Origin of the sequence: Streptococcus sp. 2579 (assembly GCF_013277195.1) — a bacterium.
In the GTDB taxonomy this organism is placed as follows: Bacteria; Bacillota; Bacilli; order Lactobacillales; family Streptococcaceae; genus Streptococcus.
The window spans coordinates 150082-203688 of sequence record NZ_VMMM01000003.1 but is presented as its reverse complement, the minus strand read 5'-3'; the positions used below and the strand labels follow the sequence as shown (position 1 = coordinate 203688).

The 53607-nt window shown below is 39.8% G+C and carries 80 protein-coding genes and 5 pseudogenes (1 of these 85 only partly in view); 62 read left to right on the top strand and 23 right to left on the bottom strand.

Going from position 1 to position 53607, the window contains the following annotated elements; translation table 11 throughout:
* The 12 genes from HT725_RS01860 to HT725_RS01805 all read right to left on the bottom strand — a co-directional run.
* On the bottom strand, positions 1-424 hold the 5' portion of the coding sequence (locus HT725_RS01860) for a gamma-glutamyl-gamma-aminobutyrate hydrolase family protein (protein ID WP_023935878.1). Its footprint begins 266 nt before the window's first position; only the first 424 of its 690 coding nucleotides appear in the window; the start codon lies at positions 422-424; its stop codon lies beyond the left edge, outside the window.
* Between the two features lie 17 nt (positions 425-441).
* Entirely contained in the window at positions 442-1083 is a 642-nt protein-coding gene (locus HT725_RS01855; protein ID WP_000653414.1) for a redox-sensing transcriptional repressor Rex, read from the bottom strand.
* Between the two features lie 82 nt (positions 1084-1165).
* Positions 1166-1381, bottom strand: coding sequence for a DUF4649 family protein (locus tag HT725_RS01850; RefSeq protein WP_173218401.1), 216 nt, complete (start codon positions 1379-1381; stop codon positions 1166-1168).
* 7 nt (positions 1382-1388) lie between these two features.
* A complete protein-coding gene (locus HT725_RS01845) occupies positions 1389-1736 on the bottom strand; it encodes a DUF1831 domain-containing protein (RefSeq protein ID WP_173252941.1) in 348 nt (115 codons plus the stop codon).
* A 4-nt stretch (positions 1737-1740) separates the two neighbouring features.
* Positions 1741-2856: a cysteine desulfurase family protein gene (locus tag HT725_RS01840; RefSeq protein WP_023935874.1), complete on the bottom strand. Its 1116-nt coding sequence runs from the start codon at positions 2854-2856 to the stop codon at positions 1741-1743.
* A 9-nt stretch (positions 2857-2865) separates the two neighbouring features.
* Entirely contained in the window at positions 2866-3825 is a 960-nt protein-coding gene (locus HT725_RS01835; RefSeq protein ID WP_004254210.1) for a ribose-phosphate diphosphokinase, read from the bottom strand.
* Positions 3826-3937: 112 nt separating this feature from the next.
* Complete coding sequence (locus HT725_RS01830; protein WP_173218403.1) at positions 3938-4507, bottom strand: CYTH domain-containing protein; 570 nt, start codon at positions 4505-4507, stop codon at positions 3938-3940.
* A 132-nt stretch (positions 4508-4639) separates the two neighbouring features.
* Positions 4640-5785 (bottom strand): site-specific integrase, encoded by a 1146-nt coding sequence (locus HT725_RS01825; RefSeq protein WP_173218405.1) that lies wholly within the window; start codon positions 5783-5785, stop codon positions 4640-4642.
* Between the two features lie 173 nt (positions 5786-5958).
* Positions 5959-6555, bottom strand: coding sequence for a CD20-like domain-containing protein (locus tag HT725_RS01820; RefSeq protein ID WP_173218407.1), 597 nt, complete (start codon positions 6553-6555; stop codon positions 5959-5961).
* 435 nt (positions 6556-6990) lie between these two features.
* Positions 6991-7779 (bottom strand): DUF1828 domain-containing protein, encoded by a 789-nt coding sequence (locus HT725_RS01815; RefSeq protein ID WP_173218409.1) that lies wholly within the window; start codon positions 7777-7779, stop codon positions 6991-6993.
* A complete protein-coding gene (locus HT725_RS01810) occupies positions 7772-8236 on the bottom strand; it encodes a hypothetical protein (RefSeq protein WP_031233729.1) in 465 nt (154 codons plus the stop codon). The genes HT725_RS01815 and HT725_RS01810 overlap by 8 nt, the downstream gene beginning before the upstream one ends.
* 7 nt (positions 8237-8243) lie before the next feature.
* Positions 8244-9038 (bottom strand): S24 family peptidase, encoded by a 795-nt coding sequence (locus tag HT725_RS01805; protein WP_173218411.1) that lies wholly within the window; start codon positions 9036-9038, stop codon positions 8244-8246.
* Positions 9039-9492: 454 nt separating this feature from the next.
* Between HT725_RS01805 and HT725_RS01800 the strand changes: the two genes are divergently transcribed.
* The 4 genes from HT725_RS01800 to HT725_RS01785 all read left to right on the top strand — a co-directional run bounded on the left by HT725_RS01800 (position 9493) and on the right by HT725_RS01785 (position 10407).
* Positions 9493-9723: a hypothetical protein gene (locus tag HT725_RS01800; protein WP_023938094.1), complete on the top strand. Its 231-nt coding sequence runs from the start codon at positions 9493-9495 to the stop codon at positions 9721-9723.
* A gap of 137 nt (positions 9724-9860) precedes the next feature.
* Complete coding sequence (locus HT725_RS01795) at positions 9861-10046, top strand: helix-turn-helix transcriptional regulator (protein ID WP_000274132.1); 186 nt, start codon at positions 9861-9863, stop codon at positions 10044-10046.
* 11 nt (positions 10047-10057) lie between these two features.
* Positions 10058-10255, top strand: coding sequence for a hypothetical protein (locus HT725_RS01790; RefSeq protein ID WP_001057655.1), 198 nt, complete (start codon positions 10058-10060; stop codon positions 10253-10255).
* 11 nt (positions 10256-10266) lie between these two features.
* Complete coding sequence (locus HT725_RS01785) at positions 10267-10407, top strand: hypothetical protein (RefSeq protein ID WP_000993373.1); 141 nt, start codon at positions 10267-10269, stop codon at positions 10405-10407.
* Positions 10408-10432: 25 nt separating this feature from the next.
* Here the strand turns inward: HT725_RS01785 and HT725_RS01780 are convergent, their stop codons facing one another.
* Positions 10433-10963, bottom strand: coding sequence for a hypothetical protein (locus HT725_RS01780; RefSeq protein WP_001135683.1), 531 nt, complete (start codon positions 10961-10963; stop codon positions 10433-10435).
* Positions 10964-11268: 305 nt separating this feature from the next.
* On the opposite strand from HT725_RS01780, the gene HT725_RS01775 reads away from it, so the two are divergent.
* The 14 genes from HT725_RS01775 (at position 11269) to HT725_RS01710 (ending at position 16419) form a co-directional block, all read left to right on the top strand.
* On the top strand, positions 11269-11559 hold the full coding sequence (locus HT725_RS01775) for a hypothetical protein (RefSeq protein ID WP_023937079.1): 291 nt from the start codon (positions 11269-11271) through the stop codon (positions 11557-11559).
* 12 nt (positions 11560-11571) lie between these two features.
* The gene (locus HT725_RS01770; RefSeq protein ID WP_173252939.1) at positions 11572-11895 is read left to right on the top strand and encodes a hypothetical protein; all 324 of its coding nucleotides are present in this window, start codon (positions 11572-11574) and stop codon (positions 11893-11895) included.
* Positions 11896-11958: 63 nt separating this feature from the next.
* The gene (locus HT725_RS01765; RefSeq protein WP_240147142.1) at positions 11959-12207 is read left to right on the top strand and encodes a hypothetical protein; all 249 of its coding nucleotides are present in this window, start codon (positions 11959-11961) and stop codon (positions 12205-12207) included.
* Positions 12198-13094, top strand: coding sequence for a phage replisome organizer N-terminal domain-containing protein (locus tag HT725_RS01760; RefSeq protein WP_173218415.1), 897 nt, complete (start codon positions 12198-12200; stop codon positions 13092-13094). The genes HT725_RS01765 and HT725_RS01760 overlap by 10 nt, the downstream gene beginning before the upstream one ends.
* On the top strand, positions 13094-13288 hold the full coding sequence (locus tag HT725_RS01755; protein ID WP_173218417.1) for a hypothetical protein: 195 nt from the start codon (positions 13094-13096) through the stop codon (positions 13286-13288). The genes HT725_RS01760 and HT725_RS01755 overlap by 1 nt, the downstream gene beginning before the upstream one ends.
* Complete coding sequence (locus HT725_RS01750) at positions 13288-13749, top strand: class I SAM-dependent methyltransferase (protein WP_173218419.1); 462 nt, start codon at positions 13288-13290, stop codon at positions 13747-13749. The genes HT725_RS01755 and HT725_RS01750 overlap by 1 nt, the downstream gene beginning before the upstream one ends.
* A gap of 9 nt (positions 13750-13758) precedes the next feature.
* On the top strand, positions 13759-13986 hold the full coding sequence (locus HT725_RS01745; RefSeq protein WP_173218421.1) for a hypothetical protein: 228 nt from the start codon (positions 13759-13761) through the stop codon (positions 13984-13986).
* Positions 13987-14072: 86 nt separating this feature from the next.
* A complete protein-coding gene (gene ssb, locus HT725_RS01740; RefSeq protein ID WP_000609557.1) occupies positions 14073-14468 on the top strand; it encodes a single-stranded DNA-binding protein in 396 nt (131 codons plus the stop codon).
* 14 nt (positions 14469-14482) lie between these two features.
* Positions 14483-14692 carry a hypothetical protein gene (locus tag HT725_RS01735; RefSeq protein ID WP_173218423.1) on the top strand — a complete coding sequence of 70 codons (210 nt, stop codon included), beginning with the start codon at positions 14483-14485 and terminating at the stop codon, positions 14690-14692.
* Positions 14664-14981 carry a hypothetical protein gene (locus HT725_RS01730; protein ID WP_173218425.1) on the top strand — a complete coding sequence of 106 codons (318 nt, stop codon included), beginning with the start codon at positions 14664-14666 and terminating at the stop codon, positions 14979-14981. The genes HT725_RS01735 and HT725_RS01730 overlap by 29 nt, the downstream gene beginning before the upstream one ends.
* A gap of 1 nt (position 14982) precedes the next feature.
* On the top strand, positions 14983-15492 hold the full coding sequence (locus HT725_RS01725) for a DUF1642 domain-containing protein (RefSeq protein ID WP_173218427.1): 510 nt from the start codon (positions 14983-14985) through the stop codon (positions 15490-15492).
* Positions 15492-15773, top strand: coding sequence for a hypothetical protein (locus HT725_RS01720; RefSeq protein ID WP_173218428.1), 282 nt, complete (start codon positions 15492-15494; stop codon positions 15771-15773). Before HT725_RS01725 ends, HT725_RS01720 begins: the two co-directional genes overlap by 1 nt.
* Entirely contained in the window at positions 15770-16030 is a 261-nt protein-coding gene (locus HT725_RS01715; RefSeq protein WP_173218430.1) for a DUF1372 family protein, read from the top strand. The genes HT725_RS01720 and HT725_RS01715 overlap by 4 nt, the downstream gene beginning before the upstream one ends.
* Positions 16027-16419, top strand: a complete 393-nt coding sequence (locus HT725_RS01710; RefSeq protein ID WP_172922637.1) for a YopX family protein — start codon at positions 16027-16029, stop codon at positions 16417-16419. Before HT725_RS01715 ends, HT725_RS01710 begins: the two co-directional genes overlap by 4 nt.
* A gap of 20 nt (positions 16420-16439) precedes the next feature.
* Here HT725_RS01710 and HT725_RS01705 read toward each other — a convergent pair whose 3' ends face one another.
* Both HT725_RS01705 and HT725_RS01700 read right to left on the bottom strand, forming a co-directional pair.
* Positions 16440-16793, bottom strand: coding sequence for a type II toxin-antitoxin system PemK/MazF family toxin (locus HT725_RS01705; RefSeq protein ID WP_138706349.1), 354 nt, complete (start codon positions 16791-16793; stop codon positions 16440-16442).
* Positions 16777-16992 (bottom strand): AbrB family transcriptional regulator, encoded by a 216-nt coding sequence (locus HT725_RS01700; RefSeq protein WP_001098945.1) that lies wholly within the window; start codon positions 16990-16992, stop codon positions 16777-16779. The genes HT725_RS01705 and HT725_RS01700 overlap by 17 nt, the downstream gene beginning before the upstream one ends.
* 129 nt (positions 16993-17121) lie before the next feature.
* Between HT725_RS01700 and HT725_RS01695 the strand changes: the two genes are divergently transcribed.
* From HT725_RS01695 to HT725_RS01535, 34 genes and pseudogenes are all read left to right on the top strand, one after another.
* A complete protein-coding gene (locus tag HT725_RS01695; protein WP_023940104.1) occupies positions 17122-17550 on the top strand; it encodes an ArpU family phage packaging/lysis transcriptional regulator in 429 nt (142 codons plus the stop codon).
* 287 nt (positions 17551-17837) lie between these two features.
* Positions 17838-18404 carry a site-specific integrase gene (locus tag HT725_RS01690; protein ID WP_138700361.1) on the top strand — a complete coding sequence of 189 codons (567 nt, stop codon included), beginning with the start codon at positions 17838-17840 and terminating at the stop codon, positions 18402-18404.
* Between the two features lie 233 nt (positions 18405-18637).
* Entirely contained in the window at positions 18638-18982 is a 345-nt protein-coding gene (locus tag HT725_RS01685) for an HNH endonuclease signature motif containing protein (protein WP_050228905.1), read from the top strand.
* A 192-nt stretch (positions 18983-19174) separates the two neighbouring features.
* Positions 19175-20479: a hypothetical protein gene (locus HT725_RS01680; RefSeq protein WP_173252937.1), complete on the top strand. Its 1305-nt coding sequence runs from the start codon at positions 19175-19177 to the stop codon at positions 20477-20479.
* Positions 20433-21668, top strand: a complete 1236-nt coding sequence (locus HT725_RS10190) for a hypothetical protein (protein ID WP_240149601.1) — start codon at positions 20433-20435, stop codon at positions 21666-21668. Before HT725_RS01680 ends, HT725_RS10190 begins: the two co-directional genes overlap by 47 nt.
* Complete coding sequence (locus tag HT725_RS01670; RefSeq protein WP_173252935.1) at positions 21655-21882, top strand: hypothetical protein; 228 nt, start codon at positions 21655-21657, stop codon at positions 21880-21882. The genes HT725_RS10190 and HT725_RS01670 overlap by 14 nt, the downstream gene beginning before the upstream one ends.
* 49 nt (positions 21883-21931) lie before the next feature.
* Complete coding sequence (locus tag HT725_RS01665; RefSeq protein WP_050216382.1) at positions 21932-22162, top strand: hypothetical protein; 231 nt, start codon at positions 21932-21934, stop codon at positions 22160-22162.
* 50 nt (positions 22163-22212) lie between these two features.
* Complete coding sequence (locus HT725_RS01660; protein ID WP_050216383.1) at positions 22213-23625, top strand: terminase large subunit; 1413 nt, start codon at positions 22213-22215, stop codon at positions 23623-23625.
* Positions 23626-23707: 82 nt separating this feature from the next.
* Positions 23708-24172 carry a DUF4355 domain-containing protein gene (locus tag HT725_RS01655; RefSeq protein WP_173252934.1) on the top strand — a complete coding sequence of 155 codons (465 nt, stop codon included), beginning with the start codon at positions 23708-23710 and terminating at the stop codon, positions 24170-24172.
* Positions 24173-24177: 5 nt separating this feature from the next.
* Positions 24178-25074 (top strand): phage major capsid protein, encoded by an 897-nt coding sequence (locus HT725_RS01650; protein ID WP_173252932.1) that lies wholly within the window; start codon positions 24178-24180, stop codon positions 25072-25074.
* A gap of 5 nt (positions 25075-25079) precedes the next feature.
* Entirely contained in the window at positions 25080-25292 is a 213-nt protein-coding gene (locus HT725_RS01645) for a HeH/LEM domain-containing protein (RefSeq protein WP_173252930.1), read from the top strand.
* 3 nt (positions 25293-25295) lie between these two features.
* The gene (locus HT725_RS01640) at positions 25296-25736 is read left to right on the top strand and encodes a phage Gp19/Gp15/Gp42 family protein (protein ID WP_173252928.1); all 441 of its coding nucleotides are present in this window, start codon (positions 25296-25298) and stop codon (positions 25734-25736) included.
* Positions 25681-26019 (top strand): hypothetical protein, encoded by a 339-nt coding sequence (locus tag HT725_RS01635; protein WP_000221695.1) that lies wholly within the window; start codon positions 25681-25683, stop codon positions 26017-26019. The genes HT725_RS01640 and HT725_RS01635 overlap by 56 nt, the downstream gene beginning before the upstream one ends.
* The gene (locus HT725_RS01630; protein WP_173252926.1) at positions 26012-26248 is read left to right on the top strand and encodes a hypothetical protein; all 237 of its coding nucleotides are present in this window, start codon (positions 26012-26014) and stop codon (positions 26246-26248) included. Before HT725_RS01635 ends, HT725_RS01630 begins: the two co-directional genes overlap by 8 nt.
* Positions 26245-26580 carry a hypothetical protein gene (locus HT725_RS01625; protein ID WP_173252924.1) on the top strand — a complete coding sequence of 112 codons (336 nt, stop codon included), beginning with the start codon at positions 26245-26247 and terminating at the stop codon, positions 26578-26580. Before HT725_RS01630 ends, HT725_RS01625 begins: the two co-directional genes overlap by 4 nt.
* 81 nt (positions 26581-26661) lie before the next feature.
* A complete protein-coding gene (locus HT725_RS01620; protein ID WP_173252970.1) occupies positions 26662-27219 on the top strand; it encodes a phage tail protein in 558 nt (185 codons plus the stop codon).
* Positions 27220-27224: 5 nt separating this feature from the next.
* A complete protein-coding gene (locus HT725_RS01615) occupies positions 27225-27500 on the top strand; it encodes a hypothetical protein (protein WP_050365284.1) in 276 nt (91 codons plus the stop codon).
* A gap of 11 nt (positions 27501-27511) precedes the next feature.
* Positions 27512-27898: a DUF5361 domain-containing protein gene (locus HT725_RS01610; protein WP_173252922.1), complete on the top strand. Its 387-nt coding sequence runs from the start codon at positions 27512-27514 to the stop codon at positions 27896-27898.
* Complete coding sequence (locus tag HT725_RS01605; RefSeq protein WP_173252920.1) at positions 27898-30681, top strand: PblA; 2784 nt, start codon at positions 27898-27900, stop codon at positions 30679-30681. The genes HT725_RS01610 and HT725_RS01605 overlap by 1 nt, the downstream gene beginning before the upstream one ends.
* On the top strand, positions 30681-31379 hold the full coding sequence (locus HT725_RS01600) for a phage tail protein (RefSeq protein ID WP_173218442.1): 699 nt from the start codon (positions 30681-30683) through the stop codon (positions 31377-31379). The genes HT725_RS01605 and HT725_RS01600 overlap by 1 nt, the downstream gene beginning before the upstream one ends.
* A complete protein-coding gene (locus tag HT725_RS01595) occupies positions 31376-33181 on the top strand; it encodes a phage tail spike protein (RefSeq protein WP_240147140.1) in 1806 nt (601 codons plus the stop codon). Before HT725_RS01600 ends, HT725_RS01595 begins: the two co-directional genes overlap by 4 nt.
* A complete protein-coding gene (locus HT725_RS10385) occupies positions 33178-33699 on the top strand; it encodes a hypothetical protein (RefSeq protein ID WP_173218444.1) in 522 nt (173 codons plus the stop codon). Before HT725_RS01595 ends, HT725_RS10385 begins: the two co-directional genes overlap by 4 nt.
* Before the next feature lie 8 nt (positions 33700-33707).
* Positions 33708-34073, top strand: coding sequence for a hypothetical protein (locus HT725_RS01585; RefSeq protein WP_173218446.1), 366 nt, complete (start codon positions 33708-33710; stop codon positions 34071-34073).
* 6 nt (positions 34074-34079) lie between these two features.
* Positions 34080-34457: pseudogene (locus tag HT725_RS10180) on the top strand (gp58-like family protein); the annotation flags it as partial.
* Positions 34458-34646: 189 nt separating this feature from the next.
* Positions 34647-35555: pseudogene (locus HT725_RS10175) on the top strand (tail fiber domain-containing protein); the annotation flags it as partial.
* The gene (locus tag HT725_RS01575) at positions 35548-35754 is read left to right on the top strand and encodes a hypothetical protein (RefSeq protein WP_173218450.1); all 207 of its coding nucleotides are present in this window, start codon (positions 35548-35550) and stop codon (positions 35752-35754) included. The pseudogene HT725_RS10175 and the gene HT725_RS01575, both read left to right, overlap by 8 nt.
* Positions 35751-36341 (top strand): hypothetical protein, encoded by a 591-nt coding sequence (locus tag HT725_RS01570; protein ID WP_173218451.1) that lies wholly within the window; start codon positions 35751-35753, stop codon positions 36339-36341. The genes HT725_RS01575 and HT725_RS01570 overlap by 4 nt, the downstream gene beginning before the upstream one ends.
* Positions 36334-36486, top strand: coding sequence for a hypothetical protein (locus tag HT725_RS01565; RefSeq protein ID WP_173214043.1), 153 nt, complete (start codon positions 36334-36336; stop codon positions 36484-36486). The genes HT725_RS01570 and HT725_RS01565 overlap by 8 nt, the downstream gene beginning before the upstream one ends.
* 10 nt (positions 36487-36496) lie before the next feature.
* Entirely contained in the window at positions 36497-36934 is a 438-nt protein-coding gene (locus HT725_RS01560; protein ID WP_173218453.1) for a hypothetical protein, read from the top strand.
* Positions 36935-36951: 17 nt separating this feature from the next.
* Positions 36952-37428, top strand: a complete 477-nt coding sequence (locus tag HT725_RS01555) for a hypothetical protein (RefSeq protein ID WP_173218455.1) — start codon at positions 36952-36954, stop codon at positions 37426-37428.
* A 6-nt stretch (positions 37429-37434) separates the two neighbouring features.
* Positions 37435-37755 carry a hypothetical protein gene (locus HT725_RS01550; RefSeq protein WP_112445809.1) on the top strand — a complete coding sequence of 107 codons (321 nt, stop codon included), beginning with the start codon at positions 37435-37437 and terminating at the stop codon, positions 37753-37755.
* Positions 37756-37760: 5 nt separating this feature from the next.
* Entirely contained in the window at positions 37761-38585 is an 825-nt protein-coding gene (locus tag HT725_RS01545) for a collagen-like protein (protein WP_173218457.1), read from the top strand.
* 14 nt (positions 38586-38599) lie between these two features.
* The gene (locus HT725_RS01540; RefSeq protein ID WP_173218459.1) at positions 38600-38935 is read left to right on the top strand and encodes a phage holin; all 336 of its coding nucleotides are present in this window, start codon (positions 38600-38602) and stop codon (positions 38933-38935) included.
* Positions 38935-39891 carry an N-acetylmuramoyl-L-alanine amidase family protein gene (locus tag HT725_RS01535; protein ID WP_173218461.1) on the top strand — a complete coding sequence of 319 codons (957 nt, stop codon included), beginning with the start codon at positions 38935-38937 and terminating at the stop codon, positions 39889-39891. Before HT725_RS01540 ends, HT725_RS01535 begins: the two co-directional genes overlap by 1 nt.
* A gap of 311 nt (positions 39892-40202) precedes the next feature.
* On the opposite strand, the gene HT725_RS01530 is transcribed toward HT725_RS01535, so the two are convergent.
* Positions 40203-40382, bottom strand: a complete 180-nt coding sequence (locus tag HT725_RS01530) for a hypothetical protein (RefSeq protein ID WP_023937752.1) — start codon at positions 40380-40382, stop codon at positions 40203-40205.
* A gap of 141 nt (positions 40383-40523) precedes the next feature.
* Complete coding sequence (locus HT725_RS01525; RefSeq protein ID WP_162489709.1) at positions 40524-40673, bottom strand: hypothetical protein; 150 nt, start codon at positions 40671-40673, stop codon at positions 40524-40526.
* A gap of 341 nt (positions 40674-41014) precedes the next feature.
* On the opposite strand from HT725_RS01525, the gene HT725_RS01520 reads away from it, so the two are divergent.
* Positions 41015-41782, top strand: coding sequence for a class I SAM-dependent methyltransferase (locus HT725_RS01520; RefSeq protein WP_050971369.1), 768 nt, complete (start codon positions 41015-41017; stop codon positions 41780-41782).
* A gap of 117 nt (positions 41783-41899) precedes the next feature.
* Positions 41900-42052: pseudogene (locus tag HT725_RS01515) on the top strand (NUDIX hydrolase); the annotation flags it as partial.
* Here the strand turns inward: HT725_RS01515 and HT725_RS01510 are convergent.
* Positions 42049-42117, bottom strand: a pseudogene (locus HT725_RS01510) (DNA-binding transcriptional regulator); the annotation flags it as partial. The pseudogenes HT725_RS01515 and HT725_RS01510 sit on opposite strands and share 4 nt — an antisense overlap.
* 144 nt (positions 42118-42261) lie before the next feature.
* Between HT725_RS01510 and HT725_RS01505 the strand changes: the two are divergent.
* The 7 genes and pseudogenes from HT725_RS01505 to HT725_RS01475 all read left to right on the top strand — a co-directional run.
* Positions 42262-43236 carry a LacI family DNA-binding transcriptional regulator gene (locus HT725_RS01505; RefSeq protein WP_000207600.1) on the top strand — a complete coding sequence of 325 codons (975 nt, stop codon included), beginning with the start codon at positions 42262-42264 and terminating at the stop codon, positions 43234-43236.
* Positions 43236-44147 carry a ribokinase gene (gene rbsK, locus HT725_RS01500; RefSeq protein ID WP_050971368.1) on the top strand — a complete coding sequence of 304 codons (912 nt, stop codon included), beginning with the start codon at positions 43236-43238 and terminating at the stop codon, positions 44145-44147. Before HT725_RS01505 ends, rbsK begins: the two co-directional genes overlap by 1 nt.
* Positions 44122-44520, top strand: coding sequence for a D-ribose pyranase (rbsD, locus tag HT725_RS01495; protein ID WP_050971367.1), 399 nt, complete (start codon positions 44122-44124; stop codon positions 44518-44520). Before rbsK ends, rbsD begins: the two co-directional genes overlap by 26 nt.
* Before the next feature lie 13 nt (positions 44521-44533).
* Complete coding sequence (locus HT725_RS01490; RefSeq protein WP_173218463.1) at positions 44534-46012, top strand: sugar ABC transporter ATP-binding protein; 1479 nt, start codon at positions 44534-44536, stop codon at positions 46010-46012.
* Position 46013: 1 nt separating this feature from the next.
* Positions 46014-46958, top strand: a complete 945-nt coding sequence (rbsC, locus tag HT725_RS01485) for a ribose ABC transporter permease (RefSeq protein ID WP_004248623.1) — start codon at positions 46014-46016, stop codon at positions 46956-46958.
* 99 nt (positions 46959-47057) lie between these two features.
* Entirely contained in the window at positions 47058-48023 is a 966-nt protein-coding gene (locus tag HT725_RS01480) for a substrate-binding domain-containing protein (protein WP_000691495.1), read from the top strand.
* Positions 48024-48100: 77 nt separating this feature from the next.
* Positions 48101-48226: pseudogene (locus HT725_RS01475) on the top strand (NUDIX hydrolase); the annotation flags it as partial.
* A gap of 11 nt (positions 48227-48237) precedes the next feature.
* On the opposite strand, the gene HT725_RS01470 reads toward HT725_RS01475, so the two are convergent.
* From HT725_RS01470 to coaB, 5 genes are all read right to left on the bottom strand, one after another.
* On the bottom strand, positions 48238-48753 hold the full coding sequence (locus tag HT725_RS01470; protein ID WP_000159184.1) for a transcription repressor NadR: 516 nt from the start codon (positions 48751-48753) through the stop codon (positions 48238-48240).
* Positions 48754-48764: 11 nt separating this feature from the next.
* Entirely contained in the window at positions 48765-49292 is a 528-nt protein-coding gene (locus HT725_RS01465; protein ID WP_173218467.1) for an ECF transporter S component, read from the bottom strand.
* A 442-nt stretch (positions 49293-49734) separates the two neighbouring features.
* Positions 49735-50298, bottom strand: coding sequence for an ECF transporter S component (locus HT725_RS01460; protein ID WP_000747412.1), 564 nt, complete (start codon positions 50296-50298; stop codon positions 49735-49737).
* On the bottom strand, positions 50282-50833 hold the full coding sequence (coaC, locus tag HT725_RS01455) for a phosphopantothenoylcysteine decarboxylase (protein ID WP_173218469.1): 552 nt from the start codon (positions 50831-50833) through the stop codon (positions 50282-50284). The genes HT725_RS01460 and coaC overlap by 17 nt, the downstream gene beginning before the upstream one ends.
* A gap of 11 nt (positions 50834-50844) precedes the next feature.
* Complete coding sequence (gene coaB / locus HT725_RS01450) at positions 50845-51534, bottom strand: phosphopantothenate--cysteine ligase (protein WP_173218471.1); 690 nt, start codon at positions 51532-51534, stop codon at positions 50845-50847.
* Between the two features lie 232 nt (positions 51535-51766).
* Here coaB and HT725_RS01445 point away from each other — a divergent pair, with 232 nt between their 5' ends.
* The gene (locus HT725_RS01445) at positions 51767-53437 is read left to right on the top strand and encodes a formate--tetrahydrofolate ligase (protein WP_173218473.1); all 1671 of its coding nucleotides are present in this window, start codon (positions 51767-51769) and stop codon (positions 53435-53437) included.
* Positions 53438-53607 lie beyond the last annotated feature (170 nt).

Below are 53607 nucleotides of genomic sequence, written 5' to 3'. Positions count from 1 at the left end.
TTGTGTATTCGGCAGAACAATCCTGCCAGTGGTCTTCTATATCTTGGTACAAAGTTCCACCCATGGCAACGTTAAAAAGCTGAGTCCCACGACAGACAGAGAAAATCGGCTTTTGCTGTTTGATAGCTTCCTTGATGAGGGCTAGTTCGAATATATCTCTTTGAAGGTGGTAGTCATCGCTATCAATAGTTTTTGGTTCACCATAGAATTTTGGATCAACATTTTGCCCACCTGTCAAGATGAGCTTGTCAATCATACTGATATAGTGGCAGGCCATTTCTTGATCACCAATCGGTAGGATGATGGGAATCCCTCCAGCGTCTTTAACGCCTTCAACAAAGCCTTTTGCTGCGTAGCTCATCATGATGTCATCATCTGGATGAGTTTTTTCGTTTCCTGTAATCCCTATAACTGGTTTTTTCATAAAATGATTTTCGCTTTCTAATCCTCTTTTCTCATGAAATAGAGGAGGGTTTGGAGTTCACTTGTCAAATCGACATACTGAACGACCACGTCCTTTGGTAAATGCAGATGGACTGGTGAAAAACTGAGAATTCCTTTCACGCCAGCATCCACCAAGAGATTGGCAACCTCTTGTGACTTGACGCTGGGAACGGTCAGGATAGCAGTTTTGACATCAGCATCCTTGATTTTATCCTTGATTTGAGAAATTCCGTAAATGGGAATCCCATCAGGAGTTTGGCTACCGACTTCAGGATGGTCATCCAGGTCAAAGGCCATGATAATCTTCATCTTGTTACGCTCGTGGAAGCGGTAGTGGAGAAGGGCATGGCCCATATTTCCAATACCAACCAGCATGACATTGGTAATAGAGTTATCATTGAGTAAATCGGCAAAAAACGTCATCAGTTTTTTAACATCATAGCCAAAACCACGACGACCTAGTTCACCAAAATAGGAAAAATCCCGACGTACGGTCGCTGAATCAATACCGATAGCCTCTGCAATTTGCTTAGAGTTGGCACGTTCAATCTTTTCTGCATGAAATCTCTTAAAAATTCGATAGTAGAGAGAGAGTCTTTTCGCTGTAGCTTTTGGAATAGCAGACTGTTTATCTTTCACAAAATCACAACCTTTCTATTCTTCTATTTTATAGAAACATTGTGAAAAAATCAACAAAAACAAGAAAAAACTAAGAAAAATCTTAGTTTTGATGTAAAAAATCTGCATGTGATAGAAAACGGTAGAGGTCTCCGACCAGTCCTTGGTAAACTTCCTGCTCTTGAAAGGTCAAAGAAGTTACATAAAGTGTATCTGGCAGAGTCACACATCCTGATAGAGCCAGCATGAGAGCCTCGTAATCCTCATACTTGAGAGTGCGCTCTACATGATAGCTGTCCTTATAGGTCAGTTCAAACATATGGGACCTATCTTTCCGATTTTGTGAAGACACCACGTTCTACCAAGCTATCCATGAGGAAATAGAATTTTTCCTGATGAATGTGGTGGTCTTCTGATTTGAAAATATCAACCAGACGAAGGCCAAACTTGTCAGTGATATTGATTTTAGCCCTTGTAAGTTCCTTGTTAATGATGATTTTGAGTTGGAATCCTTCACCGCTGTTTGGCACTTTTTCCAAAAGGCGAGTCAGTTCATAGTTACCAACTTTTGTCTCAAAAAAGGTGTTATCTTTGAGGGTGAATTTTTTAACAGAAGGGCTAAGAGTGTAGTCGTAACGACAATTTTTTAACTGAATGGTTTTTTCAAATGCCATATGGCTAACCTCCGATAATTTCTTTTAAGTTTTTTGCGAGGGTTTGTAGGTCTTCAACGGTATTTTGTGGCGACAAACTGATACGAACGGATTCCTTCAAGCGTTCTGAATTTGCTCCGTACATAGCTTCAAGAACATGGCTGGATTGGACAATGCCTGCCGTACAGGCTGAGCCAGTAGAGATTGAAATTCCAGCTAAATCTAGACGAAGGAGTAAGAGGTCGTTTTTCTGGCCAGGAAATCCAATATTGAGGACATAAGGGAGATGATGGTCTCCTCTGTTCAAGTAATATTGAATACCCTCTAGCTCTGCCAGAAAGGCAGTTTCTAGATTTTGTACATGTTGAAAATGTTCTTCTTGCTGTTCTAGGTCCTCTTTTAGGGCTGCAATCATGCCTACGATAGCAGCTAAATTTTCAGTTCCTGCACGTTTTTTCTGTTCTTGGTCTCCGCCATGTAGATAGGAATCAAAATCCATGCTAGATGCGTAGAGAAAGCCGATTCCCTTAGGACCATGGAACTTGTGGGCAGAAGCAGTGAGAAAATCAATGCCCAATTCTTCTGGGTGTATAGGGATTTTACCAATAGCCTGAACTGCATCGACATGATAGGCGGCTGGGTGTTGCTTGAGTATTTGGCCAATTTCAGCAATGGGCAGTAGGTTTCCAGTCTCATTATTGGCAAACATGGTAGAAACCAAAATCGTATCGTCACGTAAGGCCTCTTGAATTTGCTGGGCTGTGATTTCTTGATTTTCTGGTTGAATAATGGTTGCTTCAAACCCAAAGTGTTGAACCAAGTAATCAATGGTTTCAAGGACAGCATGGTGTTCAATGGCAGTTGTGATGATATGTTTTCCTTGTTCTTGGTGACGAAGGCAGTAGCCAATGATAGCAGTATTGTTGCCTTCAGTCCCACCAGAAGTGAAAAAGATATGTTGAGGTTTTGTCCCCAGTAACTGGGCTAGTTCCTGACGGGCTTCTCGTAAGAGTTTACCAGCTTGACGACCATGACCATGAATACTAGAAGGGTTGCCGTAGGTTTCTTGCATCACCTTGGTCATAGCTGAAATAGCAACTGCTGACATAGGAGTTGTCGCAGCATTGTCCAAATAAATCAAAGAATCACCTTATTTCTTTTTGTTGTAGGCAAAGAGTGGGCTGACTGGTTTTCTTTCGTGGATACGGACGATGGCATCACCAATTAACTCACTAGCAGTGATGTAGCATACGTTTTTAGGAGTTTTTTCTTTTGTTGCTACTGAATCAGTCACAAGAATTTCTTTAATCTTAGTATTGTCAAGAAGTTCAGCAGCTCCTTCGACGAAGAGACCGTGGCTAGAAACAGCATAAATTTCTGTAGCCCCTTCACGTTCAACGATTTTAGCAGCTTCAGAGAAGGTACGTCCTGTGTTAAGAATATCATCAATCAAGATGGCTTTCTTACCTTCAACATCACCAATAATGTAACCTTCGTTACGAGTTGCATCGTCTTGAGGGTAATCGATAATGGCGATAGGAGCATCAAGATACTCAGCCAAGCTACGAGCACGTTTGACACCTGAATTTTTAGGGCTGACGACAACAACATCTGAGCCAAGGAGGCCCTTATCGCAATAGTGTTTTGCAAATAGGGGAACAGTGAAAAGATTATCCACTGGAATATCAAAGAAACCTTGAACCTGAACGGCATGCAAATCAAGAGTCAGGATACGATCAACCCCAGCCTTAACTAGCATATTAGCAACTAGTTTAGCTGTAAGTGGCTCACGTGGTGAAGCAATGCGGTCTTGACGTGCATAGCCAAAATATGGAAGGACAACGTTGATACTGTGGGCACTTGCGCGCACACAAGCGTCGACCATGATAAGCAATTCCATTAGGTGGTTGTTAACAGGGAAACTTGTTGATTGGATGATGTACACATCATAACCACGGACACTTTCTTCGATATTTACTTGGATTTCTCCGTCTGAAAATTGACGTGATGATAGTTTTCCAAGTGGGACACCAACAGCTTGGGCAATTTTCTGTGCAATCTCTTGGTTAGAGTTGAGTGCGAAAAGTTTCATGTTTTTTCTATCTGACATTATAGACCGTCCTCTGTAAACTTTATAAATCCTAGTGATATTTGCCTTACATATATGAACTGGGATTTTTGTATTTTTATCTTTTCTATTTTACCAAAAAATGGAGATTATTTCAGCTATTTTTCATACTTTTGACAAATCGAACCAATTTTGAAGGAGCTTTTTGATAGGAAATCTGATTTTTCTCTAAAAATTGTTGGAAATCCTGTTTGCCTTGCTCGTGATTTTCCACTTCAAGCTCCAATTCGTAATCCGTCATATCAAAGTATTGACTTTCATCCAGAGCCATGAGACCGATAGCTGTTTGCATTTCATAGCGAAGCGTTGTTAGACAACCAAGAACCTGCCATTCACTAGTTTGGATACCATGTTTAGCCAATTCATCAAGAACCAGCCCTTGAGGAAGTTCTTCCTTACTCAGATAGTTCTCAGCATCTTTTAGTTGCAATTTTTGGTTGTATTCCATGTTCCCAACACTTTGTGGGACTTTGAGTGTCAATTCTGCCCAGTCTTCAAAGGTTCGAATGCGCATAGCAACTTTCTTTTCTCGCAGCTCAAAATCAGGTGTGTCGATGTAGTAATTTTTTTGAAGAACAGAAGTGACACCTGTGAACTGGTCTTTTAGACGATCATACTCATCTTTTTTCAAGAGTGTTTTCAATTCAATTTCTAAATGTTTCATTTTTCTTACCTTTTCTTTATCTATGAAAGCGGATTATGGTATAAACTGCTCACAGCTTCCTAGTCCCTTGAAATCAGTGGGTTTCTAGCATGTCAACCAAAAGTGAATACGAGATTGAATACGGCATGACTTTTAGCTGGAGCGGATGAAATCCATGAGTTGATCGACGACTTCAAAACGTTGATTATCATTGATGTGGGTATACATATCAAGGGTGGTTTGAACATTGTTATGACCTAATCTGTCCGAAATGATTTTAGCTGTAACACCTGCTTCAAAGAGGAGAGAAGCGTGTGTGTGCCTGAAACCGTGAGGAGTGATTTTTTTGACATCCTTATGTTCACAAAAGAATCTTCTAAGTCTCTCTTTCACAGCTGAAGGAGAAATCCATCCTCCGAAACTATTCGTAAAGATATAATTCGAATCATGTTTGTAAGGTACGCCAGCCCGAAAATATTCTTTTATCTGCTGACGCTTCCAGATTTTTAATATATTTAGAGTTTCATCATCTAAAGTGATAACCCTCTTACTCATTTTGGTTTTAGGGCCCTGAACAGTTTGTTTTTTATTAACAACGACAGCTGTTCGAGAAATGCTTAATCGTTTATTTTCAAAGTCAACATCTGACCACATGAGCCCAAGAGCCTCACCACATCTCAAACCAGTAAAAGCTAGTAAGTGATAAAAGGTATACTCTACAGGCTTACAATCTACTCTGCAAACTTTAAGAAACTCCGTTAGCTCCTGTTTTGTATAGTGGTTCTCTTTGGCCTTTAAGGGTCTATTTTTAGGCTTGATAATCTTGTCTAAGGGATTTAACTTAATGATGTCAAGAGAAACGGCATACTTGAAAATACGGCTGATTACAGAGTAGTAATTAGCATAGAGGATATAGCGATTACTTAACTGGATAGCAACCTTTTGACAATAAGCTACACTGATCTGCTGGATTTTCATATCTGTAAAATACAAGTCAATCATAACATCAAGTTTTTTCTTAACGTTCTGATAGGTTGTTGGTTTCACAGTGCTCTTATAGCTATCAAGCCATAACTCAGCAACTTCAGCGAAAGTAGGGTTCTGAAAATCTTCATTGTTTGAAAAACCGTTCTCTTCAACATCTAAGAGAAGGTCACGTTCGGCAGCCTTTGCCTCTTTAATGGTTTTAAAACCACGTCTTGTTGTGCGTTTTTCTTTTCCAGTAGCAGGGTCTATGCCCAAATATGTTTGAAAGAGATATCTAGTCTCTCCTTTTTTTGTGATGTATTTTTTTATCATAAAAAAGTCCTTTCTTTTCGATTGCTTGCCCGCATAGTTGAAAAGGTGTAGAACTTATGATAAACTATAGTTGTATTTTTTTATCATCCTTTCCATTGCTTGCTTGATGGAAAGTTGAATCCTCACACTCAAAGTTTGGCGATGGAGAGTGTGGGGATTTTTTGTTGTCTTTTTTACTCTAGACCTGAGCTGATTTTAGAAGTCAACAAGAAAGAACCGTCGTCTTGTTTTGAAAACGAAAGAATAACGCTCTTATATTTGCTACCAGTAGAAGTATATGATACTGTCTTGCTGTCGTGGTCATTTACTGAACTAGTTGTCACATTGTTAGGTTCTCCGTGAACGCTAGCAACGTCATCGTAGTTAGTTCCACCAGCTCCATAGTTGATAATATCACCAACTTGAAGCGTATCAAACTGTTCTTTTGTCCAGTTAAATTTAGCATCTTCCTCTTTTTGAGATGATTCGATAGAAGAACTTACAGAGCTAACAGTCTCTTCAATGTTTTTACCTAGTTCTTTCAATGATTTAGCGTACATTGCTTGAGTTACTAATACAATAGCAATAGACACGACTGCTAGAACCGTCCCAATAATAGCTAGTGTTTTTGGTCTTTTTCGATTTACTGCAAAACCAATTAAACCGAAGATAAGAGCTAAAATAGCTAGAATGAATGAAAAATTATTGATGATAGGCATCCATGAGCCAAGTAGAGCAATTGCTCCAAAAATAATAGCTAAAATACCTAAAACTTTGCGTTCTTGTTTCATAATGAAACCTCTCTATCAGCTTTTAGTGTGGATCAGTTATTGCACATATTTTTATTTCTGTTTTTTACATGCCAACTATTTCCAAAATGGAAACAGTTGGCAGCTCGTCAGATAATAAAATAAGGTGTACCTCTTAGAAGTACACCAGACGATTTTATCCTTGACGAACAAGGCTTTTTTACATTCTTAGTGTATTTCTTTTTTTAATTTCTGTCAAACGTCAACTTATTTTAACGACTTATGTTTACTAGAATATGAAAAGAAAAGTAGCCGTATCAAATACGGCTACCATCACGATATGGATCTAAAATCCAAACCTAAACTTTATGGAGCTAAACTCCTGATAGCTGTATTGTAATATAATTTTCAAAAAATATCAATTTTGCACAATAGACTTCTTGGATATGGGGGACTATTGCCGAGTGCGGGGATTTTTTATATCACATTTGATAATAAAAGAGAATTTTCTAAGATATCTTTATGAGATAACAATATTATTTTATCTTTGCTATTTTCGTTAAATACCGCTAGGGTTTCTGCCACTTTATCAAATCTATGGTGTATATCGTCGACTACAGCAATATATTCAACGTTATCTTTATGGTTCTGTAAAATACGTGTATCCATTGCGAGTAATTTAGCCCTGTTGAGATCATTTCCGTTTGAAATAGTCCTTACAAGTCTTTCTTTTTTGATTGTGGGAATTGCGAAGTCAAATTGCACAGTTATCCCCTCTTTACCTGAATAAGACGGCCTTCTTGTAAAAAGAACCTCTCTCTGTACTAAGGTGTTTTCTATTTCGTCATGGAAAACATTTTTAATTGTTGTATCTCGTAAGACTATCATATCATTCACCTGCATAATAGTTTGGAGCAACCGTTGCTTTGCAAGTGGGAATTTTTCGAGGCTGGTTGTGATAAACAACTCTCCATTTTCAGCTCTCGTACCTAAATTGTTTACGATTGTATTTAGTAAGTTATTTTTGTATGTTGAACGATTTGAGAAACTAACGCCGTGACTTTTTAAATTGTTAATGGTCCATCCGTCATCTGTGAGTGTGACCCTACCATCTGATAAAAACTCAGCATATAGGATGATATGATCAAAATCATTATCTAAAAACGGTGTTCTAATTTCTACTATATTTTTCTCTAGATCATTGAACTTATACTCTTTTAATAACCAATCAAAATATATATTTTTTAGTGTATTTGAGTTATTCATCATCAGCCTCCGTCTTGATATGTGTATATTTGATGAATTCAGAAAATACGTCCACAATGTGAGTTAAATTAGGGAAGTCAGAATCTTCAAGCGGGATAGCAACTCTATCCTTTTTATCGTAGTGATTGGAGTATATATGAATGTGATTCCCCTCTACAATTGAGTCATCAGGATTCACATGTCTATTAGATGGATTAATGTCTACCCTAACTAAATGATTATGGGAATTTTTAAACCTAATATGAATGCTGTAGCGCTCAGGATTCATCCTTCCTCTGTATATGTGAAGTATATATTGAATGTCATCATCATCAATAATAGCTTCGTCTATATCTATTTTACCAAATAAAGACGAGATTGTAGTATGGATTTCATTAAAAGAAAGTTCGTTTTTGGGGTACTTCAGTTTGTTAATTAATTCTTGTACCTGCTGATCATTTAAGTCGTTGTAATTCATTTTTTCCTTACTCCCCTCTATACACCCCGATAACTGCATAGATCTTGATGTGTGTGTCTTCGGCTGGTGGGAAGTCTAGGATGATGTCTTCGTACTTGTCATTGAGTGATACGAGGCGTAAGCGTCCGTTTTCGGTATAGATCTTTTTGAAGTAAGAACGGTCTCCATATGCGATAACTGCCAAATCTCCGTTGTAGGTAGTCAGTCCCTTGTCTACTAAATAGAGGATATCTCCGTCTTGGTAGTCAGGCTGCATGGAGTCTCCGCTGACCTTAGTCGCAATATCGTGGCGTGGTGGTTGCTCGTCAACCTCTATAGTCTCTCTGTCTGTATCATCGTAACCAAATCCATAGTTAAATCCAGAAGCTGCTGCCGTCTCAGATACAACCTCAACTTGGTACAAGCTGATAACTTCCGATACTTCGTTTATCTTCGTTTCTTCTTCGTTTTGCTCTATGTACATCTCGCCGTTTGCTTTTTGTCTCTCCAGAAGCTCCTCAGAAGTCCGTAGGACGATTTTTTTATTATCTGGGGTTAATTGTACCACCTTGTTCGTTATCTGCTGTGTGAGCGAATCTGGGGACGCTGTGGGGGTGGTAACTTTAGAAAGACTAAATAGTTGTTGTGGCTCAACTTCGAGAGCAGCAGCATAAATTCTAATATCTGTTTCGTCTAATTGTCGTTTGCCGTTCTCATGATTGGATATAGTATTTTGTTTAAAACCAGTCAACTGTGACAATTCGTTTTGTGTCATTTTCTTAGATTTTCTGATTTCTTTAATAGAATTACCTAGTATATTCATAAACATTTCCTTTCTCTACCTATAATATATCACAATGAGATAAAAAAATAAATAAAAAAATCTCAAAAAGAGATAAAAAATCATTGGCTTATATCTCAAAATGAGATATAATAGTCTTGTAAGGTTGAGAAAGGCAATCTTAAGACAAGGAAAACAACAGAAAGGATGGACTAAATGAAAAAGCACAAAAAGAAAAGACTTACCAATGAAGTCAAGATCGGTTTGATAATAGCCCTCATCAATCTAATCTCTGCACTGGTAAATCTTATATCAAAACTCTTCTAGGAAGAGAGTGGAAGGGGCGAAAGCCCCAACCACTATTGTGTAATTTCATTATAGCACAAGGTAGAAAAAATGCAAAACAAAACCGCTAAATTTATCACTTGGTCTTTGATTGCCTTAACTATTCTAGTTATCATTATTACTTGGCTTATATAAGAGAGGAGAATTATTGTTGACAAATAAAGAGAAAATACGTTCTCAATTTCTTCTTCCTAAAATTCGATTAAGGGAAGAACGTAGAAAAAGAGAGCTTACTACGTTATACATGGCGGACTTGATTGGGTTAAAAAATCGTCGTCAGTATGAACTTAAAGAAAAAGGTCAGTTTCCTTTTCAGGATTATGAAATGGCAATTATTGCTAATAAATTCGGAATGAGTGAAACTGACTTATTCTTCAGTTAAAAATATCTCAAAAAGAGATAAAACAAACAAAAGTCAAAAAGGTCAAACTTTTTCAAAATCGATAGAATAATTCTATCAAAACTGTTGACAAGTACCAACAGTTTTGAAAAGACCTATTAGTAGAAAGGAAAAAGTCGATGTACGGAGCGAAAATGAGGGAGCTGAGAACGGCTCAAAAGCTGGGCTTGCGTGAGCTTGCCAAGCGAACCTTGATAGACTACACGACCTTGTCACGGATCGAGAACGACCTGAAGGCAGTGACGCTGTCGCAGGCGGTGGTCATCGCCAAGGCGCTAGGGTGTAGGGTGGAAGATATGTTGTAGGAGGAAATACTATGAACAACGCAGCGCAAAAAGTAACACGGATTGACAGAGATGCCTGGGAGATCGCTACGGAGCTGGCGAACGAGTACGGCGTATCTATTTGTCACATCATCAGTGAGAGCGTCCGCTACTGTGCAGAGAATGCCGAGTTTAAGGAGATGGACGTTGTCGTTAAACGGTTGGTAGTCGGCAGTAAGGTGCTGGAGTAGGAGGGGAAGAGATGAATGCAAATGTAAATGTATTTTATGAATTAACTTGTAAAGACTTGAACGAAGCGATTGACGCAAAAAATAAAATCATCGCCAATACACTTGACGATGAAACTGTTGAGATAAAAATTGAATTCTTACGTGATGTTTGAACTGTAAAATCGCTCGGAGATGGTTCTATCGTAGATCGCGTAATAGAGCCATGGTCGATTGTCTGATAGCTGTAGCTGGAGAATCGCTTTTATTGCTCTCGTTTACAGTGTAGAACATTGCAGATGCCAATGTAGCATCAAGTACAAACTTGTCTATATATTTGTGTTTCTTGCTATCGGAGTAAGTAATTGTCAGTGTAATTCGACCTTTATAATCTGGGTCTATTGATGATGTAAATTTTTGTCCTGGGGCAATCATATTTCCGATAAGTGAGTTGAAGCGGTGTACAGAATTCAATGGATCCAATTCGCCATCTATCTGAATATTATCTATATATGCTGGAGTTTGGCCAAAGTTTTTAAAAACAAAGGTACGTTGTTGATTTTTAACTGCATAGACATCTACATAAACATTAATATAAGGCTTTGCCATATCCTCTGTAGCTTTCTTTGTTTGCCAGAGTGAAATGGTATTAAAAACAAAACCGATAACTGCAATTATTACTGTGATATAGAGTGTCCAAATCTGGACATTATCATTGGTGATTTGTGGCATTAGATCACTTCCTTTCTGCTTTTATTATAGCAAAAAGGAGAGAAAAATAGAAAGGAGAGGAAGAGATGGCAAATAAGGAATTTAAAAATAGTTACTCAGTGAATCTACAACGTACAGAGAAGCTAAAATAGCGTGTGAGAAGCTATTTAGACAAGTCAGCCATGAGATAGAACTCAGAGCGCTGGAAAGTAATACAGTTTGACAAGAACGCAAAAAAGCACCTGACGAAGTCAGGCGCATACTAAAACAATTTAAACCATTATATCACAAAAATGCTTGCCCGCATAGTTGAGAGGATGTAGAAAATGGAAGGTATAACGTTACAATTACGATTAGACGGCGAAAGTGCTGAATTGTTCACAAATCAATTATTGGCTTTTGCTGAAAAGCAGGTCAAGGAGCAGTTAGAGAATGATCGTATGCCAATCAATCAACAGGCTTTGATGAAGAAGTTTGGCTTTACTCATGCCTATATTAAGAAATTAGAACGTAAAGGGTTAAGATTTCGTAAGCAAGGGAAAGATATTATGTACGATGTCAATGATGTTTATGAAATTTTGGAATTAGAGAAAGAAGTACGAAAATTAAGAGCGTAAGGAGATAGAAAAATGTTTGAACCACCGATTTTAGACCAGTTGATGGGTGTTGGAGCCTTGCTGCTTGGATTTGCAGGGGCTTATCGTCATATCAAACTGCAAGAAAAACGAGAGGAAGAAGAGAGACGAGAAGAGCAAGAATTTGCGTCTATGATTATCCAAGTGCGTAATCATGCATACGAACGTGGTAGAGAGGACAAATGGCAAGAAATTCGCAAGAATATTCGTCGTCCGTTCAAGGGCTTCACCTACGACAATGAACCGCCTGTAGGCTTGCGTCCAGAGCCGTTAGGCTTACCAGAACCTAAACAGTCTGCAATCAGACTTTTGTCATGAGGAGGGCAGGAAATGGAAGAATTGATTGAATGGCTATTCTGGCATGAGAGAGTGAATAAAGAAATGATGTCGTCTGATGAAGAAAAATCTGATTTCGAAATATATTTAGAGGACGAGAACAGGAAAATTTCACTTATCAAAGAATACCTAACCGACTATGGAAAACTAGCAAAGGACTATCGTGATGTGGTCTCTGAGAATAAACTGCTAAAGGTTGAGAAGATGGCGCTAGAAGGCAGGTACATCTATGAGGATATGCGGATGAAGTACCGCGCTAACCGTAGGAAATGGGGTGTGAAATTATGGCGTTAAAAAACAAGCGGTATTTCTGGATCCAGCTTGCTCAGGACTTCTTTAAGTCAAAGGAGATGAAACTACTTCGCAAGATTGCTGGCGGAGATACACATACCATCATTTATCTCAAAATGATGTTAATTAGCTTGGAAGACGGAGGGCATATTTACTACGATGGATTGGCTGACAATCTAGCTGAAGAAATCGCTCTTGTCATTGACGAAAATGTCGAAGATATTAAAATTACATTGATTTTTTTAGAAAGCAAAGGATTGTTGACTAGAAAAAATGACAGGGACTATTTCTTAGAGCAAGTTCCTGAGATGGTTGGGAGTGAAACAGCAACTGCCAGAAGGGTTCGCAAGTTTCGAGAGAACAAACAGGTGTTACATTGTAACACCGATGAAACAAAGTGTAACGGAGATATAGATATAGATAAAGAGATAGATATAGAGATAGAGAAAGATATAGATAAAAATAAAAATAAAAATAAAAATAAAAATCCAGTCGAGCTCATCGTGGAAGAATATCAATCTCGTATTGCTCCGTTAGATGGAACTCAATTTGAAATCTTGAAAGAGTTCATCACTTTGGATGGAATGGAAGCGAAAGTTGTTCTGAAAGCAATTGGTTTTGCTGCTGACAATGGTAAACGGAATTTTAGTTATATTAAAGCAATTTTGACGAATTGGAAAAAAGACGGAGTCTTGACGATTGCAGCAGTCGATGAACGTGAGCGAGCCTACAAAGAAAGTAAAATCAAGGGTCAGTCAGGGAATCAAAAATCAAATGTTCCCGAATGGTCTCAACCTAACTATGTGAATACCACGAGCGAGGAGGACAAGGAAGAGCTTGAAAAACGGAAACGTGAATTACTTGAAAGGCTTGAAAATAGAGGTGGCTGATGTTTATTTTAAGACATGGGACAAGAGAGGATAAGCCCTTTCTGATGTCCGCAGTTATCGGAGTGACTGGTTTGGACATTTCATATTCTGAGGAGAAGAAAGCCATGCGGTTTGTTTCTCGTGGGGCAGCCGTACAGGTTGGTAAGGCATTGAGGGGTTGCTTTGGGAACTTTTACCCTGTTGAGGTGGAGTGATGAAAGATATCAGAATACTAGATGCGTGTTGTGGCTCTCGAATGTTTTGGTTTAATAAAAAGGAACCACACACAACATACATGGATAGACGTGAAGAGGAATTTGAGATTCACAAAAAGAAAATCAACGTTAAGCCAGACATTGTTGCAGATTTTCGAGATATGCCATTTGATGATGAAACATTTAACCTTGTTGTATTTGATCCGCCACACCTTTTATGGGCTGGCCAGAAATCATTCATGCGTGCGCAATATGGACAACTAGACTTGTTGACTTGGAGATTAGATTTACAACAAGGTTTTGAAGAATGTTTTAGGGTTTTGAAAACAGGAGGAACACTTATTTTCAAGTGGTCTGATGCTCAAGTAAATGTTAAGGAAATTTTGGAATTAGTCCCACAACAACCACTTTTTGGGCAACAGCGTGGGACAACTCACTGGATGGCTTTTATGAAATTTTAGGAGGTATTGATGTTAAATCTTTACTTCGTCTATAACGGGCACTGCAAGTTTTTCCTTGGGAGGTTTGACAATGTCGATGATCTCATTGAGCAAATGGAAGATCATCAGTGGGCTTTCTCGGCTATCACTCATCCAAGGTTTCAGAAGCACATTGGTCAGCGGACGACACGGTTTGACTATGGTGCGAAGGATTGTTACTATTTAGCGACTTTTTCAGGAGGAGAAGAAAATGATTGAACTTATTAAAGAATTTGGAATGGCGATTCTGTGGTTATTTCTCGGCTACTTAATAGGGGAACGTGCAGCAAGAAAGGAAAAGAAAGATGATCAATAACGTTACATTGGTAGGGCGCTTAACGAAAGACCCTGAATTAAAATATACGCCGTCGAATGTGGCGGTTGCTACCTTTACTCTGGCGGTCAATCGGAACTTCAAGGGAGCAAACGGCGAGCGAGAGGCGGACTTCATCAACTGTATGATGTGGCGCAAGCAGGCGGAACTGTTCGCAGAATGGTGCAAGAAAGGCAATCTGGTCGGTGTGACAGGGCGCATCCAGACAAGGAATTATGAGAATCAGGAGGGGCGCAGGGTCTATCTGACTGAGGTGGTCGCAGATGGTTTTGAGCGACTTGAAAAGCGTGATGATACTGCTAACCGTTCGAACATTGAGGAACAAATGCCAGGATACGCCCTTGAAGAAGATGATTTTCCGTTTTAGTGGGAGGTGTTTGGTTGAAGTATGACAAACAGGCTGAGATTGAAGGACTGAAACGCACAATCGAGCAAAACGAAGAGAAGATAATCGAGTATTCGAAACCGTGCGATGCACGCAAGAGACGGATTAGAGCGCTGGAGCGCGATTTGTTGAAGAAAAAGAATAAAGAATTAAGACAGAAAGTAGAGGAGTTGGAAGATGATGGAAGAGTTAAAGCAAAAAGTTAATGAAGTATACAACTGGACGGTAGAAGACGGGAAACCCAAACCTCCCAAGCAAGATTTACCACAAGCGGTAAAAGACCGGGCGGATTATTTCTGGGAAATGACAGAAGATGGCATGACGTTTATGGGAGTGATGGAATGTATCTTCGCTGATGAAAGACCTAAAGAATACGATTTGGGAGCTACCAAGGATTGGTTGCCAAAATCTAAGGAGTTTGATGATTGGATTAGCTATTCGCCAAGCATGGCTCAGGTAGTTATTGCAGTTTATTTGATTTATGGAGGAAGCTAAGATGAAACTTAAGGAATTGATTGATTATTGTAACGTCTTAAAAGAAAGTAAAAGTAGGTTTATCAATTGTATTGATGTAGACAGAATCATCGATACAATCAAACAACTAGACGAACCAGAAAAAGTCAAAGTTCCGCAGTGTGTTCATAAATATATTCAAGAAGCAAAAGAATATAATTGGGACTTACAAGATTTAATGAAGTCTATAGATGATGAAGATAGTGAGGACCTTCAAAGATGGTTTTATCACGAATGCAATCAAGAAACACTTGCTCGTGCATGGCTTGACGGCTACGATGTCGAGGAAGAGAAGCGGTATCGGGTAAAGATGAAAGGTATCGTAAACGCACTGAGCTTTTTGAGCTATCACAAAAATGCTGATATATGGACGGTCACAGATAAAAATAATTCAGACGGACACAGAGCACATCACACCTGTAAAGAACTAGAAGAAGCTGGATTCGGATGGGTTTTCAATTGTGAAGGTGTTGAGATTGAGGAGGTTGAGTGATGGAAGAAATGAAAAGAGAGTTTGCAGGTAAATTGTACAGAAAAGCTTGTGAAATTGCAGAGTTTTATGAAGAGCAAATGGATAGTGAAGACGATGACGAAGTATTTGATATTGAAGAGTGTTTGGTAGAGTTATGTCAGCTAGTTTTTGACGAAATGATTTTTTGTCAAGCGGCAGTATCGAGAACATACTTCGCAACATTGCCAACAGACAATCTTTATATTATGAGTGAAGCAAGAAAAGAATTGCCTTTTAAACCACAGCAGGAGGTCACAGATTGAAAAGATTTATCGCAATATGGATATTATTATCTGCTGGACTAAACATCTGGCAGATGGACAGGATTCGAGATTTAGAAGAAAAGAAGCCGATGGTTATCTATAAGGCTGATAACGCAGGCGCTGAGATATTTGGCAAGGTCCTTGAGAAAGGACGGCACGGGAAGCTATACACGCTTACTATACGTGACTACGGGGTGTTCGTGGTTACGAAGGACGTGTATGAGAAAGTGAAAGTTGGGGATGAGGTGATGTTATGATACCAAAATTTAGAGCGTGGGATAGACTGCGAAAAGAAATGAATTACAAAGTCATGGTAGGCAATTGTGACACAGATGATGAAAACTGGACTTGTCCTGTCATTTGGATTGAAGATAGAAAAAAGTGGTTACATTTTGATGATTATGACTCTATCATGCAATCAACAGGACTCAAGGATAAGAACGGCAAAGAGGTCTTTGTCGGAGATATTATCAAATGCACAAGAGGATGTCCACATGAAGTGTATTTAGAAAAAGAATATGGTGGTACATTCATAGGTGGAATGCCAGCTGTATACCTAAAAGACTTGGGAGAAGGATATGCGTGGACTGAGCATGAAGAAGTCATCGGCAACATCTACGAAAACCCTGAATTTTTGGAGGAATAAAAAAGCCCAATCCATAAGGACTAGGCTTCGAAGATGAAATTGTAGAGTTGGACAACCTTCTGAAAACTGGTTGTATCCATGGTTGTGATTTTTTGAGCCCTGCGCTCTCTAAAGTCAAAAGTATAGAGTTGGAGTGGATTGACAGAGCCATCTACCTTATTGGAACGCACAGGAACGAGCAGACCTTGTTCTTCTAGTCTGTTTTGACCGTGTGTAATAGGGCATACAGCCACAAATCCAGTCCGCTCCGAATATTCTCTACGAGAGACGACAATAGCAGGACGGCGTTTCTGAATCTCACGCCCAACAGACGGGTCAAAGTCAATCCAGATGATGTCCTGTTTTTCTGGAATGTAATCATATTTCGCTGTCAAGGAATTTTACCCCCTCGAAGTCATCTTCCATGCGTAGGTCTGCATCGCCGCTAAATGGGTCTGGAATTTTTGGAGCTAGGACAATGACATTATCTACACCCTTGTAGACAAACATTTCCTGACCTTCTGGAACGTTGAGTGTTTTGGGAATGGTCACAGTGACAGAGTTCCCAACCTTACGAGTTTTAACAGTATTCATTTGTTTCTCCTTTATTTAGTATACATACAGTATACACCTAAAAAGGGAGCAAGGCAAGAAAAAAGCCAGCACAGCTGACTTCTCGTGTTATAGTTTCGCATAACTATTATATCATGAGGAGGAGTTCGTGTGCAAATAGAGTTATTGGATATCATCGATGAAAAGAAGACAAGAAAGGAAGCTATCAAAGTCCTTAAAAAATACAGTCGTCTGAGACGGATAGCTGGAGAAGAATACGCTCCAAAAATAACAATATCCTACTCGCTTGAACCAAAATCATCAAGTGGTCAGACAAGTAAGCAGGTAGAAAGCATGGTCTTGCGTAGAGTATCAGCTCAGCAGGACCTAGAACTAATCGCTAAAGCAATCAACAATCTTTCTGATATGGAATACACACGTATCCTAATCGAACGATATTGCAGGAAGAAAAGGAGGGAAGACTACAGTATTTATTCAGAACTAGGCTACTCATCCAGTGAGTATTATCGGATATTAAACAAAGCTCTTTTAGAGTTCGCGGAGTCCTATCAAGCAAGCAACCTTCTGGTTTACAAGTGATTTCTGGGAAAATCTTGGGAAAAATCTGGGAAAATCTTGGGAGAATTGGAACGGAAAAAGGTGCTAAAATAGTATTATCCAATGATTGGCAACGAACAGTCATGAGGACTCCTAAAAATATAGAGGTTTCGACCTCTTAGACAGTAAGGACAGGTTAGCAGGTTGTTTGGGTCTCCTTGAAACTTTTACCAAGCGTGCGTTTTACTGCTAGACCAGCTGGTTCAATTCCAGCTACTGTCATATTCAATGCCACGACTAGTGGCTTTTTATGTAGAAAGGAGAGGTACATGAAGAAAGTAGAACCAATTCGTGATTTAGACGATATCGAACGAATGAAAAATTATTTAAAATCAAAAAGTGAACGAAACTATATTCTCTTTTTATTTGGGATATACTCAGGTTTACGAGTAAGCGATATTGTTCCTCTCCAAGTAAAACATGTTACCCAAGACAGAATAGAAATAAAAGAGAAAAAGACAGGGAAAGTAAGAAGGTTCGCAGTTAACCCAGAGTTAAGAAAAGCCTTGAATCGCTACATAAAAGAAAATAATCTTGAAAGTTACGACTACCTCTTTCCGAGCCGGAAGAAAGTTAGGGGCGATGGACTTAGAATCAAGCATATAGGAAGAGTAGCTGTGTATCAATTTCTAAATGATGCAGCAAATCATTCTGGACTTGAACATATTGGTACTCACTCAATGAGAAAAACATTTGGGTACCATCACTACAAACAGAATGGTAATATAGCTATCTTAATGCAGATACTTAATCACTCTGCACCAGATATAACATTGGACTATATAGGCTATAATCAAGATGAAATAGATGAAAGTATGCTTACTTTTACGTATTAAAAGCATGTCTATTTATCATATTGAGAAACGGTAAATTCAATAAATCAGAAATGTAGTTGAAGCATTGCCTAGACTGAGTTAAAGCAGGTTCTCTCGAAAGTCACAAAATATAAGATATGTTAAATACAAGAGGGGGTGGGTGCACTAAAAACACCCCTGTTTTGAAAGATACCGAGGGGGTATATTTGAGAACACCAACCCCCCTACCCTAAAAGAAAGGACCCCCTCCTTAGATGAATACCAACCCCCTCCGTGCAGACCGTAGCGGACCACATAGAGTAGCCTTTGAGAAGAACAAGAAGATTATCTTAAAGACAAGAAACACTTGTGGGATATGTGGCCAGCCTGTAGACAAAGACCTGAGATATCCTCATCCATTAAGTCCAGTCATTGACCACATCGTTCCAGTAAATAAGAATGGACATCCATCTGATATTGCTAACTTGCAGTTAGCACATTGGCAATGCAATAGACAGAAGTCTGACAAGCTATATGCTGATGAGAAGACAAATGGAACAAAGGTTATCGGTAATAGGAACTTGCCACAAAGTACAGATTGGTTTAAATATAAGAGTTAATATTAAAACCATCAGTAATCATTTAAAAAATAAATAGACCGTGTTTTAAAAAAATAATTAGACAGAGATTAAAAAAGAGGACGAGTGTTCCTGCCAAGGTGGGGGGGATGACCCCCTCCCCCTCGGTGCTTCAGGGCTTCACACCGTCACTGTACATTTTTTCTCGCGGGAAATGAAAGGTAGTTGTATAAAATGACATTGAAAGGTATGGGCTATCTCAGGAAGAAGTTAGCCAATTACAAAATGGGTGTAGATACTAGATATAATCAGTATGCTATGCAACACAATGACATAGATGTTGGTATTACGATACCACCTCAAATCAGGCAACAATATCGGGCGGTCTTAGGTTGGGCTGCTAAAGGTGTTGATAGTCTAGCAGACCGTTTGGTCTTTCGTGAGTTTGCTAATGATGAGTTTGGGGCAAACGAAATCTTTGCTCAGAACAATCCAGATGTATTCTTTGATAGCGCGATCCTTTCAGCATTGATTGGGTCGTGTTGTTTTGTCTACATCTCGCAAGGAGACGATGATGATGCTCCTCGGTTGCAGGTTATTGAGGCAAGCAACGCGACTGGTGTTCTGGATCCTATCACTGGCTTGCTGACAGAGGGCTATGCCGTTTTGAAAAGGGATGACAATGGTTATGCCGTGCTTGAGGCTTACTTCACTAGTGATGTGACTTGGTTCTATCCGAAAGATGGTCAGCCGTTTGCAATCGGAAATCCAACGGGTGTTCCTTTGCTGGTGCCAGTCATTCATAGACCTGATGCGGTTCGTCCGTTTGGTCGGTCACGAATTACTCGGGCAGGGATGTACTATCAGAGATACGCTAAACGAACGCTTGAACGGTCAGATGTGACTGCTGAGTTCTATTCATTCCCTCAGAAGTATGTGTTGGGATTGAGTCAAGATGCTGAGGCGATTGATACTTGGAAAGCAACTGTGTCTAGCTTGCTGACCTTTACCAAAGATGATGAAGGAGATAAGCCGAATGTAGGACAATTCACCACATCCAGCATGTCTCCTTTTACTGAGCAGTTACGGACTGCAGCTGCTGGCTTTGCTGGGGAGATGGGCTTGACCTTAGATGATCTTGGCTTTGTATCTGACAATCCGTCATCTGTTGAAGCTATTAAGGCTAGTCATGAGAACTTGCGGTTAGCTGGTCGGAAGGCTCAGCGCTCTCTGGGCTCTGGTTTGCTGAATGTGGCTTATGTGGCTACTTGTTTACGTGATGAGTTTCCGTATTTGAGGAAACAGTTCAATAAAACGGTCGTGAAGTGGGAGCCTTTGTTTGAGGCGGATGCTAACATGCTGACCTTAATTGGTGATGGTGTTATCAAACTGAACCAAGCGGTGCCTGGCTATATGGATGCTGAAACCATCCGTGACTTGACTGGAATTAAAGGGTCAGACAAGCCTGCTCCAGTAGTGAAGGAGGTTGCAGATGGTGGAGGATATCGTTCCGAGCCTGCTCAAGAAAATCAAGTCTGAATTTGAAGGTGCTAGGCTAGATAGTGAGGTCTTGAAAGACTTGCTGTCTAAATTGCAGCATAGCAAGGCAAGTTATTTGGATGCCAATCAATATGCAATTGAAATTGGAGAGATACTTTCTAAGGCTCTGGGAGCCTCTCTGACGAACGAAACGCTACCAGACGGTAAAATGTATTACAATATCGCTCAACGTGTGCTGACGGACGTTCTGGGGCGGAATTACGAGCTTGTGAGTGATTATACTGAACAAGTTCAGAAGAATTTGAACTCTGAGGCTAAAATTGGGTTAGCTGCTCAGGTTCCTGAACTGAATCAAGACAGAATTGATGGTCTGGTCAATCGTTTAGCAAGTGAGGAAAATTTCGATGATGTAAAATGGTTGCTTGATGATCCGATTGTAAATTTTAGTCAGAGCATTGTGGATGATAGCATTCGAAAAAATGCGGAGTTCCATCACAAAGTGGGGTTGAGTCCGAAAATCGTTCGAAGAGTTGTCGGTCATCCGTGCAAATGGTGCAAGAGTTTAGAGGGTTCATACAATTATCCAGAAGTTCCCAAGGATATATATAGACGGCATGGCAATTGTCGGTGTACTGTTGACTATCATCCTGGTAATGGGAAGAAACAGAATGTTTATACTAAACGTTGGGCAGAATCTCAAAAAAGTGCTAAAATAGAAGTATTAAAAGGTGTAGGCTTACCTGTTCAATCTGGTGCAAGAAATTATTTTCGTGATGAATCGAATGATGATATTTTGCCAAAAGATTTTATTAAAGCAGAAAAGCACGCTTATCTTACGTATGACAAAATAAAAAATAGTAATCAAGAATTAGAGAAGCGAAAAATTTACTCGAACATTGGAAAGTTTAAGGAAATGAAAGACTTTACCAAGGAAGATGTTGATATTGCTTTTAATCATGTTTTTAATGATATCCATCTTTTAAAAGACGGGGAAAGCTTATTTCATCCAGAAGTCAATATGGCAGAGTCGTGGGAGCGTCTGATTACTGGTAAGGATATCCAATCACATGATTTGATATTATTGAAACACGAGCGATTGGAGCATGATTATATGTATGTCAGAGGGAATATGGATTATGATACTGCTCATGCTAAAACAGATGAAACATATAATTATGGTAATGCTTTGACTCGATATTTGGAAAGGAAGAATAATGTTAAAATTTAATTTGATTGAAATTGTGAACGGTTTTTACCATTACGAGGTCTTTCCTGAGGGTGATGTGAGTAGAAGGGAGATTTTTGAATTTAACCCTTCTACCCGTGAGATAAAGCGAAATGATCCCCCGAAATATGGTTTTGATTATGTGTCAAAATGCATCATAAATCTAAAAAATGAAGACGGCAGTTTGAAAGAATCAGGGCAAGTTGCTTGGTATTAAGCACCTAGAGAAATCTAAGTGCTTTTCTTATGCTTAGAAAGGAGTAACAATGGGAAACACGATTGATTTTTCAGAGAAAAAGTCTAGTCTGGAGCGCGGTGCTTCCGTGAAAGAAATTTTGGAGGAAAATCTTGAGGCTAGTCATGACTACACTTCGGTGTTGGTAGTTTCTTTGGATAAAGATGGTGAGATAAATCTTGGCTATAGCTGGGATAGTAGTTTGCAGGCATTGGGAATGCTAGATGTTGCTAAAAACTATATTTTAAACGTAATCAATTAAATCATCCCAGCGATAGGGTTATCATGCGGTACGATTGAAAGGAGCAGTGGATGGCTAGAAAGAAACTTGGCAATCAGAATCCTACTCAATCGGTAATTTTAAAGTACGTCAAGAAAAATTCTAAGGCGAAAGAAGCGGTAGAAATCTACGAGCGGACAGGTCTTTCTTGCTACGCTTGGCAAGTCAATTTGTTGACCTCTATCATGGCGGTTGACAAGAATGGTTTGTGGGTGCATCAAAAATTTGGCTACTCTATTCCTCGTCGTAATGGGAAGTCTGAACTCTTGTACCTTTTTGAACTTTGGGGCCTGCATAATGGACTAAACATCCTACACACGGCTCATAGAATATCCACCTCTCATTCCTCTTTTGAAAAGGTTAAACGTTACCTTGAAAAAATGGGATATGTGGACGGTGAGCACTTTAGCTCTATACGAGCCAAAGGACAAGAGCGGATTGAACTGTTTGACGGCGGTGGGATTGTACAATTTCGTACCAGAACATCCAATGGTGGTTTGGGGGAAGGTTTTGACCTTCTTGTAATCGATGAGGCTCAGGAATATACGACTGAGCAGGAATCGGCCTTGAAATATACGGTAACGGATAGTAGCAATCCAATCACAATCATGTGTGGGACACCACCTACACCTGTTTCAAATGGGACGGTATTTACAAATTACCGTAAGACTTGCCTGTTTGGGAAAGGAAAATACTCAGGTTGGGCAGAATGGTCGGTTTCTGAGGAAAAAGAAATCGATGATGTCGATGCCTGGTATAACTCCAATCCCTCAATGGGCTACCATTTGAATGAGCGGAAGATAGAAGCCGAGCTTGGTGATGATAAGCTAGACCATAATGTTCAGCGTTTGGGTTATTGGCCTGAATACAACCAGAAATCTGCTATTTCGGAAACGGAATGGAATGAGTTGTGTGTTGACTCTATGCCTGATTTATCAGGTAAGTTGTTTGTCGGAGTCAAATATGGTCAAGATGGCGCAAACGTGGCATTAAGTATTGCTGTTCGTACGGTAGATGAGCGGATTTTTGTTGAGACGATTGACTGTCAGTCAGTCCGTAATGGGAATGACTGGATTTTGGATTTTGTGAAGCGTGCCGATGTGGCTACTATCGTAGTCGATGGGGCAAGCGGTCAGAAAATCCTTGATGAAGAGTTGAAAAAGGAACGCATGAAGAGCGTGATATTGCCTACGGTCAAGGAAATCATCGTGGCTAACTCTATGTGGGAACAAGGGATTTATCAAAAGACCTTGTGCCATGCTGGTCAACCGTCTTTGAAGAAAATCACAACCAATTGTGAGAAGCGGAACATCGGTTCAAACGGTGGGTTTGGCTATCGCTCGCATTTTGCGGATATGGATATTTCTTTGATGGATAGCGCCTTGCTTGCGCATTGGGCTTGTGTGACAACTAAGCCTAAGAAAAAGCAAAAAATCAGTTATTAAGAGGAGCGGTTGAAAGACTGCTTTTTTTGATGCCTAAAAAATTACCGAACTGCCGGGAAAGCAGGAGAAAGGAGACATGAAGATGTCTGAATTTAAAACGATTGAAACACAGGAAGAGCTAGATAACATCGTGAAGGAACGTATCAGACGTGAGCGTGAAAAATTCGCTGATTATGATGATCTCAAGAAACGTGTTTCAGAACTAGAGTCTGAAAATGGCGCTTTGAAAGCTACTGTTGAGGAAACAAAACAGACAATCGCCGAATCAGACGCTCAAATCACTGAATTGCAGGGGCAAGTAAGCAATTATGAAACTGCTAGCTTGCGAACTCGTATCGCTTTACAAAATGGCTTGCCTTATGACTTGGCTGACCGTATTCAAGGCGCTGACGAAGAGGCATTGAGGGCTGACGCTGAGCGTCTAGCTGGCTTTATGCGTCCAGCAATACCTCAAGCACCGCTAAGAGATACGGAGCCCCCTATCGGTGATGACAAAACTATGCAAATGAAGCAAATGCTTCGTGAATTACAACCAAAAGGAGAATAGAAATTATGGCAGATAATGCAATGAAAGCTGGAACACTTTTTAAACCAGAACTAGTTAAAGAAGTTATTAGTAAAGTACAGGGACATTCTGTCCTTGCTAAGCTAGCATCTCAAACACCAATCCCATTTAACGGTGTGGAACAATTCATCTTTAACCTTGAAGGGAATGCGCAAATTGTCGGTGAGGGTGAACAAAAACAAGCTGGGAAAGCTAAAATTACTTCAAAAATTATTAAACCCATTAAATTCGTTTATCAAGCTCGTATGACAGATGAATTTAAATATGCATCAGAAGAAAAACAAATGAATTTCTTGTTAGAATACATTGATGGATTCGCCAAAAAAATTGCTGAAGGATTTGATCTTGCTGCTATTCACGGTCTTGAACCAAAATCCATGACAGATGCAACTTTCCGTGCAACAAACTCATTTGACGGTGTGATTACTGGTAATATTGTTACATATGATGAAGCGCATATCGATGATAATATTGATGCTGCAGTTCAAACGATTGTAGCGAAAGGTGGGGAAGTGACAGGCCTCGCCTTGTCTCCAACTGCAGGCCAAAACTTGGCTAAAATTAAGGTTAACGGAGTTGTTCAATATCCTGAGTTTCGCTTTGGTCAAAATCCTGATTCATTCTACGGCATGAAGTCAGATATTAGTAAAAACCTCACTGTAACTGGTGGTACCGCTGAAACAGACCACGTTATTGTAGGGGATTTCCAAAACCGCTTCAAATGGGGTTATGCTGAAAATATTCCAATGGAAATCATTGAATACGGTGATCCAGATGGTGCAGGTCGTGACCTTAAAGCCTACAACGAAATCTGTTTGCGTGCGGAAGCCTTTATCGGCTGGGGTATTCTTGATGAAGATGCCTTTGCTCGTGTGAAAGCGTAAGTTTTATGGCTTTATACCGTGATACGAAAACGGGCGTGATTATCTCCGCTGAGAGTGTTCTTGGCGGAGATTGGGTGCCTGTGGAAGATACGGCACCAAGCGGAGCGGATTTGACCGTAGCGGAATTGAAGTCTAGTTTGGATGAATTGGGCATTGATTACGATAAGGGTCTAAAAAAATCCGATTTGGTAGCTTTATACGAGGAAAACAAGGGTTAAGCTATGGGAAATTTTGCAAAGATTGAAGACTTGGAATTGTTGTGGCGCTCGTTGAAATTTGATGAGCGTGCAAGGGCTGAGGCTTTGTTGGAAGTTGTATCTAATTCTTTGCGAGTGGAAGCTGAAAAAGTCGGTAGAGACCTTGACGATATGGTGGCAGAAAGCGTGTCATTTGCTAGTGTTGCCAAGTCTGTCACGGTCGATATCGTGGCACGAACCCTCATGACCTCAACAGACCATGAACCAATGACTCAGGTTGCTGAAAGTGCCTTGGGTTATTCGTTTAGTGGCTCTTACCTTGTGCCTGGGGGAGGTCTCTTTATCAAGGACACCGAATTGAAAAGGCTTGGTTTGAAGAAAAAACAACGATATGGAGCGATTGAAATTTATGACCTACCTAAAAGGAATCCCTGTCATTTTAGTGGACAAGGTAGAAATTGGTAATGACGATTTCGGCCATCCAATCCATCGTGATGTTGAGATTGAGGTTCAAAATGTATTGGTTGCCCCAACTTCATCAGAGGACGTCATCAATCAAATGAACTTGACTGGGAAGAAGGCGGAATATACACTCGGTATTCCTAAAGGGGATACTAACAAGTGGGAAAACCGTGAGGTCAAGTTTTTTGGTCGTAAATGGCGGACGATTGGCATCCCTCAAGAGGGGATTGAGTCAATGATTCCATTGTCTTGGAATAGAAAGGTTATGGTTGAAGTTTATGAGTAATATGAAATTTCAATTGAACTCGGCTGGGGTGTCTGCCTTGCTACGTTCTTCCGAAATGCAGGGCATTTTGAGGGAGAAAGGGCAAGGGATTGCTGAAAGAGCTGGCGAGGGGTTTGAATTGACCGTATCGCCAGGGCAGAAGCGTGCCAATGCGAAGATTAGTACAACTGACATCAAGAGCATAGCCAGAAATAAAAAACATAATATTTTACTGAAGGCTATGAGATGATCGAATTAGTTATAAAGAAATTTTTGGACGGACAGTTAGATGTTCCGTCTTTTTTTGAACATAAACCGAATATGCCTGAGAGTTATGTCATCCTTGAGAAGACGGGGAGTAGTGGAAGTGACTACGTTCATTCCGCTACATTCGCTTTTCAAAGTTATGCACCATCACTTCAAAAGGCAGCTGAGTTGAATGAGAAAGTCAAGAGAGTAGTTGAGAATCTCATCACAGTCAACGAAGTTAGCGGTGTACATCACAATAGTGACTACAACTTTACAGACACGGAAACGAAGCAATATCGCTATCAAGCGGTATATGACATCAATTATTTTTAAAAAGGAGGTGTAGTTTTGGCGCCAGAATTAGAAGCGACAGAAGTAAGAACACAAAATGCAGAATCAATAGGAGGAAAGAATATGACGACTGCATCAGCATCAAATGTAACGGCTGCTAAGCCCAAAATCGGAGGGGCGGTTTCTACTGCTCCAGCTGGAACAGATCTTCCAACGAATGCAAAAACAGCCTTGAACCCAGCATTTAAAACGCTTGGGTATATTTCAGAAGATGGATTGACCAATGAGAACTCACCAGAGTCAGAAGAAGTCAAGGCTTGGGGAGGACAAACAGTCTTGTCTTCTCAAACTGAAAAGAAAGATACCTTTAAATACAAATTGATTGAGGGTCTTAACATTGAAGTTTTGAAAGAAGTGTATGGCCCAGATAACGTTTCAGGAACCCTTGAAACAGGTATCACTGTAAAAGCTAATGGTAAAGAATTGCCTGAACATTGCTTGGTTATCGATACATTGTTAAAAAACAGCTATGTGAAACGTGTTGTCATTCCTCGTGGTAAGGTTAGCGAAATTGGCGAAATCAGCTATAAAGACGGCGAACCTATCGGCTATGAATTGACGATCACTGCACTACCAGACAACAGTGAGAACACTCACTACGAATACATTCAAGGAGCGTAAAATAAATGAGTAAAACATTCAAAGGGGAAACGAAGTTAGGCTTTAAATTCGAAATTTCTGAGCGTCGTTTAAACAACTATGAATTGTTGGAATTGATTGGTGAAGTTGACGAAGGACAAGGTCAAGTCTTTCCTAAAGTTGTAAAACTTTTATTCGGAGATGAGCAAGCCAAGGCTTTTAAAGACCACCTAAGAGAAGAAGATGGCATTGTGCCAAATGATAAAATGGCAGATGAAATCAAGAGTGTTTTTGAATCAGTTAACGGCTTAAAAAAATCCTAGTCCTTGCTCAGATGATGAATTTGGACGAAGATGCCCTTATCTGTGATTTAGCAGAAACCTATCAAATATACGACTATAAACAGCTACCTTTAAATCAGGTGGCTGTTTTTGCGTATGGGTTGCGTGATGATTCGCGGATAAAGCAGTTTATGTCTGACCAAATCGTCCCTCTGGAAACGACGTTACTTGCTAGTATCGTAGACAGATTGTCTCTTTCTTTGTGGTTGCAAACTAAGGATGGGCAAAAGGGTGTTAATCGCCCTGCATCAATTGCTGAAATGCTAACAAAGAATCACAAAGAAGAGAGTGACGAAAGGGATTATCTCGTCTTTGAATCTGGTGAGGACTTTGAAAACTATCGCAAGGCTTTACTTGCGAAAACAGGAGGTGATGAATAGTGGCGACCGAATTAGGAAAAGCCTATGTACAAATCATTCCGTCTGCTAAAGGTATTAGTGGCATGATTCAAAAGGAAATGGGTGGTGAAGTCGCCTCAGCTGGCGTTAGCGCAGGCGAATCCCTCGGATCCAAAATGATGGGGGCTGTTTCAGGAGTTATTGCTGCTGCTGGAATTGGTAAGGCCATTGGAGCATCGATAAACGAAGGGGCAGCACTTCAACAATCGCTTGGTGGTGTCGAAACCTTATTTAAAGACTCAGCTGATAAGGTCAAAGGATTTGCAAACGAGGCCTACAAAACCACAGGTCTGTCAGCCAATGCCTATATGGAAAATGTTACAGGTTTCTCAGCCAGCTTACTACAATCTCTTGGTGGAGATACAGATAAAGCGGCAGAAACAGCTAATATGGCTATGATTGATATGTCGGATAATGCTAACAAGATGGGGACATCTATGGAAAGCATTCAGCTGGCTTATCAAGGTTTTGCCAAGCAAAATTATACGATGCTTGATAACCTTAAATTGGGTTATGGTGGTACAAAACAAGAGATGCAACGGCTTTTAGCTGATGCAGAAAAATTGACAGGTGTTAAGTATGACATAAATAACTTGTCAGATGTTTATAGCGCCATTCACGCCATCCAAGAGAATTTGGACATCACTGGTACAACAGCGAGAGAGGCAGCAACAACTTTCACTGGATCTTTTGAATCTATGAAGGCAGCTGCTCAAAATGTTCTTGGGAAGATAGCTATTGGCGAAAACGTTACGCCAGCACTACAATCTTTACTAGAAACCACTAAAACTTTCCTTTTTGGCAACTTCTTACCAATGATAGGAAATATCTTATCAGGATTAGGAGTAGTACTGACCGAAGGCGTAAGCTCTTTAGCTTCTCAGCTTTTTGGGGACGCTTTTGGTAGTGCAGTCTATGACCAAATCGGACGTGTGACAGGAATTTTCCAAACCTTTTTTGATATGATCTTCGGGTCAATGGATAGGCAAGGGAATATCGATATCCTAAACACGTTAGGATTTAGCGATGAAGCGGCAACCCAAATTGTTAATATTGCGGACAATATCCGTGTAACCTTTGAGAATATCGGGTCAGTTATCGGTAATGTTGGTAGCATCGTAGCTGATTTTGTAGGCGATCTCTTAGGAATTCAGGGTGGTGAGCAGGGAGTCAATCTTCTTGGAACTGCTTTTGAAATTTTGAGTTCAGCATTGAGAATCAGCTCTTCTATCCTAAAAGAAATCACTAACTTTTTCAAAGAAAATAAATTAGCAGCTGATTTACTGAAGACAGCGGTAGTTGCTCTTGGCGTTGGTTTGCCAGTAGTGAAATTTGCAAACTTTTTACAAGGTTTAGGCGGAATAAGTGGAGTTCTTGTTATTGCTAAGACAGCAATAACAACTTTTGCTACGAGTATTACGGCAACTATTTCTTCAATCCCACTTATAGGATGGATTGCAGCTGCAGTTGCCGCATTAGCTTGGTTCTTCACTCAGACTGAAACAGGTAGACAAATATGGTCATCTTTTGTAGATTTGATTAAACAGGCATGGCAGGGGATTGCTGATTTCTTTGTTGGTCTTTGGTCTGGTATCTCTGAAGGTGCTAGTAATTTGTGGGTAAGTATTCAAGAAGCTGCATCTGTGGCATGGACAGCTATCACAACAGCAGTGATGGCGATTGTTCAACCGTTCATTAATGGATTCATGAATATTTGGAACAATATTTCAGATGGTCTTACTCAAATTTGGGAAGGAATTAAGATGATTTTTCAAGGTGCTTGGGACTTCATCAAATCTATTTTCTTGGGTGCTATTCTCATCATCATCGACCTTGTGACAGGGAACTTTAACCAGCTGGGGGCTGATCTTTCTCTAATCTGGGAAGGGATTAAAAATAGTATCTCTATGATTTGGGAAGGGATTAAAACATACTTCTCTGGAGTCGTGGATGTTATCGTAGGTTATGCTACTGCTATTTTTGAAAACTTTTCTACCACTCTTAGTACAATTTGGAAAGGGTTGTCCGCTGCAGGTAAGGCTATCTTTGATGGTTTTGCTCAGATATTATCTAACATCTGGAACACTATCAAATCTGTCGCAAGCAGTGCTTGGGAAGGGTTGAAATCAACTGTCTTAGGGCTGATTGATGGACTTGTCCAAGGAGCTAAAAATGCTTGGGAAAGCATGAAACAAGGTGTTCGTGATCTTGTTGATAAGGTTACAAGCATATTCGATGGAATCAAAAACATTGACCTTTGGGAGGCAGGTAAAGCTATCCTTGATGGCTTTTTAAATGGTTTGAAATCTGCTTGGAGTGCGGTTACTGACTTCGTTGGTGGTATTGCTAGCTGGATTCGTGACCACAAAGGTCCGATTGAGTATGACCGCAAGCTCTTGATTCCTGCTGGTAATGCGATTATGCAAGGTTTGGATAGAGGGTTGCAAGACCGTTTCAAAGATGTTAAGAAATCGGTCGTTGGAATGGCTGGCGAAATCTCAAACGCATTTTCAAATGATGATTTTGGTTTGAGTGGAACACCGACTATTGCCAGGAATCTTGAAGCAAGCTTGGCTATGCCAAGTGCTCAAATCGAGGCAAAAGATAGTCAAACCGTGTCTGAGATAGCGATTCTGAGAGCAAGTATGGAGAAGATCCTTACTGCTATCCTTGAAAAGCCATCAGATACTTACCTGGACGCTGATAAAATTTCAATGAGCGTCTACCAACGCCAAGGTGCGATTTATGCTAGGGAGGGAATTTAATGGAATACATGATTATCAATGGTTTCAATACTTCAACCATTCCTAACTGCGTGGTGACAGATTTTGGCGAGGTGGAGGCTGCTAAACCTAAAGTTTCAGAAACAGCTACCCTATTTGGGGTTAACGGGAATTACCGTGTCTTGGACGGTGCTTATGAGAGTTATGAACGAACATTTGCATTTTACCTTCCAAGGACGGTAGACCCGTCTAAAATTGTTGAGAGATTCCAACCAAATGATAATACGCTAGAGTTTAGCTACCAACTAGGCTCTATTTTTTATGCTGATTTCGTCAGTGCAAAATACAAGCCCCAAGGTATGCACGGCTGGAAATTAGAAATCAAGCTGAGTATGCAACCATTCCGTTATCAGAAAAATGTTGCTCCTCTTATCTTTACCGCAAGCGGTAATGTCAACAATCCAGGCTCTGTCTATAGTGAGCCTGTGATTGAGATTGAAGGGGACGGTGATATTTCTTTGACTATCGGACGGACAACCATGCACTTGACCATTAGACGAAAAGTGACTATTGATTGTAGACATAAGAAACAGAATATCTACAACGCAGATGGTGCGGTTCAAAATACGCTACGTAAGCGTGGAGGCTTCTTTGAGTTAGCAGTCGGGAATAACGGTCTGGTCTTTACTGGTTCGGTTCGTAAGGTCACGGTTCGGCCGAATTGGAGGTATATCTTATGATTTATCTTACTGAAGGCAATACGCCTTTAAACGAGGCCTACAATGACGAAATTGTCCAGGAGCGGAACAATACCTATCAACTGACCTTTCGTTTTCCTACATCGGATCCCAAGTGGGAATTGCTGAAAGAGGAAACTTTTCTGACTGCAGACGATCTGCATGGTGAGCAGGATTTTTATATTTTTGAGGTTGAAAAACAACAAGGATATATCCAAGTCTACGCTAATCAGGTTATCAGTCTGTTGAATAATTATATCGTCAGCTCTATCGAGGTTGACCGTGTCAGTGGGACGAGGGTATTGAGCGCATTGGCTGGTAGTATTACCAGAGCCAATCCTTTTTCTTTCTTCTCAGATATTGACGATAGGCATACGCTCAACATCAAGGACAAGAATGCGATGGAGGTCTTGGCGAAAGACAAGCACTCTATCCTTGGTCAGTGGGGCGGAGATATGGTGCGAAATGGCTACAACTTACGTTTGTTGAAGAATGGCGGTTCAGAAAATGAATCGCTTTTTATGTACAAGAAAAACCTGTCTAGCTACCAGCATAAGACCTCTACCAAATCGCTGAAAACTCGGATAACCTTTAAAACGACTGTTAAAGGCGAGGGAGAAAAGGCGCCTGACGTTGATTATATGGTGGTGATTGATAGCCCCTTACTCGGGAAATATAGCCAAATCTATGAAGCAGTTGTTGAGGTCAATGACCAGAATGTCAAAGACCAAGCTAGCTTGATTGAATATGGTAAACAGTATTTTCGGACAAGTATGTGCGATATGTTGGAAGATAGTCTTGAAATTTCGGTTGTCGGTCAGAGCGATGTTGCGGTGCAGATGTTCGATGTGGTCAGTATCTACCATGAGTGGTATGGTCTTGATGTTCGTAAGAAAATCACCAAATATACCTATTCGCCAATGGCAAAACGCTTGAAGACAATTGGATTCGGAACCTTCCAGTCGAGTCTTGCGAATGCGATCGGTGGGATTGTAAATGATGCCGTTTTGAATGAAAGCCGAAATCTGCATCAGATTTTTGAGGAACGTTTGAAAAAGGAAATTGCCAACGCTGATCGTGCTTTTGATGCTGAATTTGCCAAGCGTGAGAAAGCTATCACGGATGCCATCGAGCAGTACAAGGCTAAGGCCGAAGAAATGGGCGCTAAAATCCATGAGGAAATGGAAAAAGAGCGTCCTGAGTTCGTGAAGCGGATTCGTGAGGAACTGATGAGTGGTGCGGACTCGATCGCTGAACTGAGCAAGAAGCTGGAGCAGGTTAGTGAAACAGCAAGAGTCAACGCAAGCCTGATAGGTGGTGACGGAAATACCCGGTACAACAAGAATCGCTTAAATGGTGGCACGGCCAAGAAAATCAGCTATGGAACGGATTTCGTGGAAGTAGGACACAACGGAGAGGGTTTTGAACTTGGTAAGCAGTACGTCATAAGCTGGTCAGCAACCTGCACACCTTACGGTAAGACGGATGTGACTGTGGTAGTCAATAAGACACTGTTCTATGGTGGCCACGTTCATTTAGCGCCTGCTAATACGGTCATGCCAGCGATTGATAAAGACCTGACCCAGAAAGAAGAGCAGGTCTTAGCAGTTTACTACGGTACTTATCGTATGACCTTCTCAGGAGAATGGTATCAGAACGTAGAGCAGTCTGTGACGATTGACAATCAGACAAGACGGATTGAACTAGCGCCAGTCTACAAGACGGTTGCGGACGGACAAAATGCTAGATATGAGGGAAGTTGGAGCGAGAGTCCAACTTTTATTTTTGACGGAGGAAGAACATGACAGAAACAATCCCAGTGAGGGTACAACATAAACGCATGTCAGCGAGTGACTGGGCAAGTAGCACTCTGGTCTTACTTGATGGAGAGTTAGGTATCGAGAGCGATACAGGAAAGGTCAAGGTCGGAAATGGCCGTGACCGATTTTCAGCTCTTCAATATCTAACAGGACCAAAAGGTGACCGTGGAGAACGTGGGGAAACAGGATCACGAGGAGCGGACGGAGTTATGCGATTCGAGAACTTGACGAGTCAACAGAGAGAAAGTTTGCGTGGTCCGCAGGGTGTCCAAGGTGAACGAGGGCAACAAGGACTGCAGGGCATTCAAGGGCCTAGAGGATTGACTGGTGCAAAGGGTCCAGCAGGACCGGCAGGAGCTAGAGGTGCGGATGGAGCGCCAGGGCAAAACATCATCAATCAGAACGGCGGGCAACCAATGAAATATTGGTCTGGTACAAGGTCTCAATATGACGCGATTGCCAACAAGGATAGTAACACTATCTACGATATTTTTAGTCAATAGGAGGTAGTATGGCTAGAGAAGGAATTTACGTGGGTGGCAAGGAAATCACTCAGCGTTATGTAGGTGATAAGTTGGTTTGGGAGAAAAGGAAAACAATAGTGCCTTACTTGGGATTTATGGGGACTGTTTCACACAATTACTATTCAAGTGAAATGAATATTTTTAATTACAGTGATGCGTTTAGGGATATTTCGTTTCCAAAAGTTGCTTATATAGGTCGGAGCGAAAGACTTATAGCAATCACCTTGAGAGCAGGATATGGAAATTCTCACGTTATTGCTAAACTAAAAAGCCCAGGTGATTTTAATGAAGCTCAAAGGTTATTTGATACACGAAACGCAGATATCTACATGACGTTTTACGAGGAAAGGTAGTAACACATGGACATAACCATTCAAAACGTCCGTTCGCCTGCTCTTGAGCACAACGGGCGGTATTATAAGGTCTTTCAGCCACGGACACGAGATGAACTGCTGAAACTGCACCATATGGGTTGTGTGGGTGACACGGTGCTGACGGATATTCAGCTGGAGCAGGGGGATTTCCCGACTAGCTTCGTGGAGCCTACTGTAACGCAACGTACCCTGTCAGGTCTTTTCAAGGATATGCGTTCTATTGAACTGGAACTGAGAGATCCAAACAGTACTCTATGGGGCAAAATCCAGCAGAATAACCAAGGGGCGCTGACTCAGTTCTTTGACAAGAATGTCAAGAGTGCTATTGCTCAAACTGCCAGAGAAATCAGGCAGGAAGTGCGAGATGCTGCTAATAGTGCGAGGGTACAAGTGACGCCTGAAGGTGTGACCATCGGCTCAACTACCTTGACGGGCGAGCAGTTAGCTTCTACCATTTCCGCAAGCCCTAGAGGTGTGGATATCATCGCTCCGCACGTTCGAGTACAGTCAGATATGTTGGTAGATGGTGCTGTAACAGCTAGGAAGATGGCCGCTGGTTCTGTCACTGCTGACCATATCCAAGCAGGTGCCATCACAGGCGATAAAATCAGCGTAGACGATGCCCTGATTCGGAACCTGACCGCTAGAGATGCCTTGATTGACAAGTTGACATCTAAGGAAATCTTCACAACCAAGATTGAGTCTGTCGTATCTAGTTCAACCTTCCTACAAGCCTATCAGGGTGAAATTGGAGGGTTTACCATCGGGAGTTTCCCAAACGGGAGTGGCAAGTGGATATCTGGCACAAATACGTTTGCGGTAGGAATGGGAAATGGTGGAAGTTTCGGTGATACCCGAACAGCCTTCTGGGCGAATTGGGGGAGTAATTGGAATCACGCAGGACCTAATGCCTGGTACGTGACAACCGCAGGAAAAATGAATTGTAAGAATGATGCGGATTTTCACGCTAAGGTCGACTTTTCAAACACATCAAATGCTAGGTTTTATGGACGGACAGAATTTCAAAAATCGCCTATTTTTGTCAATGGGATTCATATGTACGAACAAGAAATTTTGGGAAATGGTTGGAGTCCGAGGGAGGGACATCAAAATAAGGTCGTGTGGTGGAACCAGGTAGGCGAGGGAACGGTAAAGCACTGGATAGACAAATCTTCAGATAGACGCTTGAAAGAAAACATCACAGAAACAGCTGTGAAAGCCTTGGATATAATCAACAGACTGAACTTAGTCGCTTTTGATTTCATAGAAAGCAAGAAACACGAAGAAATCGGTTTGATTGCACAAGAGGCTGAGATTATCGTTCCAGAAGTTATCTCACGAGACCCTGAGAATCCAGATGGCTATCTGCACATCGACTATACTGCTTTCGTCCCCTACTTGCTGAAAGCAGTCCAAGAACTAGACCAAAAAATCAAAGAAATGGAGAAACTACATGGATAATAACACAATCGACAAGCTAGTCGCTGAGTCACTCGTTAACCGCTTGGCAGAAGGCGAATTGGGTCGTGCTCATTTAGAGGCACGTTATACGCTGACTTTGGCTGAATTACAGGCCTTTAAGGCGGTGCTGGAATATGACCCAGCCCTTAAAGAACTATTTGAAGAAACGCAAGTAAAAATGAAAGGAGCTAACAAATGAGCTATGAACTTGCAATTAAGCCCTACTTGAAAGGTGGGGAAAATGTAACAGTTGTCGCCATCAAGATGGAAAACAAGGGGCGCTATTCTTATGAGCAGTGCGAATTACTAGATGACCATACACAGGATAGTGAGGACGCCCTTATCCAAGCGGTTTTGGAATTGGTTCGCACCGAACTTGACCCAACAAGCGCTATTGTCAAAAACCAAGAACAGTTGGCTAAAACGACGGAAGCGCTGGAGAAAGCCAACCAACTCATGGATGGCATGCAGAAGGTCAATCTCCAGAATGCTCAGGATATTGAAGATATCTTAGCGCGATTGGAAGAGCTGGAAGCTCAAGGAGAGCCTGACCAGGGGGAGAAAGAGGGGGCAGAAGAGGAAGCCCCTCAGGTTACGGACACAGAAAACCAAGCTGATGACCCAGCCTCAGCGCAGCCAACTACTGAACAACCAGTAGCAGAAGCGCCTACACAACCAACCCCAGCGGTAGAAGATAACAAAGAAAGCGAGAAAGAAGATGACATTTCTGAAACGACAAACCAAGAGAGCCCTAGTGAAGACAATGGAGGTAGCAGCAATGAGTAAGATTACACTAGACCAAGCAAAAATCGATATGTACATCAACCTACTGGAACGTGGAGCAGTTGACTTTTCATGGGTACATAAACGCTGGAAAGACCGTGTGCGCAAGGAATTGAAGCGACGTGGTTTGAGCCATCTGGCAGACTAGCGAGGTGCTTATGGACGTCTTACAATCAATAGAGCATTTCTTCATGAACGTGCTATCAGCAGCTTCACCGATTATTATAGCTTGGCTCAGCTACAAATTGCCGAAGAAATCAAAGGAACAGACAGACCAAATCATTTCAGAGTTGAGCGAAGTCAAGAAACAGATCAAAGATGTCCAGACTACCGCTAAAGATAGCAATTCCAAAATCGATGAAGTACAGGAAAAGCTAAAAGTGCACGACGAGGCGCATCTAAATACTATGAAGTTGCGCCTTGACCGTGATATGCGACGGGCTATTCGTAGAGGGTTCACTTCAAAAGACGAATTTTCCCTAGTGGAAAGTCTGCACAAAAGCTACAAGGCTTTAGGAGGTAATGGCTACATAGACCGCTTATTCAACGATTTTGGAAAATTGGAGATTAAGGAAGACATCTTAGTAGATGATTAGATAGAAAGAGGTGCAGAATGGTCTGTAATCTCAATATGACCAATTTGCGGCAGATTGACGGCGGTCACCTGATTAAACAAGGGGACTTGGCTTCCACCTTTGGTTTTGCCCTCTTAGACGAAGACTACCAAGTCATCTCCTCTCTGGAAGGGGAGGAGGCGCTGATCAGTCTGACCAAGGAGGGCTACCAGTGGAAAAAGCAGGTAGCTGTTACCAGTCAAGGTGTGAGTTTTCATCTGGACGCTATCTTGCCCATTGGGAGTTATCGCTTGGAAATCACGGCTGGAGGCTATGTTTTCCCCAGTGATAAATCTGTCCATATCAAGATAGTCGCCTCAGATAAGGAATTGGTCACAGAAGAAGTCCACGCTCTAAAAGAGCTGGATATTGCAAAAGAAGTCGAAAAACAGCTTGCAGGTAGAACTGTAGGCGAGAGCCCAGCAGGTCAGGAATTGCCAGACCTGCTCTTTTATTACAATTTAGGAAAGGTGTAACACAAAATGGATACTACAAAATTAACAGCATTTGCGCAGGCAGTGGGGGAAGATAACAAAAAGGTAAACGAAGAGCTGAAAACGAAAGTCAGCACGTCTGCCATGAATCAGGCAATCGCCCAAGCTAAATCTGAAGTTAAGGCTGAAATCTTGGGTGAGGGAACGCCTGAAAATCTTGACACACTGAAAGAAATCGCGGAAAAAATCACAAGTATGGGACAAGATGAAAATAGCGCACTTCTTGGCAAAGTAACTGAAGTCAGCGGACGTGTAGATCAGATTGCCAATGTTGACTTGGTCGCAACCTATAACGCAGCGAAAGCGTGAGTGCTATGAGTAACCTTGAAAATCTAGCAAGAGCAATCGGTGAGGATGTCAAGGCAATCAAAGAAGATTCAGAGTTAAAGGATAGGGAAGTCCAGGAAAGACTGGGCTCCCTTGAGAGTAGACCGAGAGTCAATCCAGAAACCCTCGTTACAAAAGCGGAGCTGGAAAAGAAAGGCTACTTGACCTCCCACCAAGACTTGTCTACTTATGCCCAAAAATGGGAGTTGTACAATGATATCCCCATCAAGGCTAGGATTTCCGCCTTGGAAAATCGCCCGTCATTTGACAATCTGACCTCCAGCCAGAGAGAAAGCTTAAAAGGGGAAAATGGCCACAGCTTAAATGCGAATGTACGTATTGAGGGAAGCTATCGAAACGGTGCGACTAGTCAGTTGAATTTGATCGCGGACGTCTACTATGACGGAACACGGTTAACCAGTGGCTATACTCTTGATTATTACTACAGAGGTTTTGGGAATAATAGCTGGGGTGTTTTGAGAAATCAAACGCCTGATGCAAATGGTAAATTTGGTCAGTGGAACGCTACTCAGCGTTCAGGAGGCTGGTTTGAGGTCTACATAGTTGTAACGCACAACGGCATTAAAGCAGCTGCTAGCACACGTCTTGATAATGTCAGTGATGGTGCAACAGGTCCAGCAGGCGCTAGAGGAGCCACAGGAGAACGTGGCCCAGCAGGAGCGCCCGGCCAAAACATCATCAACCAAAACGGTGGGCAAGCCTTGAAATATTGGGTTGGTACAAAGGCTCAATATGAATCTATCAGAACGAAAGACCCCCATACTATCTATGATGTGTATGAACCAAAATAGAAAGGAAACAACATATGACACAATTTAACGAACTCATCATTGCCTTTGCGACAGGCTTTTTAGCAGTAGCAGTAGGCGGTATTGTAAAAGCAGTGAAAGACTATCTTTTGCGTAAAGGTGGAGAGAAAGCGGTTATCATCGCTGAAATCCTAGCCAAGAACGCAGTTAATGCCGTGGAGCAGGTTGCTGCTGAAACTGGCTACAAGGGAGATGAAAAACTGGCACAGGCTCGCGCTAAAATCCGTGCAGAGCTGCTCAAATATAACATCAGCATGACCGACAAGGACTTGGATACCTTTGTGGAGTCCGCAGTGAAGCAGATGAATGACGCTTGGAAAGGACAAGAGTAATGGATATCGATACAAGCAGACTACGTACAGGCTTGCCACAAGTCGGAGTGCAACCTTATAGACAAGTACATGCTCACTCAACAGGCAACCGCAACTCAACCGCTCAGAATGAGGCGGACTACCACTATAGAAAGAACCCTGAACTTGGATTCTTTTCTCATGTCGTTGGTAACGGTCGTGTCATGCAAGTAGGCCCTGTAAATAACGGATCTTGGGACGTTGGAGGCGGTTGGAATGCGGAAAGCTATGCAGCAGTTGAATTGATTGAAAGCCATTCAACTAAAGAAGAGTTCATGGCTGACTACCGCCTCTATATCGAACTCTTACGCAATCTAGCTGATGAAGCAGGTTTGCCGAAAACGCTTGATACAGATGACTTGGCAGGTATCAAGACGCATGAATACTGTACCAATAACCAGCCTAACAACAACTCAGACCATGTTGACCCGTATCCTTATCTTGCCAAATGGGGCGTTAGTCGTGAACAGTTCAAGCAGGATATTGAAAACGGCTTGACGATTGAAACAGGTTGGAAGAAGAACGATACAGGCTATTGGTATGTACACTCAGACGGCTCTTATCCAAAAGATAAGTTTGAGAAGGTCAACGGAACCTGGTATTACTTCGACGGCTCAGGCTATATGCTTGCAGACCGCTGGAAGAAGCACTCAGACGGCAACTGGTACTACTTTGACCAGTCAGGTGAAATGGCGACAGGCTGGAAGAAAATCGCTGATAAGTGGTATTATTTCGACGTAGAGGGTGCCATGAAGACAGGTTGGGTCAAATACAAGGACACATGGTACTACCTAGACGCTAAAGAAGGCGCCATGGTATCAAATTCCTTTATCCAATCAGCTGATAAAAAAGGCTGGTACTACATTAAACCAGATGGAACACTGGCAGATAAGCCAGAATTCACAGTAGAGCCAGAAGGCTTGATTACAGTTAAATAAATAGAAAGGAAACTTTCTAAAATGTTCTTTCACCGCAGGCTCAGGCTTGCGGTTTTTTTGTTTGCTCTGAAATTGACTTGTTGACATCAACAAATAGCTTTACAAAGCGCTTGGTTGTCAATTTTGTTGACGTTAACAAAATTAGAGTTTGTATTTCTATTTTGCAAAAACACGCATTTTGAACGATTAGAAATCAAAATCTAAATCCTATTGTTCAAAAAAGCGTTTTCTTGAAGAATAGGGAGGAGTAATGGCAGGGTATTATTGTCAAAAACGGTGTTTTGTTAAAAATAAAAAAACAGTGACCGAAATCACTGCTTATCAGTTGTAGCAAATTCATAAAGTTTTTCCGCTGTGAGAAGTGCCATTTTGTCCATACTTGTTTTTCCTTTTCTGAGGTCAGAAACGGTAGTCCATGGAACTCCAGCGCCTTGCGAAATAGCAGATGTAGACATCGAACTGTCTAACAATTCTTGAATAACTTTTCTCATCTTATTTGTCCTTTTTGTTTTTTAGATAAATGTATACATTAATTGCAATTATAAAAATAGCTATTGCACTAACCATTGCATTTCCTCGTTCCATTTGATAAAATAGAGGTGTGAGGGGCTTTCGCCCCAACCTCTTAGCGTTTACCTTTTTCTTTTGCGGGATTTCGGTTTACGCTTTTTGTTTTGCCTTGCGACCGTTATTGCGGTCACTAGACTTGCGATAGCAGTTACTGTTTCAGGAATATTGTCTATTGCCTTTTCAAGTAACCTAAGCCAATCTTCTTTGTTCAACTTCATCACCCCCTTTCCTTATCTTGATTATATTATATCACGGTATACCGAGAAAGCCAAGAGTTTTGATGGAGTTTTTTTATTTTATTTTTTTAAAAAAAGACCGTGAGTAATCACAGTTTTCTATTTGTAAACTATTGAACTTTAAGTTGGAACCTTCTCAACTATGCGGGCAAAAGTGAATACGATGATGAATACGATTAAAAAAAATGATAGCAATTAACGAAAATGATTTTAACGAAAAATAAGTAAAAACTCAACTATTTACAAGTGATGATAACTATTTGTAAACGTTTTTCACTTATGGTATAATCTTAAAATATGAAAGGAAGGACTAGAAAATGGATGATAAAGTAATTGAACAATATGCAAAACAAGATAATCTTGATATTAGAGTAAAAATACATAAGAAGTATTCAAAAAATAAATTAGGATTTAACAATTGGATATTTTCCAACTACCAAATCACTGATGAAGTAAAGGTTCTAGAATTGGGATGTGGTACAGGAGAACTGTGGAAAAGTAACAGTGATTCTATAGATAAAATGAAGCAGTTGGTTATTACAGATTTTTCTAAAGATATGGTGAAAACAACGAGATCAGTGATTGGAAATAGAGACAATGTTAACTATGAAATAATGGATATTCAAAAGATTTCTTTTGAGGATGAAACGTTTGATATTGTTATTGCTAATATGCTTCTACATCATGTAAATGATATTCCTAAAGCGCTCTCTGAGGTGAATAGAGTCTTAAAAACAGGCGGAATTTTTTACTGTGCTACATTTGGTGAAAATGGAGTTGTAGATTATTTGGCAAGCTTATTTAAAGATGAGGTCAATCAAGATTTGGAAAATAAAACTTTTACTTTACAAAATGGTAAAAGGTACCTGAGTAGGTGTTTTAACTCTGTCGATACATTGCTCTATGATGATGAGTTACAGGTAACTAGTATAGATGACCTAGTTAAATACATCCAATCCTTTAAAGGAATTTCAGAAATAGGTTCGCTAGAAGAGGAAATAATTCGTAAAAGGTTGGAAACTGAGTTTAATAATGGTATGTTGATTATTCCTAAAGAATATGGAATGTTTATCGCTCGAAAATAAAGTTAAGGGAAAGAATTGTGAAAAATTATGGAGAAGCTTTTCGATATAAAATCAAGCGGATAGTCTTTAGAGCATGCTATAGCTGATTCTATATAAAAATCTCAATCTTTTGGATTTGGAGAAGTTTCTTGGGTGCAAAAAGACCAGATTCCAAACTTGGATCTGGCCTATGATATGTTACCTTTGATGGAGATGATGGAAGCTCCTGACAAATCAGAGTTTTTCTACCGTCATCGTACAGAAGACGATTGGGAAAAGAAAATTTTCTAGTCTTTTACTAAATAACCAAGTTGGTCCAAGGCCTCCTCGATATAGTGGAGGCCTTGTTGTATTTCCTGTATAATAGTAATAATGGATTTGGAAAAAATATATGTACTCTGAAATAAATTTAAAATATTTTTAGAAAAGTATTGACAAATCAAAAGAAAACGTTTACTATAGAATAAGGGAACGGTTCCACAACGTAAGAAGGAGGAATGATGACTACAATAAAACAGGTTGCTGAAGAAGCTGGAGTATCAAAATCAACGGTTTCAAGATATATATCAAAAAAAGGTTATGTTGGAGATGATGCGAGAGAGAAAATAAAAAATGCGATTAAAAAATTAAATTACACACCAAATGTATTAGCACAATCTTTGAAAACCAAAAAAAACCAAATGGTGGGACTCTTATTGCCAGATATTTCAAATCCCTTCTTCCCAAGATTGGTTCGAGGAGCTGAATCATATTTGAAAGATAAAGGTTATAGAATTATGGTTGGTACGATTTCAGACCAAGAATCTTTGAGTGAATATGTTAATTTACTGTTGAAAACAAATGCTGCTGGAATTATTACTACACATGACTTCACAAAAGAATATCCAGATTTATCATTACCTGTTGTTGTGGTTGATCGAATTAGTAAAGATACAGGTTACGGTGTTTTTTCTGATAATCAGTCAGGTGGTCGTTTGGCTGCTGAAGCAATCTGTAATGCAGGTGCTAAACAAGTTCTGATTATTAAAGTTTTAGATGATAAAGCCGAGAATATCGCGGAACGGTTTGAAGCAAGTTTAAACTATTTGAGGAATAAATCTTTAGAAATTTGTATTGAAGAAAGTGAAACGTTTGACTTTGAAAAAATTCAAAAAGAAGCTAAAGAGAATCTAAAAAGAAATCCCAATATCGATAGTATTATAGCACCTTCAGATATTCATGCGATAGCTTATATTCATGAAATTTTAGCAATTGGTAAAAAAATTCCAGATGATATTCAAATCATTGGTTATGACGATATTGTACTTAGTCAATTTATTTACCCTTCTTTATCAACTATTCACCAATCATCATATAAAATGGGAGAACAGGCTGCAAAGCTAATCTATAATATGGCAAATAAGTTCTCTATAGATGAAGCTAAAATTAAACTACCTGTTAGATACGTAGAAAGAAATACATTAAGGAGAAAGTAATGAGTAAAATTGTTGTTGTTGGAAGTATTTCAATGGACTTAGTTATGAGAACAAAAAGGATTCCAGAAGGAGGTGAAACGATTTTTGGGGATTCATTTAATATAGTTCCAGGTGGAAAAGGTGCAAATCAAGCTGTAGCTATTGGTAGATTATCCAGTGTAGAAGATAATATTTACATATTTGGAAACGTCGGAGAAGATATTTTTTCAGAAGATTTACTAAGTAATTTGCAAAATAATAATATTTCTACAGAACATGTGGGAACGGTACCACAATCTACAGGAGCTGCACAAATTACTTTATATGGAGGTGATAATAGGATTATTTATTATCCCGGAGCGAATAATTTAGTTAAAACAAATGATTGGAAAAATGAGTGGGAATTGATTAGTGATGCAAGTATTGTTGTATTACAGAATGAAATACCACATGAAGCCAACCTATCTATAGCTAAATTTTGTCAAGAAAATCAAGTTAAGGTGCTTTACAATCCTGCACCAGCTAGAGAAACAGACATAGAGATGATTCCTTTTTGTGATTTTATTACTCCTAATGAGCATGAATGTTCAGAGCTTTTTCCAGATAAGAAATTAGAAGAAATTATTAAAATTTATCCTAATAAAATGATTGTGACATTAGGAGTTGAAGGTTCTATTTATTATGATGGGACAGCAGTTCAGAAGATTCCTGCTATAAAAGCAGAAGTAGTTGATACTACAGGAGCAGGAGATACGTTTAATGGTGCTTTTGCTTATGCTATCTCAAAAGGAAAAGAGATGAATGTTGCATTGTCCTTTGCAACGATTGCTTCACATCTTTCTGTTCAAAGATTTGGAGCGCAAGGAGGCATGCCGAGTTTGAAAGAAATAAAGGAGCATTCAGGATATGAAGAAATATGGGATTTTAAATAGTAATATAGCAAAACTAGCTGATGATTTAGGTCATATGGATTTGGTTTGTATCGGAGATTTAGGATTGCCAGTTCCAAAAGGTGTTGATAAAATTGATTTAGCATTAAGAAAAGGTAGTCCAAGTTTTTTAGAGGTTTTAAAAGAATATTCAGATCATGTACTTATTGAAAAAATTTTCTTAGCAGAAGAAATTAAGGAAAAAAACAAAGAACAGTGGCATGCAGTTCTAGATCTTTTAGGATCGAATATAATTATTGAATATATTAGTCATGAAGAATTGAAAGCTATGAATACTAAAGTTAAAGCAGTTATTCGCACTGGGGAAGATACACCATATTCGAATATAATCTTGCAATCAGGAGTTATTATTTAGAAGGGGGTTGCCTATGAAAATTGAAATGAAGAACATTTCAAAATCTTTTGGGAATAATCGTGTTTTAGAAAGTATTGATTTGGTTCTTAATTCAGGAGAAGTTCATGCTTTAATGGGGGAGAATGGTGCAGGCAAATCAACCTTAATGAATATTTTAACTGGACTTTTTCCAGCTACTTCAGGAACTATTTTTATTGATGGAAAAGAAAAAACATTTTCTAATCCTCAAGAGGCAGAACGGTTTGGATTGAGTTTTATTCATCAAGAAATGAATACTTGGCCAGATATGACTGTACTTGATAATCTTTTTTTAGGAAGAGAAATAAAAAATTCGATTGGGTTTCTAGATAAGGCTAGTATGGAAAGGAAAGCTAAAGAAGCATTTAAACGTCTTAATATCTCTATTCCTCTCGATGCAATCATTGGTCAATTATCAGTCGGACAACAACAAATGATAGAAATAGCAAAATGTTTATTATCAGAAGTTTCCTTGTTAATTATGGATGAACCCACAGCAGCTTTAACTGATCGTGAAACTGAAACACTTTTTAAAGTGATAGAAGGATTAAAATCTGATGGTGTAGGTATTGTGTATATTTCACATCGGATGGAAGAAATCTTTAAGATTACAGATCTTATAACTGTTATGAGGGATGGGTTTGTAATTGATACTAAGAAAACGAAGTTAACTAATGCGGATGAATTAGTTCAGAAGATGGTAGGTCGTGAATTAGAAGATTATTATCCAGAAAAAAAGGCTGAGATTGGGAATATTGTTTTTCAAGCTAAGAATCTTTCTGGTGATGCTTTTACGGATATTTCTTTCTATGTACGTCAAGGGGAAATTCTTGGTTTTTCTGGTTTGATGGGTGCTGGTCGTACTGAAATAATGCGAGCAATTTTTGGAATTGATTCTTTAAAATCTGGTCAAATTATAATAAACGGAGAACAACTGATAATTAAAAATCCTTTTGAAGCAATTAAGCATGGAATTGGTTTCTTAACAGAAGATCGTAAAGATGAGGGATTGATTTTAGATTTTTCTATTAAAGATAATATGACTTTACCTAGTACTCGTGATTTTGTTAAAAATGGCATTTTCGATAATAAAACAAGTGGTATATTTGTACAACGCTTAATTGATAGGTTACAAATTAAATCAGGTTATCCAGATAAGGAAGTTGGGACACTTTCTGGTGGTAATCAACAGAAAGTAGTTTTAGCAAAATGGATAGGTATTGCACCAAAAGTACTGATTTTAGATGAGCCAACTCGTGGGGTAGATGTTGGTGCTAAGCGTGAAATTTACCAATTAATGAATGAATTGGCTGAACGAGGTGTACCGATTATTATGGTATCTTCAGATTTACCAGAAGTGATCGGAGTCAGTGATCGCATTATGGTCATGCATGAAGGAAGAATTAGTGGAGAATTAACACGTCAAGAAGTTACACAAGAAAAAGTTATGCAACTAGCTACAGGAGGACAATAGTGTGAAAAATACTATGAAGTATATGTCAGAATTGACAACAGTAATAGCATTGATAATTTTAATGGCTGTCATCACTATTATCAATTCAAATTTTTTAACAGCAAATAATCTGTTAAATTTACTATTGCAAGTAACATCAAATGCACTGATCGCTTTTGGAATGACCTTTGTTATTCTAACAGGTGGAATTGATTTATCAGTTGGATCAATTTTAGCCTTATCCAGTGCGTTAACAGCTGGCCTATTAGGATCTGGAATGCCTGTTACATTAGCAATTCTCATCTCTTTAATTTTGGGTTGTATTCTGGGGATGATGAATGGTTTATTGATTTCCTACGGGAAATTAGCTCCATTTATCGTTACTTTAGCAACTATGACTATTTTTAGAGGCGCAACACTTGTTTATACAAATGGGAATCCTATTACAAAAGGATTAAGTGATACATTCTTATTTCAATTTTTGGGGCAAGGTTACATAGTAGGAATTCCATTTCCTGTAATTATTATGTTTATTGTATTTATTGTTTTATATGTTTTACTTCATAAAACAGCATTTGGTAAATCTGTGTATGCTATAGGGGGGAATGAAAAAGCAGCATATATATCAGGTGTGAAACTAAATAAAGTGAAAATTATCATTTATTCAATATCAGGTATTATGGCTTCAATTTCTGGATTAATTATAACATCACGCTTAAGTTCTGCTCAACCAACAGCAGGTGCTAGTTATGAAATGGATGCTATTGCAGCTGTTGTTCTTGGGGGAACCTCATTATCAGGAGGTAAAGGTCGTATACTGGGGACCTTAATAGGTGCTTTAATTATTGGGGTTTTGAATAATGGACTTAATATTATCGGTGTTTCAGCATTTTGGCAACAAGTAGTAAAAGGAGTTGTAATCTTAATTGCTGTTCTGATTGATCGTTTTAAAGTTGTAAAACAGTAGAATCATTTTCAATTTTTTTGGAAATAGTAACAATTTATTAGATGACGAACAATAGTCGGGATGGAAACTATCCCTATATATATTACGAGGAGTAATAACATGAAAATTATTAAAAAAATTAGCATTTTTGCTTTGTTTGTAACATTTATTTTTGCTTTAGTAGCTTGTGGAAAAACTGGTTTAGGAAATTCATCAAATGATAATAAATCTACGACTCAAAAGTCGGCAAAAGAATTAAAATTAGGAGTTTCTATTTCGACTACTAACAATCCCTATTTTGTGGCTATGAAAGATGGTCTTGAAAAAGCCGCAGGAGAAAAAGAAGTAACTTTGAAGATAGCAGATGCACAAGATGATGCTGCTAGACAAGCAGATGATATTCAGAATTTTATAAGTCAAAATGTAGATGCTTTACTAATTAATCCAGTTGATTCTGATGCAATTGTTACATCTATTAAAGCTGCTAATAATGCAAATATTCCAGTAATCTTAATTGACCGCGGTAGTAATGGTGGTGAAGTCTTGACAACTGTTGCTTCTGATAACGTAGAAGCAGGTAAAATGGCTGCCGAATTTATTACCAAGCAATTGGGAGAAAAAGCAAAAACTTTTGAATTATCAGGAGTCCCTGGCGCTTCTGCAACTGTAGATAGAGGTAAAGGATTTGAACAAATTTCAAAGACAAATTTAGATGTTCTTTCTAGTCAATCCGCTAATTTTGATCGCGCAAAAGCTTTGAATACAGCGCAAAATATGATTCAAGGAAACAAAGAAGTACAAGCAATCTTTGCACAGAATGATGAGATGGCGTTAGGAGCTGCACAAGCAGTAAAAGCAGCTGGTCTTAGCAATGTATTAATTGTTGGTATTGATGGTCAACCAGATGCACATGATGCTATTGCCAAAGGTGATATTACTGCCACTATTGCTCAGCAACCAGCTAAGATGGGTGAAATTGCTATTCAATCAGCAATTGATCATTATCAAGGGAAAAAACTAGAAAAAGAAACAGTTTCTCCAATTTATCTTGTGACTAAGGATAATGTTGATCAACATAATTGGTGATATATTTTCAATAAGTAGGTACTTATTCATCTTCATTCAATGTAGTTTTTAAATATCATTGTTACTATTTGAGCTATTGGATTCAAAAAGACCAGATTCCAAACTTGAATCTGGCCTATGATATGTTGCCTTTGATGGAAATGATGGAAGCTCCGGACAAATCTGAATTTTTCTACTCTCGCCGTACAGAAGATGATTGGTAGAAGAAAATCTTCTAGTCTTTTACTAAATAACCTAGCTGATCCAAGGCCTCCTCGATATAGCGGAGGTCTTGTTGTGTTTCAGCTTCGACTAGGTGGTAATGGATGCCATCTGTCAATTCAGACAGAGGTCTAAAATCTGAATGCTCGACTTGTTCTAGAAAATGTTGCACATCTCTACGACAAGACAGTTTCAGCAAGGTTTCAATTTCTCCATAAACGGGATGGTCAATCAAGGTATTCTGGACACGCCCTCCATTATCTACGATAGCAAGGAGTTCTTGACCGATTTCTTCAACTTCATGTTTCACTTTGAAAAGTTTGTGAACATAAGGATTGGTTTCAATTTGCTTATAGATGTAGCCACGATTGGTGGATAGGATAGGAGCACCATCGGCTCTTAAAATTGCAATGTCCTGTACAATGACCTGGCGTGTAACATGAAAATGTTCAGCCAAACTTTGACCATTGAGGGCTTTAGGAGCTTCTTTCAAGAGTTGGAGCAGGGCTTGTTTACGATCTTTTGTCATAGTTCTTCCTTTTAACGGCGTTTTCGAAGCACTTTATAGACAGCTAGTGCTAATGTATAGTCTACCATACTATGGATAATTGTGCCAAATCCAACTAGTACAAAGAGAACATAAAACATATTTTCTACATTGGTACCGGAAGTTGCATAAAAAAGGACACAGGCTAATACTTCAGCAAGGGCATGGACAAGCGCTAACACAAAGTTGAAAATCCAGGAAGATTTTGGTTTATCTAGGGTTTCGGGGAATTTTTGTAGGTAAAGAGCCCCCAAAGTCCCAAAAAAGATATGGGAAAAAGCTCGAAATACGATAACCATGGGATAGCCAGCCATCAAAAATCCAAAACTAGAGGCTATGATGACAAAAACTGCCATCAAGGGCGATAAGAACATAGCGATAAAAATAGCGATGTGGCTTCCCAAAGTGTAAGAAGCAGGTGGAATGACAATCTTAAAAGGCATAACAATTGGAATCAAAATCGCAATAGCCGTTAAGAGGGCAGTCATTGTCATAAATTGTGTCTTTTTCCGTGTATTCATAAGAATCTCCTTTTTATCTGTATATACACTAGTATAGTATAATAAACCAGACAATAAAGCAAGGATTTACTTGAGTTTATAGGTCGTTTTTTAGTTAATACTCTTCGAAAACCTCTTCAAACCATGTCAGCTTCCATCTGCAATCTCAAAACAGTATTTTGAGCTGGCTTCGTCAGTTCTATCCAGAACCTCAAAACCGTGTTTTGAGCAACTTGCGGCTATCTTCCTAGTTTACTTTTTGATTTTCATTGAGTATAAATATAGTAGTTTGAAACTGGAAGAGTATATCATGAATGATAAAATATTTCTAGAAATTAATTTGAATTCCCTAATCTATTTGTTGGTATCTTATTTCAATATATTTTACTGGTAAAAATTTCACTAAAAAATAAAATATACAGAACAAAATCTCCACCTTCAAGCATGAAAGCGGAGATTGTTTTTATTTCTTCAAAGTTTGTAATCTTGGAACAATGGCTAGGGTTAGAACTGCGGAAATAACTAATTCAGCAATGGAGTTTGTTGAGATAACAGTTGCTAGGAGTTTTTGGATATTACCATCAAAAACATTTCCAAAAAGGTAGAAAATTCCACCAAGGACAAAGACTGTATTAGTAAGTGAACCAAGGGCGCCAGCTAGAATCAGACCGGTTTTATTTTTCATCAGTTTATAGACCAGATAAGGAGTTAAACCAATCAAAATACGTGGGACGATGGCAATGATAGCTGAGTAGATGTTCCCGTTTGGTACGAAGGGAGAGAAGAGGTAGCTTGTCGGCAGAATCGTAATTGTGTTAACGGTCAAGCTAAGTAGTCCCATTAAAAATCCAAGTGTAACCCCAACGCGTGGACCGTAGATAATGCTGGCAATAATGACAGGAATATGAACGATGGTCGGTTTGATTGGGAATGGAAAAAGGTTAAAGATAAGTGAGCTTAGAAAATGAATCACGAGCATGGTTGCAAAAAAGATAGCAATAGGTGCAATATTAGAACGTTTTTTCATTGAGAGTTTCCTGTATTCTTTCTAAAATAATTGTGAGGTCAGCTAAGGCTCCTCGTCCGTGGTCTCCACAAGCTAGTAGGGATTCCTTCGGAGCGATCAGCTGATAGCCGTAGGTTTCTAATGTTTTCAGATTAGCCTGAGTTGCTGGATGGTCATACATCTTTGTATTCATAGCAGGTGCGATGAGTTTTGGGATATGACTTGGCAAGGCTAGAGCCGTACTGGTCACCATATTGTCCGCAAAGCCGTGGGCTAGTTTTGCAATAGTGTTAGCAGTTGCAGGGGCCACGATGAATAGATCAGTTTCTTTTCCAAGTTCAATATGATTGACTTGATCTGGATAGGATTCCTTCATGACATCCAAGTGAATAGGATTCTGTGAGAGTACCTGTAGTGTCAAAGGTTGGATAAACTCTGTAGCAGCCTGAGTCATTAAGACAGTGACTTGATGATCTTGTTTTTTTAGAGAACTGACTAAATCTGCCGACTTGTAAGAGGCGATTGAGCCCGTTACAGCCAAGAGAATGTTTGCCATAGTTTTCCTTTCTATGAATGATAGTCTTGAATTTTTTCAAGGAGGAGTTCTGCAATTTCTTCTTTAGTCTGGACTGTTTGAAGCTGATCTTTTTCAACAAAGATAGCTCTGTGCTGCTTTGCTGAGATTTGGGTTAGGTCATTTGCTATGATTAAGTCTGCTTTGTTCTTGATAAGACTTTTTCTAGCAATGTCAACCAGATGGTCTTCGGAAACATCAACCAGCAGTTTGAAACCAATCAGATGAATAGCAGGATTCCACTCCTTGACTAGAGAGATGATTTTGGGTGTCTTTTTTAGGAATAAAACCTGAACCTCATCAGTCGAAGAAATCTTAGCTTGATGATTTTGCTTGCTTAAAAATTCTTCCAAATTGGAGCTAGACTGAACTTCCTCCAGACCTGTCATATAAACAGGAGTGTAATCGGACACAGCCATTGAGTGAATCAAGACCTGATAGTCCTTGACACGTTCTTGCATTTCAAGGAGAAGGTCCTTGGTATTGTTAATTTCTCGAATACTTAGGTTGGGATGGGCTTCTGGCTTCAGAGCTCGTTTTGTAGTAATTAAACAAACTTCATGCCCTGCAGTAAGCAAGGTTTCTGTGATGATTTTTCCCAAGTGACCTGTAGAATGGTTAGTGATAGAGCGGACGCTATCGATAGATTCACTGGTACCGCCCGATGTAACTAAAATTTTCATAGCACTATTGTACCAAAAAAAAAATAATAAGCAAAAGAAAGCGCTTGAATATATATAGAAAATAAAAAGAATCTACTATAGTTTCAAACTATAAAGCCATATAAAATTTAAGAAAGGACTTTAAAAACCTTAAAAATAGGGATATTTACGAACGTTTAGAGAGTTTTGGGATGTTAAAAATCTTGTTTTGTGTTATAATGAATTATCATATAAGAGGTTAGAGGAGTTTTGAATGAAAACAGATATTGAAATCGCACAGAGTATTGAGTTGAAACCTATTGTTGATGTTGTAGAGAAGCTTGGAATTTCTTACGACGATTTGGAGTTGTATGGAAAGTACAAGGCTAAGCTCAGCTTTGATAAAATTCGTGCAGTTGAGAGCAATCCAGTTGGGAAATTGATTTTGGTTACTGCCATCAACCCAACACCTGCAGGTGAAGGAAAATCAACTATTACCATTGGTCTTGCGGATGCCCTGAACAAGATTGGCAAGAAAACCATGATTGCTATCCGCGAACCGTCTCTTGGTCCAGTCATGGGGATCAAGGGTGGTGCTGCTGGCGGTGGTTATGCTCAAGTTCTACCAATGGAAGACATCAACCTTCACTTTACTGGAGACATGCATGCCATTACGACTGCCAACAATGCTCTTTCTGCCTTGATTGACAACCACTTACATCAAGGGAATGAGTTGGGAATTGACCAACGTCGTATCCTCTGGAAACGCGTTGTGGACTTGAATGATCGCGCCCTTCGTCATGTAACTGTTGGACTTGGTGGCCCTCTAAACGGTATTCCACGTGAGGATGGATTTGACATTACAGTTGCTTCTGAAATCATGGCTATTCTTTGCTTGGCGACTGATATTGAAGATTTGAAACGCCGTTTGGCGAATATTGTTATCGGTTATCGTTACGACCGTACACCAGTTTCTGTTGGCGATTTGAAGGTTGAGGGTGCCTTGGCTTTGATTTTGAAGGATGCTATTAAGCCAAACTTGGTTCAGACAATTTACGGAACACCTGCATTTGTACATGGTGGTCCATTTGCCAATATTGCTCACGGATGTAACTCTGTCTTGGCAACTACAACAGCCCTTCACTTGGCTGATTACACAGTTACTGAAGCTGGTTTTGGTGCAGACCTTGGTGCCGAGAAATTCCTTGATATTAAGACACCAAACTTGCCAACATCTCCAGATGCAGTAGTTATTGTAGCAACCCTTCGTGCCCTTAAGATGAATGGTGGCGTGGCTAAAGACGCTTTGATAGAAGAAAACGTAGAAGCTGTTCGTGCCGGTTTTGCTAACTTGAAACGCCACGTTGAGAACATCCGTAAATTTGGAGTACCTGCAGTCGTAGCTATTAATGAGTTTGTCTCTGATACAGAAGCAGAAATCGCAGCCTTGAAAGAACTCTGTGCCTCAATCGATGTACCAGTTGAGTTGGCAAGTGTCTGGGCTGATGGTGCAGAAGGTGGAATAGCTCTTGCTGAAACTCTTGTCAAGACTATCGCTGAAACCCCAGCTAACTATAAACGTTTGTATGACAATGACCTTTCTGTCCAAGAAAAGATTGAAAAAATTGTTACTGAAATCTACCGTGGTAGCAAAGTGAACTTTGAAAAGAAAGCTCAAACGCAAATCGCTCAAATTGTTCAAAATGGTTGGGACAAATTACCAATCTGTATGGCTAAGACTCAGTACAGTTTCTCTGACAATCCAAATGCACTTGGAGCACCTGAAAACTTTGAAATTACCATTCGCGAATTGGTGCCAAAATTAGGTGCAGGCTTCATCGTTGCCTTAACTGGTGATGTCATGACCATGCCAGGACTTCCAAAACGACCAGCAGCCCTCAACATGGATGTTGAAAGCGATGGAACAGTCCTAGGCTTGTTCTAGTATATTGTACTTGACTTTAAATGAGTTTGGAAATACTATCCAAGCTCATTTTTTCTCAGACTGCAAGCAGTTCATCAATAAGAATTATACTCTTCGAAAATCTCTTCAAACCACGTCAGCTTCACCTTGCCGTATAGATGTTACTGACTACGTCAGTTCTATCTGCAACC

Bases quoted from the DNA above. Each gene is read 5' to 3' on its own strand.
- HT725_RS01850 (WP_173218401.1), bottom strand. From the start codon at position 1,381: ATGTTTGAACTGACCTATAAGGACAGCTATCATGTAGAGCGCACTCTC.
- HT725_RS01845 (WP_173252941.1), bottom strand. From the start codon at position 1,736: ATGGCATTTGAAAAAACCATTCAGTTAAAAAATTGTCGTTACGACTAC.
- HT725_RS01835 (WP_004254210.1), bottom strand. From the start codon at position 3,825: ATGTCAGATAGAAAAAACATGAAACTTTTCGCACTCAACTCTAACCAA.
- HT725_RS01830 (WP_173218403.1), bottom strand. From the start codon at position 4,507: ATGAAACATTTAGAAATTGAATTGAAAACACTCTTGAAAAAAGATGAG.
- HT725_RS01825 (WP_173218405.1), bottom strand. From the start codon at position 5,785: ATGATAAAAAAATACATCACAAAAAAAGGAGAGACTAGATATCTCTTT.
- HT725_RS01820 (WP_173218407.1), bottom strand. From the start codon at position 6,555: ATGAAACAAGAACGCAAAGTTTTAGGTATTTTAGCTATTATTTTTGGA.
- HT725_RS01815 (WP_173218409.1), bottom strand. From the start codon at position 7,779: ATGAATAACTCAAATACACTAAAAAATATATATTTTGATTGGTTATTA.
- HT725_RS01810 (WP_031233729.1), bottom strand. From the start codon at position 8,236: ATGAATTACAACGACTTAAATGATCAGCAGGTACAAGAATTAATTAAC.
- HT725_RS01805 (WP_173218411.1), bottom strand. From the start codon at position 9,038: ATGAATATACTAGGTAATTCTATTAAAGAAATCAGAAAATCTAAGAAA.
- HT725_RS01795 (WP_000274132.1), top strand. From the start codon at position 9,861: ATGTACGGAGCGAAAATGAGGGAGCTGAGAACGGCTCAAAAGCTGGGC.
- HT725_RS01790 (WP_001057655.1), top strand. From the start codon at position 10,058: ATGAACAACGCAGCGCAAAAAGTAACACGGATTGACAGAGATGCCTGG.
- HT725_RS01785 (WP_000993373.1), top strand. From the start codon at position 10,267: ATGAATGCAAATGTAAATGTATTTTATGAATTAACTTGTAAAGACTTG.
- HT725_RS01780 (WP_001135683.1), bottom strand. From the start codon at position 10,963: ATGCCACAAATCACCAATGATAATGTCCAGATTTGGACACTCTATATC.
- HT725_RS01775 (WP_023937079.1), top strand. From the start codon at position 11,269: ATGGAAGGTATAACGTTACAATTACGATTAGACGGCGAAAGTGCTGAA.
- HT725_RS01770 (WP_173252939.1), top strand. From the start codon at position 11,572: ATGTTTGAACCACCGATTTTAGACCAGTTGATGGGTGTTGGAGCCTTG.
- HT725_RS01765 (WP_240147142.1), top strand. From the start codon at position 11,959: ATGATGTCGTCTGATGAAGAAAAATCTGATTTCGAAATATATTTAGAG.
- HT725_RS01760 (WP_173218415.1), top strand. From the start codon at position 12,198: ATGGCGTTAAAAAACAAGCGGTATTTCTGGATCCAGCTTGCTCAGGAC.
- HT725_RS01755 (WP_173218417.1), top strand. From the start codon at position 13,094: ATGTTTATTTTAAGACATGGGACAAGAGAGGATAAGCCCTTTCTGATG.
- HT725_RS01750 (WP_173218419.1), top strand. From the start codon at position 13,288: ATGAAAGATATCAGAATACTAGATGCGTGTTGTGGCTCTCGAATGTTT.
- HT725_RS01745 (WP_173218421.1), top strand. From the start codon at position 13,759: ATGTTAAATCTTTACTTCGTCTATAACGGGCACTGCAAGTTTTTCCTT.
- ssb (WP_000609557.1), top strand. From the start codon at position 14,073: ATGATCAATAACGTTACATTGGTAGGGCGCTTAACGAAAGACCCTGAA.
- HT725_RS01730 (WP_173218425.1), top strand. From the start codon at position 14,664: ATGATGGAAGAGTTAAAGCAAAAAGTTAATGAAGTATACAACTGGACG.
- HT725_RS01725 (WP_173218427.1), top strand. From the start codon at position 14,983: ATGAAACTTAAGGAATTGATTGATTATTGTAACGTCTTAAAAGAAAGT.
- HT725_RS01720 (WP_173218428.1), top strand. From the start codon at position 15,492: ATGGAAGAAATGAAAAGAGAGTTTGCAGGTAAATTGTACAGAAAAGCT.
- HT725_RS01710 (WP_172922637.1), top strand. From the start codon at position 16,027: ATGATACCAAAATTTAGAGCGTGGGATAGACTGCGAAAAGAAATGAAT.
- HT725_RS01700 (WP_001098945.1), bottom strand. From the start codon at position 16,992: ATGAATACTGTTAAAACTCGTAAGGTTGGGAACTCTGTCACTGTGACC.
- HT725_RS01690 (WP_138700361.1), top strand. From the start codon at position 17,838: ATGAAGAAAGTAGAACCAATTCGTGATTTAGACGATATCGAACGAATG.
- HT725_RS01685 (WP_050228905.1), top strand. From the start codon at position 18,638: ATGAATACCAACCCCCTCCGTGCAGACCGTAGCGGACCACATAGAGTA.
- HT725_RS01680 (WP_173252937.1), top strand. From the start codon at position 19,175: ATGACATTGAAAGGTATGGGCTATCTCAGGAAGAAGTTAGCCAATTAC.
- HT725_RS10190 (WP_240149601.1), top strand. From the start codon at position 20,433: ATGGTGGAGGATATCGTTCCGAGCCTGCTCAAGAAAATCAAGTCTGAA.
- HT725_RS01670 (WP_173252935.1), top strand. From the start codon at position 21,655: ATGTTAAAATTTAATTTGATTGAAATTGTGAACGGTTTTTACCATTAC.
- HT725_RS01665 (WP_050216382.1), top strand. From the start codon at position 21,932: ATGGGAAACACGATTGATTTTTCAGAGAAAAAGTCTAGTCTGGAGCGC.
- HT725_RS01660 (WP_050216383.1), top strand. From the start codon at position 22,213: ATGGCTAGAAAGAAACTTGGCAATCAGAATCCTACTCAATCGGTAATT.
- HT725_RS01655 (WP_173252934.1), top strand. From the start codon at position 23,708: ATGTCTGAATTTAAAACGATTGAAACACAGGAAGAGCTAGATAACATC.
- HT725_RS01650 (WP_173252932.1), top strand. From the start codon at position 24,178: ATGGCAGATAATGCAATGAAAGCTGGAACACTTTTTAAACCAGAACTA.
- HT725_RS01645 (WP_173252930.1), top strand. From the start codon at position 25,080: ATGGCTTTATACCGTGATACGAAAACGGGCGTGATTATCTCCGCTGAG.
- HT725_RS01640 (WP_173252928.1), top strand. From the start codon at position 25,296: ATGGGAAATTTTGCAAAGATTGAAGACTTGGAATTGTTGTGGCGCTCG.
- HT725_RS01635 (WP_000221695.1), top strand. From the start codon at position 25,681: ATGACCTACCTAAAAGGAATCCCTGTCATTTTAGTGGACAAGGTAGAA.
- HT725_RS01630 (WP_173252926.1), top strand. From the start codon at position 26,012: ATGAGTAATATGAAATTTCAATTGAACTCGGCTGGGGTGTCTGCCTTG.
- HT725_RS01625 (WP_173252924.1), top strand. From the start codon at position 26,245: ATGATCGAATTAGTTATAAAGAAATTTTTGGACGGACAGTTAGATGTT.
- HT725_RS01620 (WP_173252970.1), top strand. From the start codon at position 26,662: ATGACGACTGCATCAGCATCAAATGTAACGGCTGCTAAGCCCAAAATC.
- HT725_RS01615 (WP_050365284.1), top strand. From the start codon at position 27,225: ATGAGTAAAACATTCAAAGGGGAAACGAAGTTAGGCTTTAAATTCGAA.
- HT725_RS01610 (WP_173252922.1), top strand. From the start codon at position 27,512: ATGATGAATTTGGACGAAGATGCCCTTATCTGTGATTTAGCAGAAACC.
- HT725_RS01600 (WP_173218442.1), top strand. From the start codon at position 30,681: ATGGAATACATGATTATCAATGGTTTCAATACTTCAACCATTCCTAAC.
- HT725_RS01595 (WP_240147140.1), top strand. From the start codon at position 31,376: ATGATTTATCTTACTGAAGGCAATACGCCTTTAAACGAGGCCTACAAT.
- HT725_RS10385 (WP_173218444.1), top strand. From the start codon at position 33,178: ATGACAGAAACAATCCCAGTGAGGGTACAACATAAACGCATGTCAGCG.
- HT725_RS01585 (WP_173218446.1), top strand. From the start codon at position 33,708: ATGGCTAGAGAAGGAATTTACGTGGGTGGCAAGGAAATCACTCAGCGT.
- HT725_RS01575 (WP_173218450.1), top strand. From the start codon at position 35,548: ATGGATAATAACACAATCGACAAGCTAGTCGCTGAGTCACTCGTTAAC.
- HT725_RS01570 (WP_173218451.1), top strand. From the start codon at position 35,751: ATGAGCTATGAACTTGCAATTAAGCCCTACTTGAAAGGTGGGGAAAAT.
- HT725_RS01565 (WP_173214043.1), top strand. From the start codon at position 36,334: ATGAGTAAGATTACACTAGACCAAGCAAAAATCGATATGTACATCAAC.
- HT725_RS01560 (WP_173218453.1), top strand. From the start codon at position 36,497: ATGGACGTCTTACAATCAATAGAGCATTTCTTCATGAACGTGCTATCA.
- HT725_RS01555 (WP_173218455.1), top strand. From the start codon at position 36,952: ATGGTCTGTAATCTCAATATGACCAATTTGCGGCAGATTGACGGCGGT.
- HT725_RS01550 (WP_112445809.1), top strand. From the start codon at position 37,435: ATGGATACTACAAAATTAACAGCATTTGCGCAGGCAGTGGGGGAAGAT.
- HT725_RS01545 (WP_173218457.1), top strand. From the start codon at position 37,761: ATGAGTAACCTTGAAAATCTAGCAAGAGCAATCGGTGAGGATGTCAAG.
- HT725_RS01540 (WP_173218459.1), top strand. From the start codon at position 38,600: ATGACACAATTTAACGAACTCATCATTGCCTTTGCGACAGGCTTTTTA.
- HT725_RS01535 (WP_173218461.1), top strand. From the start codon at position 38,935: ATGGATATCGATACAAGCAGACTACGTACAGGCTTGCCACAAGTCGGA.
- HT725_RS01530 (WP_023937752.1), bottom strand. From the start codon at position 40,382: ATGAGAAAAGTTATTCAAGAATTGTTAGACAGTTCGATGTCTACATCT.
- HT725_RS01520 (WP_050971369.1), top strand. From the start codon at position 41,015: ATGGATGATAAAGTAATTGAACAATATGCAAAACAAGATAATCTTGAT.
- HT725_RS01505 (WP_000207600.1), top strand. From the start codon at position 42,262: ATGACTACAATAAAACAGGTTGCTGAAGAAGCTGGAGTATCAAAATCA.
- rbsK (WP_050971368.1), top strand. From the start codon at position 43,236: ATGAGTAAAATTGTTGTTGTTGGAAGTATTTCAATGGACTTAGTTATG.
- rbsD (WP_050971367.1), top strand. From the start codon at position 44,122: ATGAAGAAATATGGGATTTTAAATAGTAATATAGCAAAACTAGCTGAT.
- HT725_RS01490 (WP_173218463.1), top strand. From the start codon at position 44,534: ATGAAAATTGAAATGAAGAACATTTCAAAATCTTTTGGGAATAATCGT.
- HT725_RS01480 (WP_000691495.1), top strand. From the start codon at position 47,058: ATGAAAATTATTAAAAAAATTAGCATTTTTGCTTTGTTTGTAACATTT.
- HT725_RS01470 (WP_000159184.1), bottom strand. From the start codon at position 48,753: ATGACAAAAGATCGTAAACAAGCCCTGCTCCAACTCTTGAAAGAAGCT.
- HT725_RS01465 (WP_173218467.1), bottom strand. From the start codon at position 49,292: ATGAATACACGGAAAAAGACACAATTTATGACAATGACTGCCCTCTTA.
- HT725_RS01460 (WP_000747412.1), bottom strand. From the start codon at position 50,298: ATGAAAAAACGTTCTAATATTGCACCTATTGCTATCTTTTTTGCAACC.
- coaC (WP_173218469.1), bottom strand. From the start codon at position 50,833: ATGGCAAACATTCTCTTGGCTGTAACGGGCTCAATCGCCTCTTACAAG.
- coaB (WP_173218471.1), bottom strand. From the start codon at position 51,534: ATGAAAATTTTAGTTACATCGGGCGGTACCAGTGAATCTATCGATAGC.
- HT725_RS01445 (WP_173218473.1), top strand. From the start codon at position 51,767: ATGAAAACAGATATTGAAATCGCACAGAGTATTGAGTTGAAACCTATT.